Source organism: Mucilaginibacter sp. P4_A11, from assembly GCF_056402535.1.
The window spans coordinates 519,043-566,167 of the sequence record NZ_JBFUHE010000003.1 but is presented as its reverse complement, the minus strand read 5'-3'; the positions used below and the strand labels follow the sequence as shown (position 1 = coordinate 566,167).

39 protein-coding genes and 1 tRNA gene (1 of these 40 cut by a window edge) are annotated in these 47,125 nt (G+C 39.9%); 8 read left to right on the top strand and 32 right to left on the bottom strand.

Annotation, left to right across the window (positions count from 1 at the left end; all coding sequences use genetic code 11):
• Window positions 1-93: 93 nt before the first annotated feature.
• Window positions 94-167 (top strand) — tRNA-Pro (locus tag AC1DUD_RS09290).
• A gap of 684 nt (window positions 168-851) precedes the next feature.
• Here the strand turns inward: AC1DUD_RS09290 and AC1DUD_RS09285 are convergent.
• The 27 genes from AC1DUD_RS09285 to AC1DUD_RS09155 all read right to left on the bottom strand — a co-directional run bounded on the left by AC1DUD_RS09285 (window position 852) and on the right by AC1DUD_RS09155 (window position 30,605).
• Window positions 852-1,793, bottom strand: a complete 942-nt coding sequence (locus AC1DUD_RS09285; RefSeq protein ID WP_477373862.1) for a hypothetical protein — start codon at window positions 1,791-1,793, stop codon at window positions 852-854.
• Window positions 1,794-1,796: 3 nt separating this feature from the next.
• Window positions 1,797-3,248: an MBOAT family O-acyltransferase gene (locus AC1DUD_RS09280; RefSeq protein WP_477373860.1), complete on the bottom strand. Its 1,452-nt coding sequence runs from the start codon at window positions 3,246-3,248 to the stop codon at window positions 1,797-1,799.
• A gap of 204 nt (window positions 3,249-3,452) precedes the next feature.
• Window positions 3,453-3,890: a hypothetical protein gene (locus AC1DUD_RS09275; protein ID WP_477373858.1), complete on the bottom strand. Its 438-nt coding sequence runs from the start codon at window positions 3,888-3,890 to the stop codon at window positions 3,453-3,455.
• A gap of 607 nt (window positions 3,891-4,497) precedes the next feature.
• The gene (locus AC1DUD_RS09270; protein ID WP_477373855.1) at window positions 4,498-5,988 is read right to left on the bottom strand and encodes a PAS domain-containing protein; all 1,491 of its coding nucleotides are present in this window, start codon (window positions 5,986-5,988) and stop codon (window positions 4,498-4,500) included.
• Window positions 5,989-6,125: 137 nt separating this feature from the next.
• Window positions 6,126-8,078 (bottom strand): polysaccharide biosynthesis protein, encoded by a 1,953-nt coding sequence (locus tag AC1DUD_RS09265; RefSeq protein ID WP_477373853.1) that lies wholly within the window; start codon window positions 8,076-8,078, stop codon window positions 6,126-6,128.
• Between the two features lie 25 nt (window positions 8,079-8,103).
• Window positions 8,104-9,120 carry a GNAT family N-acetyltransferase gene (locus tag AC1DUD_RS09260; RefSeq protein WP_477373851.1) on the bottom strand — a complete coding sequence of 339 codons (1,017 nt, stop codon included), beginning with the start codon at window positions 9,118-9,120 and terminating at the stop codon, window positions 8,104-8,106.
• A gap of 20 nt (window positions 9,121-9,140) precedes the next feature.
• A complete protein-coding gene (locus tag AC1DUD_RS09255) occupies window positions 9,141-9,659 on the bottom strand; it encodes a GNAT family N-acetyltransferase (RefSeq protein WP_477373849.1) in 519 nt (172 codons plus the stop codon).
• Window positions 9,656-10,630: a hypothetical protein gene (locus AC1DUD_RS09250; RefSeq protein WP_477373847.1), complete on the bottom strand. Its 975-nt coding sequence runs from the start codon at window positions 10,628-10,630 to the stop codon at window positions 9,656-9,658. Before AC1DUD_RS09250 ends, AC1DUD_RS09255 begins: the two co-directional genes overlap by 4 nt.
• 29 nt (window positions 10,631-10,659) lie before the next feature.
• Window positions 10,660-11,463, bottom strand: coding sequence for a phytanoyl-CoA dioxygenase family protein (locus AC1DUD_RS09245; protein WP_477373845.1), 804 nt, complete (start codon window positions 11,461-11,463; stop codon window positions 10,660-10,662).
• A 26-nt stretch (window positions 11,464-11,489) separates the two neighbouring features.
• A complete protein-coding gene (locus tag AC1DUD_RS09240; protein WP_477373843.1) occupies window positions 11,490-12,620 on the bottom strand; it encodes a glycosyltransferase family 4 protein in 1,131 nt (376 codons plus the stop codon).
• An 84-nt stretch (window positions 12,621-12,704) separates the two neighbouring features.
• Entirely contained in the window at window positions 12,705-13,790 is a 1,086-nt protein-coding gene (locus AC1DUD_RS09235; RefSeq protein ID WP_477373841.1) for an NAD-dependent epimerase, read from the bottom strand.
• Between the two features lie 224 nt (window positions 13,791-14,014).
• A complete protein-coding gene (locus tag AC1DUD_RS09230) occupies window positions 14,015-14,449 on the bottom strand; it encodes a hypothetical protein (RefSeq protein WP_477373839.1) in 435 nt (144 codons plus the stop codon).
• Window positions 14,450-14,505: 56 nt separating this feature from the next.
• Window positions 14,506-15,567 (bottom strand): glycosyltransferase, encoded by a 1,062-nt coding sequence (locus tag AC1DUD_RS09225; protein WP_477373837.1) that lies wholly within the window; start codon window positions 15,565-15,567, stop codon window positions 14,506-14,508.
• An 8-nt stretch (window positions 15,568-15,575) separates the two neighbouring features.
• Window positions 15,576-16,493 (bottom strand): glucosamine inositolphosphorylceramide transferase family protein, encoded by a 918-nt coding sequence (locus AC1DUD_RS09220; RefSeq protein WP_477373835.1) that lies wholly within the window; start codon window positions 16,491-16,493, stop codon window positions 15,576-15,578.
• On the bottom strand, window positions 16,490-17,221 hold the full coding sequence (locus AC1DUD_RS09215) for a hypothetical protein (protein WP_477373833.1): 732 nt from the start codon (window positions 17,219-17,221) through the stop codon (window positions 16,490-16,492). The genes AC1DUD_RS09220 and AC1DUD_RS09215 overlap by 4 nt, the downstream gene beginning before the upstream one ends.
• Before the next feature lie 14 nt (window positions 17,222-17,235).
• Window positions 17,236-19,077 (bottom strand): asparagine synthase (glutamine-hydrolyzing), encoded by a 1,842-nt coding sequence (gene asnB / locus AC1DUD_RS09210; RefSeq protein WP_477373831.1) that lies wholly within the window; start codon window positions 19,075-19,077, stop codon window positions 17,236-17,238.
• A 29-nt stretch (window positions 19,078-19,106) separates the two neighbouring features.
• Complete coding sequence (locus tag AC1DUD_RS09205; RefSeq protein ID WP_477373829.1) at window positions 19,107-20,168, bottom strand: glycosyltransferase; 1,062 nt, start codon at window positions 20,166-20,168, stop codon at window positions 19,107-19,109.
• 26 nt (window positions 20,169-20,194) lie between these two features.
• The gene (locus AC1DUD_RS09200; RefSeq protein WP_477373827.1) at window positions 20,195-21,424 is read right to left on the bottom strand and encodes an O-antigen ligase family protein; all 1,230 of its coding nucleotides are present in this window, start codon (window positions 21,422-21,424) and stop codon (window positions 20,195-20,197) included.
• An 18-nt stretch (window positions 21,425-21,442) separates the two neighbouring features.
• Complete coding sequence (locus AC1DUD_RS09195) at window positions 21,443-22,033, bottom strand: sugar transferase (protein ID WP_477373825.1); 591 nt, start codon at window positions 22,031-22,033, stop codon at window positions 21,443-21,445.
• An 8-nt stretch (window positions 22,034-22,041) separates the two neighbouring features.
• Window positions 22,042-23,286 carry a DegT/DnrJ/EryC1/StrS family aminotransferase gene (locus AC1DUD_RS09190; RefSeq protein WP_477373823.1) on the bottom strand — a complete coding sequence of 415 codons (1,245 nt, stop codon included), beginning with the start codon at window positions 23,284-23,286 and terminating at the stop codon, window positions 22,042-22,044.
• 16 nt (window positions 23,287-23,302) lie between these two features.
• Window positions 23,303-24,070 (bottom strand): DUF2334 domain-containing protein, encoded by a 768-nt coding sequence (locus tag AC1DUD_RS09185; protein ID WP_477373821.1) that lies wholly within the window; start codon window positions 24,068-24,070, stop codon window positions 23,303-23,305.
• 20 nt (window positions 24,071-24,090) lie between these two features.
• Complete coding sequence (locus AC1DUD_RS09180; protein ID WP_477373819.1) at window positions 24,091-25,260, bottom strand: glycosyltransferase family 4 protein; 1,170 nt, start codon at window positions 25,258-25,260, stop codon at window positions 24,091-24,093.
• 22 nt (window positions 25,261-25,282) lie between these two features.
• On the bottom strand, window positions 25,283-26,140 hold the full coding sequence (locus tag AC1DUD_RS09175; RefSeq protein ID WP_477373817.1) for a glycosyltransferase family 2 protein: 858 nt from the start codon (window positions 26,138-26,140) through the stop codon (window positions 25,283-25,285).
• Entirely contained in the window at window positions 26,137-27,312 is a 1,176-nt protein-coding gene (locus tag AC1DUD_RS09170; RefSeq protein ID WP_477373814.1) for a DegT/DnrJ/EryC1/StrS family aminotransferase, read from the bottom strand. The genes AC1DUD_RS09175 and AC1DUD_RS09170 overlap by 4 nt, the downstream gene beginning before the upstream one ends.
• Window positions 27,309-28,748 (bottom strand): lipopolysaccharide biosynthesis protein, encoded by a 1,440-nt coding sequence (locus AC1DUD_RS09165; RefSeq protein WP_477373812.1) that lies wholly within the window; start codon window positions 28,746-28,748, stop codon window positions 27,309-27,311. Before AC1DUD_RS09165 ends, AC1DUD_RS09170 begins: the two co-directional genes overlap by 4 nt.
• A gap of 5 nt (window positions 28,749-28,753) precedes the next feature.
• Complete coding sequence (tviB, locus tag AC1DUD_RS09160; RefSeq protein WP_477373810.1) at window positions 28,754-30,052, bottom strand: Vi polysaccharide biosynthesis UDP-N-acetylglucosamine C-6 dehydrogenase TviB; 1,299 nt, start codon at window positions 30,050-30,052, stop codon at window positions 28,754-28,756.
• On the bottom strand, window positions 30,042-30,605 hold the full coding sequence (locus AC1DUD_RS09155; protein WP_477373808.1) for a UpxY family transcription antiterminator: 564 nt from the start codon (window positions 30,603-30,605) through the stop codon (window positions 30,042-30,044). Before AC1DUD_RS09155 ends, tviB begins: the two co-directional genes overlap by 11 nt.
• Before the next feature lie 211 nt (window positions 30,606-30,816).
• Between AC1DUD_RS09155 and AC1DUD_RS09150 the strand changes: the two genes are divergently transcribed.
• On the top strand, window positions 30,817-30,993 hold the full coding sequence (locus AC1DUD_RS09150) for a hypothetical protein (protein WP_477373806.1): 177 nt from the start codon (window positions 30,817-30,819) through the stop codon (window positions 30,991-30,993).
• 247 nt (window positions 30,994-31,240) lie between these two features.
• Here AC1DUD_RS09150 and AC1DUD_RS09145 read toward each other — a convergent pair whose 3' ends face one another.
• The 3 genes from AC1DUD_RS09145 to glmS all read right to left on the bottom strand — a co-directional run bounded on the left by AC1DUD_RS09145 (window position 31,241) and on the right by glmS (window position 36,496).
• The gene (locus tag AC1DUD_RS09145) at window positions 31,241-33,553 is read right to left on the bottom strand and encodes a GumC family protein (protein WP_477373804.1); all 2,313 of its coding nucleotides are present in this window, start codon (window positions 33,551-33,553) and stop codon (window positions 31,241-31,243) included.
• Between the two features lie 34 nt (window positions 33,554-33,587).
• Window positions 33,588-34,346 (bottom strand): polysaccharide biosynthesis/export family protein, encoded by a 759-nt coding sequence (locus AC1DUD_RS09140; RefSeq protein ID WP_477373802.1) that lies wholly within the window; start codon window positions 34,344-34,346, stop codon window positions 33,588-33,590.
• Between the two features lie 311 nt (window positions 34,347-34,657).
• Window positions 34,658-36,496: a glutamine--fructose-6-phosphate transaminase (isomerizing) gene (glmS, locus tag AC1DUD_RS09135; RefSeq protein WP_477373800.1), complete on the bottom strand. Its 1,839-nt coding sequence runs from the start codon at window positions 36,494-36,496 to the stop codon at window positions 34,658-34,660.
• Window positions 36,497-36,898: 402 nt separating this feature from the next.
• Between glmS and AC1DUD_RS09130 the strand changes: the two genes are divergently transcribed.
• Entirely contained in the window at window positions 36,899-38,329 is a 1,431-nt protein-coding gene (locus AC1DUD_RS09130; RefSeq protein WP_477373798.1) for an MBOAT family O-acyltransferase, read from the top strand.
• Window positions 38,330-38,332: 3 nt separating this feature from the next.
• A complete protein-coding gene (locus AC1DUD_RS09125; protein WP_477373796.1) occupies window positions 38,333-39,316 on the top strand; it encodes a hypothetical protein in 984 nt (327 codons plus the stop codon).
• A gap of 98 nt (window positions 39,317-39,414) precedes the next feature.
• Here the strand turns inward: AC1DUD_RS09125 and AC1DUD_RS09120 are convergent, their stop codons facing one another.
• Both AC1DUD_RS09120 and fbp read right to left on the bottom strand, forming a co-directional pair.
• Window positions 39,415-40,836 (bottom strand): pectate lyase family protein, encoded by a 1,422-nt coding sequence (locus tag AC1DUD_RS09120; RefSeq protein WP_477373793.1) that lies wholly within the window; start codon window positions 40,834-40,836, stop codon window positions 39,415-39,417.
• Between the two features lie 358 nt (window positions 40,837-41,194).
• Window positions 41,195-42,247, bottom strand: coding sequence for a class 1 fructose-bisphosphatase (fbp, locus tag AC1DUD_RS09115; protein WP_477373791.1), 1,053 nt, complete (start codon window positions 42,245-42,247; stop codon window positions 41,195-41,197).
• 324 nt (window positions 42,248-42,571) lie between these two features.
• On the opposite strand from fbp, the gene AC1DUD_RS09110 reads away from it, so the two are divergent.
• The 4 genes from AC1DUD_RS09110 to AC1DUD_RS09095 all read left to right on the top strand — a co-directional run.
• Window positions 42,572-43,183: a TetR/AcrR family transcriptional regulator gene (locus tag AC1DUD_RS09110; RefSeq protein WP_477373789.1), complete on the top strand. Its 612-nt coding sequence runs from the start codon at window positions 42,572-42,574 to the stop codon at window positions 43,181-43,183.
• 140 nt (window positions 43,184-43,323) lie between these two features.
• Complete coding sequence (locus tag AC1DUD_RS09105) at window positions 43,324-44,703, top strand: TolC family protein (RefSeq protein ID WP_477373787.1); 1,380 nt, start codon at window positions 43,324-43,326, stop codon at window positions 44,701-44,703.
• An 11-nt stretch (window positions 44,704-44,714) separates the two neighbouring features.
• Window positions 44,715-45,794, top strand: a complete 1,080-nt coding sequence (locus tag AC1DUD_RS09100) for an efflux RND transporter periplasmic adaptor subunit (RefSeq protein ID WP_477373785.1) — start codon at window positions 44,715-44,717, stop codon at window positions 45,792-45,794.
• On the top strand, window positions 45,791-47,125 hold the 5' end (the start) of the coding sequence (locus AC1DUD_RS09095; protein ID WP_477373783.1) for an efflux RND transporter permease subunit. The gene runs 1,725 nt beyond the window's last position; 1,335 of the gene's 3,060 nt are visible here — the first part of the coding sequence; it begins with the start codon at window positions 45,791-45,793; its stop codon lies beyond the right edge, outside the window. The genes AC1DUD_RS09100 and AC1DUD_RS09095 overlap by 4 nt, the downstream gene beginning before the upstream one ends.

The following is a 47,125-nucleotide window of genomic DNA, read 5'->3' as shown; positions in this document are numbered from 1 at the left end:
AAGCGATGCCAAGCATCAAAAACCCTCTAAATCGAAAGTTTAGAGGGTTTTATTTTCTGATTGGAACAATGATAATGCCCGGCGAAAGCCAAACGGGATGTAGCGTAGCCCGGTATCGCGCCACATTTGGGATGTGGAGGCCGCAGGTTCGAATCCTGCCATCCCGACAAAAAGCGATACCAAATCAATGAAAGCCCTGTAAATTGAAATATTTACGGGGCTTTCTACTTTAAGTACTTTTACGAATGATTTAACTATTCCGGAAAACAGGTACTGCTTGTAGTGATTTAGGTGAAAATTTGAATTTGCAATAGCTTGATTGTTAGGTTGTTTTGTGTTGTTGACGCTTTGTTTTACAAAAAAATAATCAAAACATGCAACATTTTTTAATTAGATGCGTCTTATAAGAAATCTGAACCGTGAAAAAATTGATCTTAATAAATGCAGCTTGTTCGCCTACTGGCTCATTTGTTGCCTGGCAACAATCTGCTGCTGAAGAATTTGGCATTTCATCACAATACCGAAACCAACAGTACGTCATAAATATCCCTGCTTATTTTTACATAAACTATTAACTGACCACTAAGACTCCGGTAATTAGTTGGTCATTATCTTACTCATAAAGGTGTTTTATCAGCCTTTAAATGATATTTCCCGATAGTTCTTATATGTGTGTTTTTCATTGAGGAAAATGCAGTTTTAGTTAATAAATAAAGCGCCGGCCAGGGATGGCGCTTTATTTTTTGATTTCAGCCAATTTAAAAGCTTCCAAAGCTTAGTTCATGAAAATAACATAAAAAAGCCCGATACGTTTTGTACCAGGCCTGTTAGTTGAAGTTTAGATATATTAATTAATCGCCTGCTTTGTTGTCAACTCTTTCTATATAGGCTGTATTATCCGAACTAAGCATTCCGTTTATGATGCGTTGATTTATATACGTTGAGTATTTAAAAGCTCCTTTAAAATTTAAATGTCCAAAATCGGCAAATTCATCATTTTTAATAGGGAAATTATTAAAATCGAGAAATTTCACATCGCTAAAATAATGTTCACGGATGAATGAAAACTCGGCCTCATTATTTCTAAACTCATACAAAGGGTGTTGCGGGCTCCTGATCAGGAAAACACGTTTGTGCATGTTATTACAATAATCTATTATTTTTCTTAAATATTGAAGGTTGGTTGTTGAAATGCTGTTTTTGCTTGGCGACGTTTTAGTATTTTTATTTACCGGATTACCTGCAGGTAAATGCCTGGAGCTGTCGATCTTGAAATATCCACCTATTTTGCCGGTATAATCATAGTTAAATGAAAGTGCATTAATCAGGTTGGTACGAGCAGCTATGCCTATGCAATTCATAAAGTATTTTGAATTGTGCTTAGCCAGTAACTCCATATCTGCGAAGCTCATAAAGGAAGCGTATTGCGGAAACATGTTTGACATATAAGTGTATCCCCATGTCCAGTCATCCATTTTTGTATCAATCTGGTTGTTGGAAAATTCTATAAGTACTGTTGTTACCTGGGGGTTTTGTGCCAGGTACTTTTTAACTTTCTGAAAGGTGTAAAAATATGATTCGGCAGAGTGCGAGAGGTTGGTGAAATTAGATATAAGGGTGTCATCATAAGCGCATTCGGAGTGTGAGTGGCCAAAAAGCGCGATCGTTCTATTTTTGTTGATACTGAACTTTGAAAATTTATTTACCATATAGCCCGGAATCAGGGCAACGGCCAATATGAGTACAAAGCTCATTAAAGCAAACAATATGGTTTTAACTAAAAAGCGGTGCATTGCTTAAAATTGAAAATAAATAAACTGTTGCTCTTTGCCGGTAAATAAAAAGATCACCACCACCAGCATGTAGTAAAAAGTTAATCTATACCCTCTTTTTCTTAGCCAGGTTAATTTCTCTATCGCATACTGGTTTTCTCGTCCTTGCCACTCAACTATTATAAAGCATATGATAAGAATGATCACTTCAAGCAGTTGAGCCTTATTAACATCCAATTGAGGAATTGAGAAAAGCGATCTTGAAAAGATCCTGCCAATATATTTGAACGCTTGTGTAACACTATCGGCCCTGAAAAATATCCAGGCAAAAACCACCTGCAGAAATGTCAATACCATTTGTGTAAGCTCAAGCGGCGTTGGCATGACTTTGCCTTTGGCTACGATTTCGAGATGGTTCCGGTTTGTTTTTAACAGGATCGAGGGAAGTATAAACAGTGCATTTAAAAGTCCCCAGATAATGAAAGTCCAGTTTGCACCGTGCCAAAAGCCACTAACTAAGAAAATGATTAAAGTGTTTCGTACTTTGAGCCAAAGGCCTGTTTTACTACCTCCAAGTGGGATGTACAGGTAATCCCTAAACCATGATGACAGTGAGATATGCCATCTGCGCCAAAATTCGGCCATATCCCTTGAAAAGTAGGGGAATGCGAAATTTCTCAGCAGTTCAAACCCGAAAAGTTTTGCTATGCCCAAAGCCATGTCTGAATAGCCCGAAAAATCGCAATAGATTTGAAAGGCAAAGAATACAGCACCTAAAACCAGGGCGCTGCCTGAATAATGTGAACTGTTTGCAAATATGATGTTAGCGTAGTCGGCACACTGATCGGCGATTACGGCTTTTTTAAACAGGCCCCACAATATCTGCCTTAGGCCATTAATTGCATCCTGGTAATCAAATTTCCTTTTTGTTTTTACCTGGGGTAAAAGGTGTGTGGCGCGTTCAATTGGGCCTGCTACCAAAAGTGGGAAAAAGCTTACGAACAGTGAATAGTCAATAAAGTTTCGCTCAGCTTCAATGCGGTTTTTATAAACGTCAATTACGTATGATAATCCGTGAAATGTATAAAAGGATATCCCTACAGGCAGGATCACATTTAAGGTGAAAGGGCTTAAATGGATCCCGAAGTCTGCGCCTAAAGCCGCGAGGGAAGATGCAAAGAAGTTATAATATTTAAAAACACCTAAAAAGCCCAGATTTATGGATATGCTTAACCAAAGCCAAAAGGTTTTCAAGCCTTGTGTTTTGGCCTGGAACATTTTTAACCCTGTAAAGTAATCTAAAAGAGTTGAAAAGATAAGTAAGAACAGAAAACGCCAATCCCAGCAAGCGTAAAAGAAATAGCTTGCTGCCATCAGCAGTAGGTTTTGCTGTTGCAGTTTTCGGTTAAATACAAACCAATAAAGCACAAAAACTACTATCAGAAATATTCCGAATCCGAATGAATTAAAAAGCATGTTCTGATTAATTAAATGAAACAACCGGAGCCGGTTAATTTAAAGGGACACTGCAAGTATAGAGGTGGGAGATGGGTAGATATAATAGATCGCCATAACAAAATCGATTGCTGCAAAACAGTAAGCAATTTTGTTATGACATTAAAGAGCGTATGTACAGGTTTTTATCAATATAAAACAGGTTTTGTATATGTCAGAAAATCCTCAGTCGGGTTTTAGAGTACTTTCATTACGCAATGCCTCATTAAATTTTTCAAGCAGTTTTATGTACTTATCCATCCAATAATATATGGCATCAAGCGGTGCATCTTTTGCCTCATGGGTTTCGATGTCTTTTTCAGCATTTGGAGAGTTAAATCTCAAAGCAAATTCATTCGGAAATTCCTTTGAAAAATCATGCTCTATAACGATACCTATTTGACAAATGATATCAAAGCTAAGCCTTTTGGTGTTGAACCAATTGTACAAGGTTCTGCGACTTACATTGAGTTTCCGGGCGATTTCACTTATCCCCATATGATCGCGCCTAACAATTCGCTCTACGATTTTGCCAAAATGTAAATCTTGAGTGTCATTAATACCAATAGATCTTTGATCGTTATTGATATATGAACTAACGGGGTAAAAAACTTTGCTGTGCATAAGATTAGATTCGATTAGGTTGTCAAACTTTTAGTTGGTTAGCATATGTAATTTAGGTTATAATAAAATTGCAGGTTACATATAGATATTTATGGCCATAAATATCCAATTTGGCTTTTCTTGAGTCATGTTTTTAGATTTAGGCTATTCATTGGTTTTAATATTCCTTACCCTACTTTTCTACGCTGGCAAACAAATAGTTGATTTTTTTGAAACTTTTGTTTTATTGTTTGCGTAATAAAAATATGTATACTTCTCTTCTTTATTCAACCTATAAAAGGTCAAATTATACCTGTAAAGGGTGCTGATTACTGTTTGTTTAACGCATATCTACAATAATGCGTCTTTCGGCTGTTCATTTTGTGCATTTTTTTGTGAGTGATAGTTAAGTTATTAAACTGTGCCCGACTTAATGTAGTGTTATTTTATTGAGTTTTCTAATGGGTTTAGATTTATTTCAAAATAAGAGAAAAGTACACATGTCATAGTGACGGAAACATATTAATTCGCAGATATTACGAAATGATCAATTATTTTTTGAGAGTAGTAAAACCGAAAGGTAATTGCTTGTTACTTGGGTAGTTATTAAAAGCAAACCGTTTTATGATCAAATAGGGGTAACGTCAAAAAGTATTCCTGATAACTTTTTACATTTATTATTTTGAAGTTCAGGGTAACCTATGATCCTTATTCGTTTTGAATTGCCTCCGGCTGTTATCATTTCAACTTCAATATCAAAAGGAACTCCGTTCTTCAACGAGTTTCTTAACGCTTTTTTAATCAGGTTTTGGCTTTTACCTTGTTTTACAAATTTCCAAACAGCTTTTATATCAGGTACAAAATGGTCAGGCAACTCAAGGATGTTTTGAATGATCTTGTCCCACTGTGTTGTATGGGTAAGCATATCCCTGGTCCAGGTGCCGATTTTTGAAAAAGTAGCTGCTTTTTTCAGAAGCTTTACAGCCCGTTCATTTTCTTTCTCAATAGCTTTAACTTTAGAGATATCTTCAGTGTGAACACACAACCCGCCAACTTCGCCTGATGGCGTGAACCAGGGATAGATATTCCACTTTAACCAGCTGCGGATGCCATTATTCTTTTTCAGCAGCAACCCTTCACAATGATATATGTGGCCTTGTAAACAGTGAATGTGCTGCTTTTCACATTTCTTTTTTGTGTCGGGCAAAATCTCATAGAGACTTTTTTCAAGAAAATTTGTATTTTGAAGATTGTATTCGGTAATCCAGCTTTCTGAAACGGCTATAAACTGCATCTGCGTATTGAACATAGCAATAGTTATAGGAGCTTCCTCAATCAGCGTTTTATAATGATTGATGCTTTCTTTTTGAACCTGGTTGTTCTGCAGGTCTGTCGATTTCTCTTCTAAATATTTATGATAACACGCCGAAAAATTTGAAGGATTGGAAAAGTTAAGCATTACTGCCATCTGGTTTTTGTTGCAGCGCTTTTCCCTGATATATCTGTCTGCAATTTCCATTTGCAGGTACCGGTAGTACGAAAAGATAGTTCGCCCAAAGCTCTGCTTAAAATCCCTTTTTAATTTTGATTCGGATACAAAATGTTTTTTTGAAAGAGCAGAGATACTCGGAAATCCGACAAACAGGTTTTCATTTAATGTTTTAGCGACATTTTCAAGCAACTGATCGTTTTGAGTTAAAAACTCCGGCAGCTTCTCAATTCCTGCTTCATCGGTGAGGTGTTTGTTATTCAGCGGACTAATATCCGTCATATGCGCATAAAACCCTTTTAATTCACCGTCAACATAGTCTGGGTGATAAGTAACGCGCACGTTTTTGGCTTTACCAGAATATAAGTGGATCACCTGGTCAAAAACCTGTATCTTACCTGCTAATACTCCATTAATATAGGGAAGTTGTACGTCAAAAAGGGAACCCAAAATTTCTGAAAGATGCGATTTGTTGATCATATGTTCAGGAGTTATCCCAAACCAATCGGCCGTAGCTTTATTGGCATACCGGCAAATCAGGTTTTTATCCCAATAAGCAAGCATTGCCTCTGTGTGCTCCGTCACATTGAACGCTATCTCAAAAAAATTAGAATTCAGGTCAAAGGACATAGGGTTCCCTCTTAAAAATATTACTCATCGGCTTTTACCCATCATAAGGTGGATGAGTCTTTAGGTTATAATTTGCTTAAATCTGCAAATTATTATTGATAACCTATGAGATAAATCATTCAAATTAAAAAAAAAGCTTAGTTCGCCATTTGTTTATCAATCAATTTTATGTCGAGCTTTTCATATTGCGAATTATTACTAATATAATCCGGCAGTATGGTTTTCATTTTCGATACTACCAGATCAACTTCATTATGGAGGTTGAGTTCCAAAAGATCTGTTATTAAATTATTGATCTTAGTGTAGCTTACGGGGATATTTTTCGAGATTTTAATGTCTTTATTATATGTAGGTATTACTTCCTCTTCGGCATTCAACAATTCTTCATATAATTTTTCTCCCGGACGCAAACCTGTATAAACGATCTGTATATCCTTGCCCGGGATAAGACCGGCCATTTTGATCATATTGGCTGCAAGATCGGCAATTTTCACAGGCTCACCCATGTCAAACAAGAAGATTTCGCCGCCTTTACCCATTACCTCGGCCTCAAGCACCAGTTGAACGGCTTCGGGTATTGTCATAAAATATCTTGTGATATCCGGATGTGTAACAGTAACAGGGCCACCTTTTTCAATTTGTGCTTTAAAGCGAGGGATCACTGACCCGTTTGATCCGAGAACATTGCCAAACCGCGTAGTAATAAACCTGGTTTGGTTGCCTTTTGATGGATCGGAGTTGAAAAAGTGCTCTTCAAACAACAGGTTGTTCAACGATTGAATATACATTTCGGCAATACGTTTTGAAGCCCCCATAATATTAGTTGGACGTACTGCTTTATCTGTTGATATCATTACAAATTTTTCAACGTTAAATTCAATCGAAATGTCGGCCAGGTTTTTTGTGCCCCATACGTTAGTTAAAATTGCCTCGGTAGGGTTATTCTCCATCATAGGGACATGTTTGTAAGCGGCAGCGTGAAACACTATTTGGGGCTTGTATAAATTAAAAAGGGTTTTTATCCGCCCTGAATTTTGGATATCAGCAATAAATATCCGGGTGCGGTTTCCGTACAATCCATCTTCAATTTCCATTTGTATATCATGCAGTGGGGTTTCGGCCCTGTCACATAAAACAACAAACTCGGGGTTATACATTAACACCTGCCTAACCAGTTCTGAACCTATTGAACCTGCAGCACCCGTAATTAAGATCCTCTTACCCTTAATTTCATCTAAAATATGTTCGTTACAGATCTTTATAGGTTTTCGCTCAAGCAGGTCTTCGATTTTTAAGTCTTTAAATTGGTTTAGATTAGGTTTACCGTTTATCCACTGATCTGACGATGGCACAACAATTACCTTTATCCCAAGTTCAATGCATTTTTCAACAGCCTTCCTTTTTCCGTCAACCTTTATATCTTCAGATGTTATGAGCAATGATTTTATATCATACCGGCTTTTTAGCATATCAATTGATTTGATTGGATAAACCCGTTTTTGCTCAATTAATTTTGATATCCTATCGATCCCGGTGTCAATAAAGCCCTGCACATTTATTATAAGGCCTTTTTGTGCTTCAAGAGTATTTTTGATCAGGATGGAAGGTTCGTTTGAGCCGTATATAAGTACATTTTCCTTTTCTAACTTGTAGTTGGTTGTTTCAATATATTTAAAAACATCCTTTATGATAATGCGCATGCACATTAGCATTGATGAGGTGATAAAGAAATTGATCAACAACACGTCTACTAACCCGCTTACGTTTATTTTAAGATAAAAAGCGAAGAACACGTGATAAAACGCCAGGAACGTAACGTTACTTGCCAGCACAGTTATTAAAATCCGCATCATATCGCGGGTGTTTGAATACCTGATAATACACGTATGTATTTTCATGACCACAAAAACCAGCACTGCATTGGCGCAGTAAAACATCATGTAATAAAGGCTGACAGGATCAAACTGAAGTCGGTTTTTAAAATAAAGTGATGTCCATAATGATAACAGAACCACCATAAGGTCAATTACCAGGATTAGCCATCTTGAATGGAACTTGTCCTGGAACAATAAATTTTTCAGGTATATCATAACGGGTTTATTTAGGTATTATCATTTAAGCATATCTATACAGTGGGAAGAAATCCACTTCGATATTTTCTTCGATGCCTTTATCATGTAAAAGCTTTTGATATATCTCAGGATTGGCGATATATCTCCATGTTTTGAAATCAAGATGGAAATCTGAGAAAGCACATTTCCAATCAAATAATTTATCGTTTTTAAACCCGAGGCCCCCCCCCAGGTTGTAATATTTCATGCCCTTTTCCCTGCCTATTTGAGTTATTGAATCTGCCAGAAATTTTGTTGGGCTGTGATGTAAATATTCGGCACGGGCACCCACCAGGTGGGCCTGAATAATGCCATTTGTAAAGGCTATAATGGTGCTTGCAATTGCGATATCTTTGTAATAAACAGTTAATAAACGTGCTTCATATTCGGAGGTGTTTAATATTTCTGAAAAGTATTTTTCGTTAAACAGGTAGTAGCTGCTGGCGCCTACGCGCTTCATGTTTTCGGTATAAATTTCAACGAAGGTGTTTATGCCTTCAATGTTGGTTTCGTCCTCTACTCTGAACCCTTTTTTCCAGGCGTGCTTAATGGCATCCATGGTTGATTGCCTGTACTTTTTTCGCTGCTCATCAATAGAGAGCGAAAGATCAAATACAACCGTTTTTCCGTTTTCGTGAACGCCACCAAATTTCTCCAATAATTTTTGCTGCTTATAAAAAGGGTGCATCCTGGCAAAAACCGATACATACTTTTCACTTATAAGGAAGTTACTGAAAGCTGCTTTAAAGTTTTCCATCAGTTCCTCATCTATCTCGTCAATTTTTTTATTTGAAAACGGCCCCGAGAATCCATACACGCAGGTTAGGTCACTATACTCAGATCCAGGTATTTTTCGCTGCAGCAATGGGAAACCGATGTAAGTATCAGACTCTTCATAAACGAACAGAACAGGATCACCAGATATTTCAAGTGAGTGGTAGTGCCACGTATGATAAAAATCATATTCTGCCGAATTACCTACATAAGAAATCCATTCCTCTTTATTGAGGAGAGTAAGCATCTTAATCATTGAAATAAAGTTTAAGAGATAGAATTATGCTCTTGATTTTGAAGCTGAACAAATTTGGTTTTGGTGACGCTCATGGTAATCATATCATTTGCCTTACCTGTAATTTCAAATCCGGCTTTTTCATAAACAGTTATTGCTGCGATATTGGCCGGGTGCACTTTTAGATAGATCTCTTCCAGTTCTTTTATTAAAAAACCATATCGTATCATTTGAACAGTTGCCTGGTAGCCTATTCCTTTACCCCAGTAAAGCTTGTTGCCAATAAATAAATGCAGTTCCGCGTCACGATCAGTAATATCCAGTAACTGAATATTGCCTATGTAGGTGTTAAGCTCTCTAACACAAATTGCAAATCTGAGTTGATCGGGCCTAGCCAGCTTTTCACGTAACCATGCCGTTTCTATTTCAGAGCTGATATAGTGAGTTGGTTTGTAGCCCGTATAAACCCATATTAATGGGTCATTGCGCCATGCATAAGATACGGACGCATCTTCTATTACAAGGGGGCGTATGTAAACTGAAATGGTCATAAAAAAAGTCTTAGCGTATTTAACATATAAAACATATCCTGAAGGTCATATCGCTGATCAATTGGTAATGGAACCAGGCACTGGGCCAGGTAATTTTCGGTAGTGTTTTTTTKGGTCCATTTAAATACGTTTGGCCAATAGGTGGCAACGTATATTTTTTTCTGTATCAGGTGAACTTTCAGATGCCGGTCGTTTGTTAAAAAAGGATAAACCAGGGGAACTGTATGCTCATCGGTAGCCTCAAACTTGAGCAGGTTAAACTCAGCGAGGTGCTTATGCAGAAAATTAAAGTTTCTTTGTCTGGCAAATACACATTCGTTGTAATTAATGCTTGAAAGTATTTTTTGGGTTAATAATGACATTGATCTGATCTCGTTGTTTTCCAGATCTTTGCTGTTATTTACATAGTCTGAATATCCTGCTTCAATGCCTGAGTCAATGCTTTTTATCAGGTGCGAAAACCGGTGTACTGAGCTATCTAGCGGTAACTTTTTAGCAAGCTTTCGTTTAATACTTAAATATGCGCCATCCGGAACGCCAAAAAACTTACGGCATGAGTAAAATGTATCAACACCTGCAATTGGTTCAGAAAAAAAAGCTTGTGAATTATCAATTATCAAATTTTTGATCTTGTTGCTAAGCTCAAATGCTTTTTCTTGTTTTATGCCAAAATAGTTGGTATATAAAAAGCAGGCGTCGTGTTCAATTTCAAAATCAATTATGGGATCTAACTGCCTGTCAATATGATAAAACTGGTATTGAATGCCTATCCTTATAAGTGGCTCAAGCAATGCATCGCAGGTAAAATAGGGAATATGAATTTTATGGTATTTTTTTTGCAGTAGTATGTATTCCAACGCGTTACGCCCAGTGTTTAAACGAACCAGATCGGGGTAATATTCGTTTCCTTTAGGCAGTTCCAGCTCCAAATACCCACCTATGGGTTTTACAGCGGCTTTGTTTTTTTGCATGACCGTAAATTGATTGTGAAAAACAAGTGTTATCCCTGATCACTTTTATACATTCTTAAATGAACGGGCTGATAGTATTCATCAAGGCTTTCAGGAATACGTGAATTATACCCCAATACCTGGCGCTGATCTGCGCTGAGATGATCAATAAAATCATAGCCCAATACCCTTGGATAATCCATTTGTGGTTTAATAAAAGGGCGTGTAAATCCCAGTGTTAATGCGCGGCGTTGTTTGATCGTTTTATTTTCGCCTGCTGCGTGCCAAATATTTGAATCGAAAAGAATAATACTCCCTTTAGGAGTTATAGCCCGGTCTGCTGTTTGGTGAAAATAAGTTTCGTTAGGTTTGATATCCGTTTTGTGAGAGCCTGATAAAAAATACGTAGCTCCGTTTTCTGCAGTGAAATCATCAAGGGTAACTATCATTTGCACCAGCAATTTAGTATCGCCCATAAATGTGCGTACATCGCGGTGCATGTTACTTATATAAGGATGCTGCTGCTGGGTATGTATTACAGCATTAAAACCATTCAGTATATAATTTCCACTCAAAAAATAAGCTATCTCATCGGCACAATACATTTTTTCAATAAACGAGAGAGTGAAATTGTCCTTTTCAACAAGGTGGTGAAGTGTGCCGGTCATATTAGCGCTTATCCCGTTTTTTTCCTGTATGGCTCGTCGTTTAACATAACCTTCTTTCAAATCCTCATTAATGGTTGCAACAAAATCGTTGTCTAAGACATTCTCAAAAATGACCCATCCATAATCACGCATAGCAACGCGGAAGTCCTCAAAATGCCTGTCTCCGTAATTAAGTATATTTTTCATGTATTGTATTGTTGGTTTCCGGTTAATTAGTTGAGGCCCATTATCTGCATCATCCTGGCATTTACCTTATGTACATCAAATTTCTCCTGTGCCAATGTCAGTCCGTTAAGTCCGAAACTGCTGATAGCTTCATTGTTGTTGATGAAATATTCCATTTTTCGCACAAGTTCGGCGGTGTTTTTTACAGGTATTAAAAATCCATTGCTGTTGGGTGATGTTTCAATAGTTTCCCGGCAACCAACGGAGTCGCAGGTTATAATGGCGCGTGCCATAGCCATTGCTTCAAGCAAACACCGTGGTATACCCTCCCTGTAGTATGAAGGCAATACAACAACAGATGAGCCACTTATGTATGGCCGTACATCATCAACAGCGCCCAGGTAATTGATAACACTTCTGTGCTTTATTTCCGAAAATAAATCGGGGTGAATAGCGTCAACATTATCATCATAAGCTCCAATGAGTTTAAAAGTTACCTGCGGATGCTTTAGGAACACAATTTGCGCGGCTTCAAAGTATTCGCGGATCCCTTTGGCGTTGATGAGCCTGGATACCATGATGAAGCTTATGTTATTAAGATCGGGCTGAGTAGGAGTGTAGTGGCTCAAATCAACCCCCGAGCCGTTAACAACTGCTGTTTGATGCTTCGCAGAGATTATTTTACAATCCAGTAAGGTTTGAACGTCATCTTTATTTTGAAATATCACTGATAACCCCGGCCTGTTCCTAAGACTGAACCGAAGCAAAATGCGCGTAATTTTACTTGTTACAGATGTGTTACCGGTAACAAAATTATAACCAAGCCCCGAAAGCATTGGGGTTATTTTTCGCACACCGCTCATTTTAGCCGCAAGTGTTCCGTAAATAACCGGTTTAAGAGTATACGGGAAAAAGACGTCGGGCTTTAATTGTTTAATGAGCCTGTAAAGCCTATACGCGTATTTGAGATCAGATAAAACGGATACATTACTGCCGTTTAAATCATTTTCAAATATAACTATGTTTAAAAATGCAAGTTTCGCGCGTTGTTCGGGCGGTATGGTAGGGGTAAAAACATACACTGTATGTTCTTTTTGTATCAGCTCAACTAACTTACCTCTGAAATCAATCAGCGATTTGGCCGAATCACAGGCTATCAGCACTTTTTGGCTTGACATAATGTTGTAATAAGCAATGAGTTATGAGTATGGGCGCCCCCGAAATGTTATGAAACATTGCTCAAACGGTATTGCGGGCTATTTTTAGTTAACAAGAACCGGCTCGGGCTTAGTGGTTTTAATATGATAATACTTTTTATACCAGGCAATAAACCGCTTCACCCCTGTAGGAACAGAAACCTGGGGCTTGTAATCCAGCATTTCATCTAAATGTGAAACGTCGGCACAGGTTTCTGCAACATCTCCATCCTGCATTGGCATTAATGTTTTAATAGCAGGTTTATTTACCTGTTTTTCAATTTCGGTAACAAAATCAAGAAGATTTACAGGGGCGCCCCGGCCAATGTTAAATACCCTGAACGGTGCAGATGAAGTAGCCGGGTCCGGATTTTTAGCATTCCACAGGTAGTTGCGTTCTGCCGGCTTATCAATAGTGTGGGTAATGCCTTCAACAATATCATCTACGTAAGTGAAATCGCGCAACATATTACCATTGTTGAAAACCTGTATAGGCTTACCTTCCAAAATTGCTTTGGTAAAAATAAATAAAGCCATATCTGGTCGGCCCCATGGCCCGTAAACGGTGAAAAAACGTAAACCGGTGGTACGCAGGTTAAATAAATGGCTGTAGGTGTGGGCCATCATTTCGTTGGCCTTTTTTGACGCCGCATACAACGAAACCGGGTGATCTGCAATTTCATGCTCGCTGAAAGGCATTTTTTTATTTAAACCATATACACTTGATGAACTGGCGTAAACAAGGTGGTCAATCTTGAAATGCCTGCAGCACTCCAGTATATTTAAAAACCCTTTTATATTTGAGTCGATATAAACCTCTGGGTGGGTAAGGCTGTAGCGTACTCCTGCCTGTGCAGCCAGGTTGCAAACGGCATCAAACTTGTTGTTTTGAAAATGTTGCTCCAGGTTTTCCTTATCTGTTATATCAAGTTTTATAAAAGTGTAGTTAGGATATTTAGTGCTGCAAACAGGTTTGTTGTAAGCTATTTCTGATACCTCTATGCCGGTATTCAGCAATCGGTCATGTTTTAACTTCACGTCATAATAGTCATTAATATTGTCAATGCCTACAACTGTGTCGCCTCGTTTTAATAATTTTTGGGTTAAATGATAGCCGATAAATCCCGCGGTGCCGGTGATTAAAATTTTCATAAATAAGTGAAATTAGGTTTAAATGAAGCCTTGTGAGGAAAGGCGGTTAATTAACTGGTTTGATCGATAACGCCTGCATTTAAGCAGGTTCCGGGCAAATAGTGTATGAGCAAAGAGGCAGAAATAATGACCGGAAAAGGTAGGTAGATGTAATTATTGAAGAAGATTTATTTTGAGTAATGAGTGTACCAAATTGCGAGAGTTTGAGTGAAAACTGATAAATCCTACTTCATAGTATAAGTGTATTTTCTCCCGTTTGTTAGGGGATCACTATTGTCTGACGTTGAAAAATACAGCGTATTACCCCAGTGGCTAAATTGCCCCAACCCAAAGGTGCGGATATCATGGTGGTTAGAATGGGCTGGCCCAAGTTCAACGCCATTTTCAAATAGCCTGAGCTTTGAAACTGACGGGGAAGTATTGGAATCCCCAATTTCGGGCAAATCATAGCCGATTTTATGCGAAAAACCGCTATCGCTTCTCAAGCCTATCAAATTTATTGATTTGATGGTCTCGTCTTGTGGTGCCACATTGGTAGTTGGAGGCACAATTGGCGCTGGTTGGTCAGCTTTTTTACAGCCATTAATGGCAGCTACCATAATTGTAGTTGTTATTATAGGCAACACAACATTTCGGATGGAATTAATAATTGTTTTCATAAAATTTATTTTTAGTTAGTTAAAGTTGTTGCGCTACTTGTATAGGTTGGGGGTAATTATACCAGTGCATTAAGTATAGATTTGATAAAAATTTCGGGGGTACGGTCTTCTACATATTGCATTATTAGGTCCTTATTTGGGTTGTTTGTACTAAGTGCGATGTTTATAGTGGTAGTTAATGAATTTACATTATCGGCTTCGGCCAAATAAATGCCCGGGATCTCGTCAATACCTCCTGCGCAATTGGTGCTGATCACAACTGGGTTCAGGATCAACATTTGCAGCAATACATTAGGGAACCCTTCTTTTATTGACGATACTACACAGGCCTTTGCCCGTTTAAAATAAGGCATTGGGTTAGCCACCCATCCCTTTAATATAACCCTGTCTTCTAATTTTAATTCGCTGATCAGTTTTTCAAGCGAAGCTTGTTCCGGACCCTCACCAAAAATGAACAACCGAAGGTTAGGACGTGATGCTTTGATTTCATCAAAGGCCATGATCAGTATATCAAAACCTTTTTCAGGGATTAATCGCCCGGCTGCGCAAATAAATTCGGCAGTTGCATCAGCTAAAGGCAGTGAGGCTTCGCCTTTTATTAAGTTTTGCTCAATATCAATCGGGTTTTTTTGGATGATCACCCTTTGCTCATCAATGTATGGGAGATGTTGTACAAAAGTATCCCGCATGTTACGGGTTTGGCACACTACTAAATTTACGCCGGGATAACCAAGCCAGTATGCCAATTTGTAACTCCATTTTTTTAAACCACTATACCTGGTTAAAACAGATGAACATTCTCTTACAATAAGCTTAGATTTTAAATAGCCGATCCGTTTTAAAAGGCCGAGGTAGGCGTTTAAATATGGGTGTGTACTAAAAACTATATAATCGCTACGGTAATGCCTTAAACCTTTTATCAGCCGGAAAAAGCCGCTTGCTATACTCCCGGTGCCCATATATTCAGCATGCAGATCATCCGGTATATTTAACCCTCCGCTTTCAACCTTTTTTAAAAAAATCAAATTGGCATTACTTGCCCGGGCAGCTTGTAATAATATGTTCTCTGCTCCGTTTGCCTGGTCGGTGATTGAAACAAAAAGTAATCTTGGCATCATCTTGGGCATTAGTTAGGCTTATTAAGGTTCTTTAGCTTCCTTATTACTTTTTTAAAAGGCCCCATTGCACTAAATACTTTACGTTTTCCGTCAACAACCAATAAACCATCTTCGAAGTTTATGGTATGCAAGCCTTCATCATAAGGTGCCTGGGGAAGTAATTCAAAAGCGGTATGGTACTGGAAATCAGTTTCGGTTATGCTGGTTATTTCATTGATCATTACCGAACCGCCATAACATTTTTTAGGGTTTTGGCTTGGCATGTAAAGCTTTTGCCCTACTATGAATAAGCGGCCGGCCGACCGGCTTACGTTTGAAGCCACCTTTATAGGGTTTTGCTTATGCGCCTTAAATGGCGAGTCGAGCTTATCGGCATAAAATAAATATAGTACACCGTGTTGCCCGGAAACACTTGTAAAAAGCCAGTATCTGTTGTTGTAACGTATGATGGAACTGTCAACAAATGACTGGCCTTCTAACAGTACCCTGATCTTTTCAAATTTATATGGGTTATTCATATCAATTTGATAAAGTGCGACTTGTTTAGCTGATGCTGTTTCCGGGATACAATATAGCTGGTCGCTATCAGTGAACATGTAAGGATAGGAGAGGTGTATATCATCTTTCATGATGCCATTTACTTTTTTCTTGTTTTTAAAATGCATGTCATCGGTCATCATGATCTCACCTCGCCCCTTCCAAAAATTAAGCTCTTCATAATAGAGATGTACACGACCGTTTATATTTGCGGTAAAAGGATCGGCGGCATAATCAGCTGTATCTTCTGAAAGCCAGTTGATTTTTCCGTTTAGTTGCTTGGTGAGTATAAGGTTTTCCGGAGATTGTGATATATAACCTATATTCCATTTGTCATAACAGAACATTTTGTGAATAAATGAATTTAACGCAGAGATAAGATCTTTCATAATCGGAATATTTTTTTTAGAAATGACAGGAATGTTAGTGATATGGGTACGTAATCGGTTTCTTGCAGCAGGCTTCCACCAAAACTATCTTTGAACTTATTTATTTTTAAAAGTTCTGTATCTGAAGTGTTGTAGGCATAACCGCCCAGATCATAAGTTTTAAAGCCCAACTGCTTAAAAAAACAGATATCTTCAAAATGCAGCAGGCGGTTTGCCCTGCCGGTAACAGCCCTTAACTGACTGTCATTTTCATTTCTGAACAGCGAGGCCGAATGTAAAAGTCTTACCCTTTGCGACGAGTTATCACGAATGTAAGCGTGCATAACAACATCCTGATTCTGGAAAACCGCTTTGGTGATAAACAGGTGCGGCTTGTATTTAAAAAACTCCTTATTAAGCCTTTTGAGGCCTTTAGTTACTGCAAATGCATTGTAAAAGTCGATAAACTGTTTGATGCCAGTACCCATTACGGTTGATACCCCATCCTTAACGGCCCTGCGTATTTCGTACGATGTGTTCTTTTCAAAATTGGCTTCAATGGCAGTTATGGGTGCATTGATATCAATTACCTTGGTGAAAAAATCTTCTTTACGATATCCGGGAACTTCATCACAGCTATTGCTTTGTTTGTAATATTTTAAAAGACAGCCCCATAAATTAGGTTTTGAAGCGAACCACACCACAGTGTACGGAACTATGCGCATAGCCCTGTTGTTAATCTGGATCATAAGGTTTAATATGTTTAAGCTACCTGGTAAGTTGAAATTGGTTTTGAATGCTGATCTTTCAGCCATTGGGTAAATACCAGCAGCTTCCAGATCTGGGTGGACCGGTTCCATTTACCACTCATATGGTCGTTTATCATAGCATATGATTTTTGTACATTAATACCCGGGATGTTCTTTAGTTCGCTGATTGAAAGATGATCCATTACGTGATCTTTCAATTCATTTTTAAACCAATGATTGAGTGGCATGGTAAAACCTGATTTTGGCCTGTCAAACAGTTGAGCGGGAGCGTATTGGTATAAAATATCCTTCAAAATCCGTTTTTGTACGCCGTATTTAAATTTGTAGTTATCGGGCAAGTTTTGGGCAAAAGCAACTACCCGGTGGTCCATTAGCGGAGCCCTTGCCTCTAATGAAAAGGCCATTGTGCCACGATCAACCTTGGTGTTTATGTCGCCGTTCAGATATGTCTTGGTGTCAAAGGCAGAGAGCTTCTGGAGCATACTTGTTGATTTTGATGACCAGATATCCATGAATGGCACCTGCAGCCCAACGTTAGGGTTATTAAGCCAGGAATATTCGAGCCCGCCCATCATAAGCCCGTAAAGTGATTTAATTTCTGAGTTGCAAATACCTAAGGCAATAAGCTTATGACGATAGTTAGGCGAGATGCTGATAACATCTGCAATTTTTTTACGTACAGCCAGCGGACATTTAAACAGCTGATCAACCATATTAAACCATTTGTAACGGCTATATCCCAAAAAGCTTTCATCACCGCCATCTCCGCTTAAAACTACAGTAACATGTTTTTTAGTGTATTTGCTCAACAGCAAAGTAGGTATAGCGCTTGAGTCGGCAAAGGGTTCATCATAATATCGCCCAAAACTCTCAATTAGTTCAATACCTTCCTCTTTGTTGCATTCAATTGTATGGTGATCTGTTTGCAGATGCGCTGCAATTTTTTGTGCAAACACACTCTCATCAAACCCTTTTTCTCTGAATTTTATACAAAATGTTTTTACGTTTTTGTAATTCTTTGCAGCCAATGCAGCCACCAGTGATGAGTCAATACCTCCTGAAAGATAAACCCCCAGGGGTACATCGGCATGCATACGTATATCAACCGCGTTGGAGATCAGCCGGGTTAAATCCGTTTGAGCTTCGGCATATGAACCTTCATAGTGCCCGGAGTGAGTTAAATCCAGTTCCCAATATTTTTTTGACCTGAAAGTGCCTGTATTACAATCAAAACAAAATGAATGCCCGGCTTCAAGCTTTTTAATTTCGTTCCACGCCGATTTTGGTTCAGGGACATATCCCCATATAAAGTACTCATTAATAGCTTGTTCATTAATGGTTACATCCCTGCCTATGCATATTTGCGAGGGTTGACTGGCAAATTCAAAATCAAAGCCGCAGTGCGCGTAATAAAATGGCTTTTTGCCAAGCCTGTCGCGTGCGCCAAAAAGCTTACGGGTGTGGCTATCATAAATTACAAAGGCAAACATGCCGTTGAAATGATTGACGCAATTTTCGCCGTATTCGAGGAAGGCAGCAGTAATTACCTCGGTATCCGAATCGGTAGTGAAACTGTAACCCAACGCGGTTAATTTAACCCTTAAGGGTTTGTAATTGTAGATCTCGCCGTTAAATACAATTTTAAGGTGCTCGTAGGTAAATGGCTGATCTGACCGGTGATCCAGATCAACAATAGCCAGGCGGTTATGGCCTAAAATAACAGGTCCGTTACGCTCAAACCCAGAATAATCCGGACCCCTGAAATCGGCCCTTGCCAGTTTCTTAAATATGACCTCATCGTCATACCCCACTGTTGATCCATAAATGCCGCACATATAAAAAAGTAATATGGTTAATGGTTTGTTTAATTAGCAAGCAGCGTTTCGTATGCCTGGCCTATTTTATTAAGCCCAAAGCGTTCAATGATATCTGCTTTGATATTGGGATGCTGCCAGGTTTGATTGCATGCGCGGATAATTTGGTGGCGTAGCTCGCACAGATCGTTCTGCTCGGCTATAAAGCCGTTAAAGCCTTCTCTTATCAGTTCATTTACCCCGCCAACCCTGAATGTAACAACAGGTACGCCAACCGATAGGGATTCAAGTACCACGTTGGGGAAACCTTCAGTAAACGAACTTAAAACCAGCACATCGTGTTTGGCTATAACTTCTGTAACATTGCTGATCTCGCCAGTAAACACTACACGGTTTTTAATGCCGGTATTTTCTGCTTCTGCTTTTAATGTATCCATCAGCGGGCCATCACCGGCAATAGTTAAAACATAGTTTTGTGGCAACGCTTTCATTACTTCCAGTAGACGAAATAATCCTTTCTCTTTGATCAGGCGGTTAACTGCAATAAGCCTTTTTAAGCCGGAAATGTTGTTTTTAGGTTTTAAAACATCTGTTGTAATAACCGGGTTATGAATAACTATCAGTTTATTTAAGTTGATGTTATATAGTTTGGCTATTGATTGCCTCATTTCTTCCGATTGGCAAACAATTGAGTTAAAGCGAACAAATAAAAACCTTGAAAAGTAATTGTAAAAGCGGGCTTTAAATCCATAAAACTGCCTCATTTGCTGCGGATTATTGGATGCCCTGGCTATTAAATTCGGTATTTTAATTAATATGGAAACAAGGGCTACCAGGATATTGATATGATCGGTAGTTGAGAAAACGGCATATGGTTTTTCATCTTTCAAAAGTTTTTGAAGCTTAAAAAATGAACGCGAAGCTTTTATTGTTCCCAGATCTACAAACCTTATACCTGCTATTTCTGTTGAGAAACTGCATTCGTTTCCATTCAAAAGCACTACAACTACTTCATAGTCGGGTTTGTTGAAATATTGAGACAACAGCCAGTAAACGCGCTCAGAACCACCTGCACCAAGCGAACTAAGGATAAGGAAAATTTTCTTTCTCATTATAAACTAAAGATTAGAAGTAAGTTTTAAGCAACAGCTAATTCTTCCTGCACTGGTTCGGCCTGAATTATGGGATCTTTCAGTTTGCTATGGTGTAATACTGCAAAATAAATGAATAGAGTAGGGCCATCAACACTCATTAACCATCCGTTATGTGATAACGCGTTTAGCGAAACTGCTATGAATGAAAAGAATAAAGCCACATAAATTGCATTCCCTTTATGTTTTACATTTTTGATGGTTTGCCAAAACAGGCGAACAGTTTTATAATATATGGCCCATAGTATGCCAAGTCCTAAAAATGGGCCGAGCAGGGTTATAAACATCAGGTAAGCATTGTGCGATGATAAGCCGAATGTAAACATCGGGTTTCGATACGTTACCTCATCCCACGTTTTGCCATAAAATACAAGGCCGAAAGGATAATCTGCAAATATTTTAAGATTTTCGGCCGCCATATTGATCCTGTTAAAATCATTGGCTTGTTTAGCCTGGTTTTTGGATAAGATGTTGTTTTTCTCATCCATGTTGTCTTTTAACACATAAGTGTATAGCCCGAAACATATGATCACTGTTGCTGCGACCAGGAAAACTGCCTTGTAGCGATAATAAATGAATAGAAACAAGGTTACAGCAATGCCGAAGCTTATAAATGCAGACCTGTTCATACCAAGATAAATGCAAATAACACAGGCCGCTAAAACTAAAACCCTCACTATTAGATATTGCCTGGTGGTACATGATGCAATAAAGGCAAATGTGCTAAGTGAAACAACCTGGTATCCAAAGTTAAATTGAGTTACAGCCAAACCTGAAGGACTTTGTTTTACCGGCTCACCAAGTAACATACTCCTTATCGGATCAATAATGCCGGCCATACTGTGATCCAACACCATGATGACCATTGAGCCCGCCAGCAGGAAAAAGAACATCAACAATGATGAATAATAGCGTAATTTATTTGAGCCTACAAAATAATTAAAGTATAGCGCGCAGGGTATTACTGTAAGGAGTATGGCAAAAAAGCCGATATAATTGCTCATACCTACTACCTGGTAAAAAAAAACGCCTATAACAAAAATTATCAGCTCGTTGTAATAACCAAAATCTAATATGGGTTTTTGTACAAAAAATAGCAGTATGCAAAAAATTACAGGTGCAGGGATCCTTAATGTATCTGTCATGAAAATGCCAAAGGCAAGTGTATACAGATAGAAGAACATTAAACTATAAAAGAGGCTCTTTTTAAGCAGCATAATAAAGTGGTTCTGATATTATTGAAAAATCCGTTTTATTGTGGATAGTATAATTTTGACGTCCATTAAAATACCCTGGTTGTCAATGTATTCGAGGTTTTTACTGATCTTTGAAGGGACGATCACGCTGATGTACATCGCTTCCGGATCTTCGCTGCCAGCAAGGATGTCGTTTTCATCGAAGTATTTAATAGATGCCCAGTCGGTTACGCCTGGTTTTACGCTCAGCACCCGTAACTGGGCCGGGGTATACATATTAACATATTTCCTTACCTCGGGGCGTGGGCCAACAAAGCTCATATCGCCTTTTAACACATTTAGCAATTGCGGCAGTTCATCAAGTTTATATTTTCGGAGCCAGTAACCAACGCTGGTTATCCGGTAATCTTTACTTCCTATTGTCAATAATCCGGCTCTGTCTGAATCTACATACATGGTACGGAACTTGAAGAGTTTAAACTCATCGCCATTTTTTCCAACCCGGGCTTGTTTATAAAATGCGCCCCCTCTTGAGTTAATTTTAATAGCGATTGCTATCAACAGAAACAGAGGTATCAGAATTATCAGCGTTATAACTGAAAAGCCGATATCAAAATGTCGTTTAAGCATAATGGTATCTATAATTCAACTTTTGCAGGTTCCTTACACTCTTCCAATACAGCATTAACCGAATTGATGACGGTTGTGACGATGAAATCTAACTGCTCGTCAGAAAGCTGTGGATAGATTGGGAGTGAGATTTCATTAGCAAAAAGTGAATAGGCCGATGGATATTTTAATATATCATAACCTAAATCCTTAAAAAGGGTTAACATGGGCAGCGGTGTAAAGTGCACATTGGCCATTATCCCTTCGCTCATGATCAAATCAATGATCTGATCGCGTTGGGTTTCAGTTATACCTTTAACCCTAAGTGCAAACAAATGATATGAGGATTCCCTCTGTTCATTTTTTAAAGCTGGTTCAATAAACCAATCCATTGCTTTAAAACTGTCGCAATATATAGCTGCAACACGTTTACGCATGGGAAGCAGCTTATCATTATAATTCCTGAGCTGGCCAATGCCTATTGCTGCGCAAATGTCGGGCATGTTGATCTTGAGGCCCATAAATAGGATATCGTATTTCCAGCCGCCGCCATTACTTTTGGTGAAAGCATCTTTGGTTTGGCCGTTTAGGGTATACAGCTTTAAATAACGGTATTCATCGGCTGGGTTGAAATCGGAGGGGAGGTTAATACAGATGCAACCGCCCTCGGCCGTGGTAACATTCTTTACTGCGTGGAAGGAAAAAATTGAAACGTCACTATACCTTGCTGCCGGTAATTCATGTATGGTTGCACCTATTGAGTGCGCTGAATCGGCAATTAACAGGATTCTGCCTAAAATATTTTGTTTCGGGCTTTCCGGAACAAACAGCTTTTTAGTTTCCGGTTTATTGATAGCAGCTTTTAACTCCTCATAATCACAGGGCCAGCCGGCTATGTCCACGGCAATAATGGCCTTGGTTTTTGGGGTTATGGCGTTAACCACGGCATCTGTAGAAATGCAGCAATCATTGTACACATCAACAATAACCGGGATAGCACCACAATGTAACACGCTCAATGCAGTTGCACAATAGGTGTAGGCAGGGATAATAATCTCATCGCCTTCTTTTATACCAAACCATTTTAGCATCAGGATGGCTCCGGATGTCCATGAGTTTACACAAACAGCTGCATCAGTAGCTGTAAGCTGTTTCATTTGTTGCTCAAGGGCGGCTACTTTAGGGCCTGTGGTTATCCAGCCCGAGTTAAGCGTATCCATAACCTCGTTTATAACAGCCTGGTCAATGTATGGGGGGGCAAAAGGAATTTTCATATCGGGTTTAATAGTTTTAGTTTCCGGCAGGGATCCGTTCCATAAAAGCGATCATTTTCTGAGCATAATCGCGGGCTAACCTTTTATAAATGCTATATTTTTCGTAAATGGCATTTGCCAGCGTGTAGTTTGAAAAATCCAAACTATCAAGCGATACAAAAAGGTGATGGTTCTTTTCTATAAAAAGTTCAAGCTCTTTAAAGGATTTGGCCGGGCAGGTTTCAGGATGGTAATTGAATGTCCAGGTATGTTTTGTTTTTTGTTCAACTTCAGATAGTTGAACAGGAACCCAGTTAAATCCAAACCTCATGTAGGGCGATCTGAGCAATCCGTCGCTAATTATTTTGATGTTAGTGTACTCATGTAACGCTAATAGTGTATTGCGGTCGAAGGTATGTGCCGGAGCGATAAAAACCGTTGGATGGATATTTTCGCGCTTGAAAATTTCAGCCGCTTTTCTTATTTTCTCTTTTTGAGTTTGCAATGGTACTCCGGCAAACTCCGACCTTTTATTCATCTTAAGCAAACCTGAGTTATGATTTATGTAATAATGATCAAAACCATGCATGCCTATCACGTAATTTTTATTTTGGAGTTCGCGCACCAATTGCCAATAGTAAGGGTTAAAATTGCCGCATGCCTTTAATTTAGGGTCTTTATTGGCAGGTATAACAGCTATTATTGGTTTTATGCCATACCTGTCAAACAGGGTGAAAAAACGTTCCCATTTAGCGAGGTTATTTGTTGGGCACAAATCATCTAAACGAATTAAATACCGTAACATAATATCAGTTTGATAGGGGGTTACAAAGCTGGTTGGCTGCTTGTTAATTGAGCAGGGACCACTGATGAAGCAGCATGTTTTTTAATCAGAGTCTCCCATTCACCCAGTATTTTATCAGGGTGGTTGGTTTGTGATATGATGCGAGCTTTAATTCCAAGCTCATTTCTTAAAGCCGGTTCGTTTGCAAGGCTCAACATAGCATCACTTAAACCGGCTACTGAGCCATTGTTTACTAATATGCCGTTTTCATTATTGGCGATGATTTCTGAAGGTCCAAAATTGCAATCGAAAGCAACAGATGGACATCCAAAGCTCATAGCCTCAACCAATGCGTTAGGATAGCCTTCATTGCGCGATGGTAGTACATACATTTCGGCCTGGCTATAATAGTCCTGTAGGTTGTTCCGGCTGCCTGGTAGCAGCACTCTTTCTTTTAATCCATGATTGAAGATCTGGGCAACCAGGTTTGCCCGCTCTTCGCCATCACCTATAATGATCAGATCAATATCCTCAAGACCGGTTTTTGCGTAAGCTTCAATAAGGATGTCAAACCCTTTTACATAAGCCAGGCGGCCAACGCCTAAAATGAACCTGCGGTTATGCACCTTTTCATCAGAAGATGGCTGGAAAAGGGTAACGGCGTTAGTGATGCGCTGGATATTGTTAAGAACCCTAAAATCTGTATCTTTTAGCAGGCAGTCTTCAACTCCTTTAGCACTAACTACTACTGCCGCCGCTTTTTTATACAAACTTAAAGCCAGGTGCTTATGTAAATAATTAAAGCTGTTAACACTCCTGTCAGGCGATGTGCGCTCTGAAACAATGTAAGGTACGCGGGTTAACCAGCAGGTGATCCCTGTCCAGATATTGGCCGAGGTAATGAATGATAAAACACAAGCCGGTTTTTCTGTGCGCAACAGCTTTATAAGCTTAAAAAAGGTTTCAACGATATGGTATACTCTATCTACAGACCTACTTTTCTGACGATCTGTTAGGTAAAATACTTTAACGCCCTTTTCGATCTCATACGCCGGGACATCATTGTTTAAGGAAATAAGTACCGACTGGAAATTGTTTTTGTTAAAATAATTAGCAAGCGATATAATAACTCTTTCTGCTCCTCCGCCTTTAAGCGATGGTATGATGAAAAACAGAACGGGCTTTGAAAAGGATGCGGCTTGTATTTTCATTGTGGTGTTAAGTTCCTGTCTGTTAAAGCAGGTATTTTAGTGTATCGTAAGCTTTGCGAAACCGTTTGTTTTGTAATTCAAATAGGAGATAGCGTTTAATATAGAGCAGCAAAAGTTTTTTTTTAGCAATAGCCGAATAAGTGAAGTTTTTTATGATCAGGTTGAAATCACTTATAACCATTTCCGTGCGCGCTTTTGCATTGATCATACTCCATACACCACCTTCGTGAGTGCGGTAACAACTCATTACCTCAGGTATTACATAAATTTTGCCGCCGGTGTTCTGAGTAGCCCATAATTTGAACATTTTATCGCCGGCAAAACATTCAAAAAACCAGGGTACAGAAAACAGTTGTATTGTTTCGGGAATGTTACGATAAACCACAGTTGCTGTTTTGGTTTCTTCCTGTTTCCCGGCCAGCAAATCGGCATATGTATGCACCAGCGGTGTTGGGTTAGGATGTACATAAAGTGTTTTATTGCTGGAGTTTATTACTTTGTGATAATGACAGCAAATAACAAAATCGGCATTGTTTTCTAAAAAATCAACCTGTTTTTGCAGCTTATGTTCGTTTATCCAGTAATCGTCGCCCTCGCAAAGTGCTATATACTTACCCTTGCATTGTGTAATACAACTAATTAAGTTTTTATGCGTACCTAAATTGGTAGGGGAGGCCACAAGCTTTATCCTACCCGGATAGATTTCTGAATAAAATTTAATTATTGATTGGGTTTTATCTGCCGAGCAATCGTCACCAATGATGATCTCAAACTTAAAGTTGGTTTTTTGCATCAAAAAGCTTCGGATAGCTTCGGCTATAAATTTTTCATGGTTGTAAGTAATACAGCAAATACTTACCATTATTGCTTCACCATTCATACTGATCCGTTTACATTCACTGCCGTTACGTTTATTTCAGATTCGATTTTATCTGTAACCAGGCTGCCAAAATGTTTAGGTTTAAAGTCGTTGTCGAAGTTTTGCGCGCGAAGTAATAGCCTGCAAATGAGGTCGAGATCTGAAAGTGACAGCGTATGGTACAGCGGGAGGCAAACCACACGCGACGCAATAGAATCGCAAACCGGCATCGGCTGTTTTTTTACATACGGCAATGATGACAGCGACGGATAAAAATATCTCCTGCAATAAATCTGTGCCAGTTCAAGTTTTGCTTTACTCTGATGCATTAATGCTTCGGTTTCAAAAACTATAGGAAAGTAAGCGTAATTATAATCCTGCTCATTTTCAAGTTTTTGGAACTGGACATTCAAATTGCTCAGGCGTTGCAGGTATTGATCATACAAGTACTTTCTTTTTTTAAGTATTTCATCAACATGGCGCAGGTTGCATAAGCCCATAGCTGCATGAAATTCGCTGTTTTTTGCATTGATACCTTCTTCAGAGAAAGTATCAACCCCCGAATATCCAAAATTACGCATCAGGGCCATGGTTCTTAATAGTTCCGGGTCCTGGGTAAACACAGCGCCGCCTTCAATAGTATGGTATAATTTGGTTGAGTGAAAGCTGGTTACGCTGATGTCGCCATATTCAAATACGGAGCGGTTTTTATAAAATGTACCAAAACAGTGTGCTGCATCATAAATTACTTTGAGATTATGCCTGTCGGCGATAGCTTGTATGGCTGTTATATCGCAGGGGTTACCAAATACATGGGTTGCCAAAATTGCTGATGTTCTTGGCGTGATGGCTGCTTCGATCTTGGCAGGGTCTATGTTCAGTGTTCCCGGATCGATATCTACAAATACAGGTTCGCAGCCCTGCCAAACAATAGTGCTTGTAGTGGCCACAAATGAAAACGGTGTTGTGATGATCTCCCCGCTTAAATTAAGCGCTTTAATAGCCAGTTGTAAAGCTATTGTCCCGTTTGTAACAAACAGCATATGGTTAACACCCAGGTATTGTTTTAACTTTAACTCGAGGGTGTTTACAAGGGGGCCATTGTTGGTGAGCCATTGTCTTTCCCAAATACTTTTAACATAAGCTCTGAACTCCTTTTCGGCGGGGAGAAATGGTTTGGTTACAGGAATCATCTTTTTAGGATTAATTGGTTAAAATCTTTAATTGCAGAAAGCTTAATTAATAAACTGGCACCATAGTAAACCGCAGTAAAAACTATGAGTAATATGCCAATTTGCATAGTAGGGATGAAAGAATCATTAATGAGCAGCTTGTCGAGAAAATAACAGCAGAGGCCGATGCTTCCGGCTAAAGCTACTGTTGGTAAAATATCTTTTACCTGTTCCGTAACGGGGTAGTTAATTAGGCGTCCGCTGTAAATGGAATTGATATAGTATGCTATCACATTAAAAAACAACTGGAAGTATAATAAGCCATAAATACCGAAAGGAATAAAGCACAGTATGCCGATAACGCTCAAAACCTTTTTGATCACTTCTAACTTTAAAAACAACGCGCTTTGTCCCATTACTTTTAACACGTTTAAGTTGTACGAGTGCAAAGGGTACATGATGCCGCCTATGCACAATAATTGGAAAATCGGAACAGCGGGCAGCCATTTGTCTGTTAGCAGGATGTGAAACAGTGGCTTGGCAATTATACACAGTAGTATAAGCGCCGGTGCATTCCAAAATACCACCTGCTGCATAAGCCGCTTATAAACGTTTTTTAACTGCACCGGGTCGTTTGATATTTCCGCGAACATGGGGTAGGTAACTTTATTTATAGCTGCCGATATGTTGCTGATGGGCAGCTGGCTTATCGAGTCGGCCCGGCTGTAATAGCCAAGCTGTGCTGCCGAAAAGAACTTACCTATGATGATCAGGTAGATATTTTGATAAACAGTATCAATTAAACTTGACAGCGTCATTTTGTAACCAAAGTGGATATGTTTTTTAAAGCACGCCTTATCAAATATTAACGCCGGTCTCCAGTCTGATGTAATCCAGTGTATAGCTGTTGATAAAAATGATGTGCATAATCCCATCCACACAAGGCTCCAAACACCGTATCCTAATTTTGCAAGTATAATGCCTAATATACCGCCGCCAATGGCCGAAGGGATTTGAATATTAGTTTGTTTTTTAAATTTCAAGTCCTTGACCAGTAGTGTGCTTTGTACTCCAAAAAAGGCGTTTATGATCAAAATTAAAGTGTATACACGTACTACTGAAGTTAATAACGGCTGATGATAAAATGCTGCAATGAGCGGCGCTGTTAAAAAGAGCAATAAATAAAGGATACTACTGCCAATGATGTTAAAATAGAAAACAGTTGAGTAATCGCGTTGATTGGCATCGGTAGTGCGGATCAATGAAGCTGTAAGGCCGCCATCCAAAAGGCTGTTACCTACTGAAATAAAAAGCGACAGCATGGCTAACAAACCGAATTGTGAAGGTTCCAGGATCCGTGCAAGAAATATGGATATGCCAAAGCTCACCACCTTTGAACTTAGTTGCTGCCACAACGCCCATACTATGCCTGATACGGCTCTTTGTTTATAGCTCATAATTTTTAAAGCCGGGCGTTAACAACATCTTCAGGTAAAAAGGCCTTCAAATCGTACAAAACGGCGTTGGGTTTGCAAAGCGCTTTTACATCCAATTTTTTAAACTCATCGTGGGCAACAGCCAGTAAAACCCCATCGTAGGTGCGGGTTTTTGATTCTCCGTTTTCGCAGATAATGCCATATTCTTTTTTAGCATGTGCCGCGTTGGCCCAGGGGTCATGAATGTGTACTTTTACTTTATACTCCTTCAATCGTTTTACGATATCAATTACCCGGGTATTCCTTACATCGGGACAGTTTTCTTTAAAGGTGAAGCCAAGTATCAGTACCTCGCTGTCGGTTATTGAAGTGCCGCGGCAAATCATCTGCTTAATAAACTGATCGGCAACGTAGCCGCCCATCGAGTCGTTAATGCGCCGGCCAGCCAAAATAATTTCGGGGTGATAGCCTGCTTCCTGGGCTTTTTGAGCCAGATAATATGGGTCAACTCCTATGCAATGCCCCCCAACAAGACCCGGCCTGAAATTTAAAAAGTTCCATTTGGTACCAGCCGCTTCCAATACCTTGTGTGTATCAATACCCAGTTTATTAAAGATCATCGCCAGCTCATTTACAAACGCGATGTTGATATCTCGTTGCGCGTTTTCAATTACCTTGGCAGCTTCAGCTACCTTTATTGAATGGGCTTTAAATGTACCGGCGGTGATAACTGACTGGTAAAGCTTATCCACGGTTTCGGCGGTTTCAGGAGTTGAGCCAGAGGTGATCTTCCTGATCTTTGACACGGTGTGTAATTTATCGCCGGGGTTGATTCGTTCAGGTGAATAGCCTGCAAAAAAATCTACATTATAGGTTAGCCCTGATACTTTTTCTAAAATAGGCATACACTCATCTTCGGTTACCCCCGGGTATACTGTAGACTCATAAACCACGATATCACCCTTTTCTAAAACCTTGCCCACAACCCGGCTGGCACTTATAAGCGGAGAAAGATCTGGCCGGTTGTTTTTATCAACAGGGGTGGGCACTGTGACAATGTATACAGAACATTGCCTTAGTTTTTCAACCTCGTCAGTAACGTATAACCCAGTTGCGGTTGTACAAACGGGGGTAATTACTGCGTTCAGTTGTTCGGAGTCGATCTCAAGGGTGTGGTCAATACCTGATTTTAGTTCATTAATGCGATTTAAGTTAATGTCAAAGCCAATGACTTTGTATTTTTTCGCAAATTCAACTGCCAGGGGCAAGCCTACATAACCAAGACCGATAATGCCTAATTTAGGTTGATAATTCTCAATTTTCATGATTTTCGCTGATGTTATGAACTGATAAGTTTTGGATTGAAACGCGTGTTACTAAGGCGCAATTGATGGTTTCAAAAACCATTAACACATTTTTACCTTGTATCTGCAGCACTTTACCCATCTGATTTACAAGAGCGCCATCTTTTATTTTAACCGTATCACCAATAGCGAGATTTTGCAAGCTTACAATTTCCATGTCTTTATAATGCATCAGGTTTGTCCTGATCTCATCTATCACGTTGTCTCTCACTATGGCGGGTTTACCCATATAGTAAACAAAACCTAATACCCCCATTACGTAGAGTGCCCTTGATTGCTCGTAGGCATCAACATGAACAAATACGTAGGAGCTAAACAGGGGGACACTAATCTCCTTTTTCCTGTCCGACCATTGATTGACTACATCTCTGACCGGGCAATAGCATTCAATGCCATTTTGCTTTAAAAGCTTGTCCACCTTTTTTTCCCATCGGGGCTTGGTGTAAATTACAAGCCATTTTTTTTCACGATAGTTTGTCATGCGAAATTGCGGTGCTCTTAATTGGGTTTCCATAAAATGAATAAAGTTGGATCGGGATACTGACTATCTACTATAGCTTCGCCAACTCACTCACACAGGCAGAGTGATGATTGTTTATGCAGAAGCATAGTATTTGAAAATTATTAACCTGGTTTTCTGGTTTCTAATAGCCTCAAGCTGTGTTGGTCGTGGCTCCGCCAGTCCAGTCACATGGTTAGGCGGTAAATAAAAACACTTGAACTATATGGTTAATACTCCCGGTTTTATCCGGTTATTTGGTTTATCACAGCTACAGCTTAGGCTGCCTGTGGCTCCGCCATCCCAGTCACATGGTGTAGCGGTAATTGAAATAATAGTTGAACTAATGGTTTACAATAACATCCCCGGTTTTACCAGTTTTTATTGGCGAAATAGCCAGTAGCTTACGGTGTCCGTGGCTCCGCCAATCCAGTCACATGGTTAGGCGGTAAGTAAAAAAATAGTCGAACTCGGTTTATAATAGTACTCCGGTTTTGCCCGGTAAATTGGTTCATAACAGTTGCAACTTAAGGTTGCTTGCGGCTCCGCCAATCCGGTCACATGGAGCCTCGCATTTAATAAAACAGCCTGATTAAAATTTATAACACAAATAATGGTATAACTTTCTGCTATTGTGAAAATGGTGTTTATTAACTACCATAAGCTGATGCGTACCCATAGCCACCGTATGCATATGCCTGGCGGTTTTCTTTCTTCGCATCGTTAAACACTACCATTAGGTTATTTAGTTTGTCATTATCATAAATATCTCTCAGAATGGTCAATTGCTCAGTGTTTGTATAGTTATAGCGTACAATATAAATGCTCAATTCCGCATATTTAGCCAGGCTAAAAGCATCAGCAACAGCACCAACCGGCGAGGTATCAAGCACGATGTAATCAAATTGAGTTTTACACCAGCTAAATAACAGGTCGAGCCGTTTATCGGCCAGCATTTCGGCCGGGTTTACGGCTTTTGTCCCACTGCCCATTACAAACAGGTTTTCCGAGCCGTTGTAAGGCTGAACACATTCGGCTGGCGAATTAGTGTCACCGGTCAGGAAGTCGTTTATACCTAAGGTTTGCTCCATGTTGATGTTTTTAAGCAAATCAGGCTTACGCAGGTCAAACTCCATAATTAATACTCGTTTATTGAGCATCGCAAGCGTTAACCCGAGGTTGATGCTGAAAAAGGTTTTGCCCTCGCCTTTCATTGACGATGTAACCAGCATGGTTTTATGCTGTGTTCCCTGGTTCAGGAAACCTATATTACTCCTGATGTACCTGAATAGTTCTGAGATGTTGGTATTGCTTCCGTTAGATATCACTACGGAGTTTTTGTCTTCGTAATTGTGGCATAATTCGCCCAGGATCTTTACTCCTTTTATATTTAGCAGGCTTGATTGATCCTTGATTTTCAGGCTGAATTTGTCTTTCAGGAAAATGAAAACCCCGGGTAAGAACAATCCGGCTATGATAGCGAACAAATAGGTAAGCTGTTGTTTGGGAAATTCGGCCATAGGGTTAGCAGCAGGCTTATCAATCAATTGTGATGAAGGAATTGTAGCTGACAGAGACAAAGCTGTTTCCTCTCTTTTTTGCAGCAGGTATTGGTACAAGTTGGTTTTTACCCCCTGCTCCCTGCTGCGTTGTAACAACCCCCGTTCAATTGAAGGAACCGAACGGATGCGCGAATCATATTGGGCAGAATTTTCCCTGAGTAAATTGTGGCCGATAGAGAAACCCTTTTTGATATTACTCAGGTTTTCCATGATGTTTACACGAAGTGTGGCTATCTGGCTGCTCAGGTTTTGAACAAGTGGGTTGGCAAGGTTTGCGCTGCTAAGCATCCGGTTTCTTTCCAACTGCATATCATTGAAACGGCTAACCAACGCGTTTAATGCCGGGTCTTTTAATCCCATAGTGCTGGGTACAGCATTATATTGGTTAGCCGAGTTTCTTAGATACGTCTCAATGGATTTCACTATACTCAATTGAGTGTTCGATTCTTCAATTAACTGATTATACTCTGCAGATTTTGTCAGGTTTACCTGTGTGCTTGCGTTGATCTCAGCAGCTCCATTCCTTTGTTTGAAAGTTTCGATATCACTTTCAGTATATGACAGGTCCTGCTCTAAATCATGAAGCCTTTTATCAATAAATAATATCGTGTTTACCGCGGTAACGTTTTTCTTAACAACATTTTCGGCGTTGTAAGTAGATATGATATTGTTTAGGATATCAACACCCCTTTCCGGCACTGCATCAACCAGGCTTAAAGTTAATGTGTTTGACTCTTTAATAACGGGGTTAACCTGCAGTAATCCTGCACTATAAGCGGCTGCCAGCCTGGTTAAGTTTTTAAATTGGATGAGGATAGGGGTTTCACCATCAGCACGGGCCGGACCTTTTTCTACTTTAAATGAATAATCCTTGTGATCTATCGTTTGGTTATAATTATAGATCCATGTTTTATTTTCTTCTTTGAGCAAAAATTTGTCTTGCGTATACGGCTGGAGGTACAGCTTTTTCAAATATGCGGTTTTGCCGAGGCGCTGTACAGTAACATTAAAAGGCCGTTCATCGCCATAAAGTTCTTTGGTTGTAATGCCGCTTTCATCAAAGTAAGCGGTTTCCATGTTGAGTTTTTTGAATACTTTATAGATAAGATCTTTTGAACGCAGCACCTCCATTTCGTTATCTACCGTTTTGGTTTCCTGGAACATGTTTAGGTCGCTGAATGCGGTAGCTTTTAAAATGCCGTCGCCTTTTTTATCGTCCGGTATTTGGAGGGTACTTGTTATTTTATACAATGGGGTAACGTAGTTTAAGTATGCCCATGCAGCAGCTAAGCAAATAACCATGCTAATCAGGAATAAATACCAACCATTTAAATATGGCATAATGTTGCTCCTGAACTTGTTGCCTGGTAAAGGCTCCCTTAAAATAAAATTGCTATCCATATCAACCAATGTTAGGTATCTTTAAAACTGTATTTTATCTCTTTAAAAGTACTGCCGCCAATACGGCCAGTGCCGAAATCGAGGCAACAATTATTGGCGCTAACCGTGTGTTTTGGCTATACTCAACCGCCTTTGACTTATCCGGCTCTACGTACACGATATCATTTTGTTTAAGGTTGAAATAAGGAGAATCCATTGATTCTATCTTATTCAGATTAAGCCTGTTCATTGTTCTGCGCCCGTTTTCGGTGCGGATCACCAGTACGTTTTGTCTTTTTCCGTAAACTGTCATATCTCCCGCCATACCCAAAGCTTCAAGTAAGTTTACATTTTCATCAGTTATGGTAAATGTTGATGGCCTGTTAACCTCGCCTATTACACTTATTTTAAAATTCAAAAGTTGGATATCAACTACCGGACTTTTAACAAATGCAGCTAACTTTTTAGCTATTTCAACCTGGGCTTCCTCTATGGTTTGCCCTTCAATTTTATAGTCGCCTACCAATGGCAAACTCACAAAACCATTTTCATTTACTTTGTATCCGGTTTTGGTTAACGGAACACCAGATCCCGCATTCTTGTTGCCATTAAATAATAGGTTTGATTCAGGATTTAAGCTGTTAACGGTAACGCTCAAAATATCTTTCTGATGAATGATCACTGCTCCGCCTATGTTGTTATTTACAGCGCCGGTATTTGCCATGTCACTGAAATAAACGAGATTACGGCTCCCGGCACAGCCTGTTATTAAAAGTAGTGCTGTAATGAAACAGTATATATTAATTTTTTTCATCATCAATAGTTTAAAGAGTTTAGGGAACTATTTGAACTGGTTTATTTGGTTAATCAAATTTATCTATTTGGGTATTGATAGTATACGGTTTTAGTCGATTGCCACTTTTTTGTAAACATGTATCTTAGTCTTCACAGAACATGTAAAGCGGTAAAGCGGACATGTGTAAAGGGTTGAGAAAAAAGTGTCTTATTTACGGTATTTAAGCAACATTTTCATATAATAAGGGTTACAACTACGGAGAGTATCGCATAAAAAAAGCAGGTTTTCAGGCCTGCTTTTTTGTGTTTGTTTGGATCAATTGTTGCAAATTATTCTACCGTAACTGACTTAGCCAGGTTACGGGGCTGATCAACATTACAGCCTCGTTTTACGGCTATATGATAGGCAAGAAGTTGTAACGGGACAGTAGCCAGCAATGGTAAAAAAGCTTCGTCGGCATCGGGGATTTCAATACAGTAATCGGCCATGTTTTTTACTTTGACATCGCCCTGGGTAACAATAGCTATCACTATTCCTTTCCGGGCCTTAACCTCCTGTATATTGCTGATCACTTTTTCATAAGATGAGTTTTTTGTAGCTATGAAGATCACCGGCATCTGCTCATCAATTAACGCGATGGGGCCGTGCTTCATTTCGGCGGCGGGGTAGCCTTCGGCGTGGATGTAGGAGATCTCCTTTAATTTTAAGGCACCCTCCAGCGCAACCGGGAAGCCGAAGCCCCTGCCAAGGAACAGGCAGTTAGGCGCATTTTTTATTTTGGATGCAATGTCTTCAATCAATTCGTTATCCTGCAGCAACGTTTGTATTTTATCGGGTATGGTATCAAGTTCTGTTAATAAGTTAGTGAGCTTGGCCGGCGTTAGGGTACCCTTGTGCTGCGCTATATATAATGCTATTAAAGTTAAAACAGTAACCTGTGCGGTAAAGGCCTTGGTCGATGCTACACCTATCTCAGGTCCGGCATGGGTGTAAACCCCAGCATCGGTGATACGTGGAATTGAAGATCCCACAACGTTGCAAATCCCCAGGATTGTCGCGCCCCGTTCTTTCGCTATTTCAATGGCGGCTAATGTGTCGGCTGTTTCGCCCGATTGTGATACCGCGATCACGATATCCTTTTCGGTAATTATTGGGTTACGGTACCTGAATTCGGAAGCATATTCAACTTCTACTTTAATGCGCCCATATTCTTCAATAAGGTATTCGCCCGTTAAACCAGCGTGCCATGAGGTACCACAGGCAATAATAATTATGCGCTCGGCATTTTTAAGCTTATCTGTATATTGTTTAATACCTCCTAACTCCACTTTTCCTTCAAGCGGGAAAATGCGGCCGCGCATACAATCCCGTATTGAACGGGGTTGTTCAAAGATCTCCTTCATCATGAAATGTTCAAAGCCGCCTTTCTCTAATGATTCGAGCTTTAATTCCAGTTCCTGGATCAAAGGGGTTTGTACAACGTTATCCAGTTTCTTTATCAAAAGCCCGCTGGGTTTCACGAGTACTATTTCGTTGTCCTTTAAATACACTACGTTTTTAGTGTATTGGATAATTGGGGTAGCGTCTGACGCGATAAAATATTCACCTTCGCCAACACCAATAACCAAGGGGCTGCCTTTCCGTGCGGCAATCAGCTGATCCGGGTTTTCCCTGTCCAGGATAACAATGGCATAAGCACCTATCACAGTATTTAAAGCTAAACGGACAGCCTCTAACAAATCTGTTTGTTCGATATTTTGAATTTCTTCAATTAAATGGATCAGGACTTCGGTATCTGTTTCACTTTTAAAGGTATGCCCCCTGGCAAGAAGTTCTTCCTTAAGTATCAGATAGTTTTCGATAATGCCATTGTGAATAATATGCAGCCGGTTATCATTTGAACTATGCGGGTGCGAATTTGCATCAGACGGGACACCATGTGTGGCCCACCTGGTATGCCCAATGGCAATATGGCCACTTTTATCCTTGTTAGCCGTGTGCTCCTCAAGACAGGCCACTTTTCCGGTTTTTTTATATACATTGAAACCATCACCATTTATAATAGCAATACCGGCGCTATCATAACCACGATATTCTAATCGTTTGAGGCCGTTTAAGACAACGGGCCACGCATCTCTCGATCCGATGTAACCAACAATTCCGCACATAGTTTTAAGGCTTTAAATAATAAAATAAGTTTATATGTTACTTGGTAAGTAAAATTATTTAATTGATTATCAATAAAGTATGAGCCCTGTTCAATTGCCCGGAAATTGTAAATAAGACGCCGTTTTACACGTTTAAACTGTAAAAGGATATAAATTAGTTCACATTTTAGTTGCCTGTGTCATTGTAGCACGCGGTTAAGGCGTCATTTTGTATAAAACAGTTGGGATACAGATATTACACCGGTTTTCCCTATGAAGATCTTCTTAATTTTGCAAGGTTATTAAATGGTTCCGGCTGTGAAGTTTGTTGCGTGATTTTACAGAATGATATACGATTGAGGCCCTGCTATTTTATATCATTTTATTTTAAGTTAGGTTTAATTAACCAAAAAGAACCTGACAATGATATTCAACTCATTTACTTTTCTTCTTTTTTTTCCGGTGGTAACAGTTTTATATTTCCTGGTACCTCATAAATTCAGATGGCTGCTGCTGCTTACAGCAAGCTGCTATTTTTATATGTTCTTTAAGGCCATATACATCCTTATCCTGTTTTTTACGATAATTATTGATTATACAGCCGGGATTTATCTTGAAAAAGTTAATGATCCTAAAAAGAAAAAACTTTTGCTAATTCTGAGCCTTACTGCAAATATTGGTGTATTGGCGGTATTCAAATACTTTAATTTTTTTAATGCCAATTTATCGGGTATATTATATTGGATGGGGTACACCAACCCGATTCCTTTTTTACAGATCCTGCTCCCTATTGGATTGTCATTTCACACTTTCCAGGCTATGAGCTATACCATTGAGGTTTATCGCGGCCATCAAAAGGCCGAACGTCACTTTGGTATTTATGCCTTATATGTTATGTTCTACCCCCAATTAGTAGCAGGGCCAATAGAACGGCCTCAAAACCTGCTACCTCAGTTCAAAGCTGTGCACCGTTTTAATGCTCTGGATGTTTCTGAAGGGCTAAAAAGGATGCTGATCGGTTTTTTTAAAAAGGTTGTTGTTGCCGATAGGTTAGCTATATACACAAAAACTATTTTTAGTAATTATCCAGAACACGGATCTGCTACAATTGTGCTTGCTGCACTGTTTTTTGCCGTCCAGATTTATTGCGACTTTTCAGGTTACTCGGATATAGCCATTGGCAGCGCAAAGGTTATGGGTTTTAATTTAATGGAAAATTTTAAGCGGCCTTATTTTGCAAAAAGTATAAGCGAGTTTTGGAGCAGATGGCATATTTCCCTTTCAACCTGGTTTAAAGATTATGTGTATATCCCGTTGGGAGGCAACCGGGTTAGCAGGGGCAGGTTGTATTTAAACTTATTTGCTGTTTTTATGATAAGCGGCTTATGGCATGGCGCCAACTGGACGTTTATTATTTGGGGGGCTTTACACGGTTTTTATCTGATCTGCGGGATGGCAACGCAGAAGTGGAGGGCCGCAACAGCGGGTAAACTGGGCTTAGGCAGCGGGCGATTTGCCAACTTTTTAAATATATCCTTTACAATTATACTGGTTACTATCAGCTGGATCTTTTTTCGGGCTGTGTCGTTACAGCAGGCCTGGGGCTTGTTAAAAGGGATTTTTGTTTATAAACCAGGTTTCTTCATCGGCGAACCAGCTTACTTCCTGTATGATTTTATGGCTATTGCTGCCTTGTTTTTTTACGAATTAAAGCAGGAATACGGCCTTCACTCATTGCGGTTTCTGCATAGCGAAAATTGGGGGATCCGGATGGCTTCCTATTTGGGATTGGTTTTTATCATCCTCCTATTTGGTGTTTTTGACGGGGGGCAGTTCATTTATTTTCAATTTTAAACTATGAAGCAGTTAAAAGGAAACAACAATAGGTTCTTTATTAGGTTGTTTATGGTGCTTGCAGCTTTTGTTGCCGTTGATCAGGTAACTGGCGCTTGCCTTTATTATTTTTTTACACACCAGGTTTCGGGCGAATATGCTGTGGCTAATCATGTGGTTTATAGTTTAAATGAGGATGTGTTGGTGTTGGGAAGCTCGAGGGCTTCACACCACTATAACTCGTCGCTTATAAAGGATAGCTTGAAACTAAGCTGTTTCAATGGAGGCAGGGACGGAGAAGGGCTTTTATACAGTACCGCCATATTTGAGCTGGCATTGCAGCGTCATGTACCTAAAGTGATTGTTTTAGACGTTACCAGTGATGTATTAAGCGAAAAGGAAGATGAAAAAAACAGGCTTTCCATTTTGCTGCCTTATTTAAAACAATCGGACGTTATTGGAAATGTGATTGAAAAGAAAGGGCGGCTGGAGTTATTAAAAAGCTATCTTCAAACTTACCGTTACAATGGCCAGGTAGTTTCCATATTTCAGCATTATTTTTTATCATCGGGTAACACAATTATGGGTTTTAACCCTTTAGATAATAAAATGGATGCAAGCAGAGTTTCAAAACATACTTCACTTAAACCATACTCGGATAGTATAGCTGCTGATAATGTGGATGCTTTGAATTTACTTATAACCAAATGTAAGCGGCAAAAAATCCAGTTGTTTGTTTTTGTATCGCCAAGATATAACGATGATACCAAGCAAAATTCTTATTTAAAATTGAAAAGTATTTGTAGTATCAATAAGGTTATTTTTCATGATTTTACGAATGATATGTCCTTTAAAAATCCGGAGTATTATTCGGATAGGGCACATTTAAACAGCAGGGGGGCCAATTTGTATACAGATACTATTGTGGCTTTCATGAAGAAAAGGTTAGCATCCGCAGTTAACGTTCAATATCTGAGTGAAAACCAAATTCCAATATCTCACAATTAATGTTACACCGTAATTTGTGTAAACAAAAAAGTAAAAGGCTGCTTTTATGATCATTCATAAAAGCAGCCTTTTACTTAAGTTGGGGGTGAATAAATTAATTAATTAACTGTTTTAACACCTGCTCCTGCTGTTACTACTGCCGGAACGTTTGCAGCAGCGTCAAGCAGTGTGCTGTAAGCATATGACGGCACCCAGGTTGATAAAGATGTGGTAATATTGTTGGCACCGCAATTAGAATAAATATTGGTTGATACCCCGCTGAAATAGCCTACAGGGTCGCCATCTAAATTAGTAGTAAGCGGTTTTTGACAGCCTGAGAAATACTCGTTATCTGTCCTTACCATACCACCGTATCGTGCACCTATTGAATAACCACTATTATTTAAGTGATAGTTGTTGTACATGTGGATACTTCCGAATACCAGTGTTGGTTCCCTTTCACCCACATTATACCAGTAGTTGTGGTGCAGGGTAACGTGTAATTTGCCTGTGTTGGCTGCAACTGCATCGCTTGTTACCGAACCAATAAGCACTGACAGGTTGGTGTCATGGAATTTGTTCCATGAAATGGTTACGTAGTCAGAACCTTCTGCAACACCGACGTCTTTACCCCAGTAATCCCAGCCATGGCTACGATCTGTAGCAAAATCGCAATGGTCAATCCAAACGTGGTGTGATTGGAATTTAACGTATATACCACATTCGGTTACATAGTTTCTAAACGTAACGTTTTGAATGATGATATTACTAACGGTGAAAAGGTAAAGGTTCATGCTCTGTAAAACAGCGCCGGTTTTACCAATGATGGTGGTATTTGAACCAACATACACAGGAGTTAAACCTGATCCGCTAATTGTTCCGGAAACATACACAATCTTGGCCGCATTTCCTGCTACTGCATTTTTGAACCCGGCAAGTGTGGTTACAGTTACTGCGGATGCACCTTTACCGCCGGTTGTAGTTCCGTTAACGGCAGCGTAACCGGTTAATACTGTACTTAATACAGAGCCGGATGCTGGTGTGGTAACCGGGGTGCTTGAAGCGGGTGGGGTAGTTGTACCGCTGCCTGCGGTTCCGGTAAGAGTGTAAGTGTACTTTCTTCCGTTTGTCAGAGGGCTGCTGTTGTCGGAAGTTGAAAAGTACAATCCAGTTTCCCAGTGACTGAAGCGACCTTTACCAAGGTCCCTGATGTCAGCGTGAACTGAGTGGGCCGGGCCTAATGCAACACCGTTTTCGTAAACTTTAAGTGTTGATACGGTTGGCTGTGAATTTGAATCTCCGCTTACGGAAATAGGGCTAACTTTGTAAGAGTAGCCTTCGTCTTTCCTGATCGAAGCAACGTCCATCGTGTAAACGGTGGGAGTTGTGGCTGTTGTTGCCAAGCTTGCGCTGGCGTTTAAATCATTAATTGGAACGGTTGCTGGTGTCTCTGCATTTTTGGAGCAACTTCCAATGAGGATAAGCGTACTCAATGCCAAACTGCCAAGAGTCATTTTTTTTAAGGATTTTGTTTTTTGCATGTTATAATTTTTAATTAAGCCCTCGAAACGTGGTCTTATATTAAAAATTACCGTTAATTTTTATCTAAAGATATAGACTAAAAGCTTAGATAGTTCAAAAGTGCCTATTCTGTTGTTTAAACGTATAAAATTGTGTGTATTTGTAACACGTATAGTTGTAAAGAATTTCACACTTCATGACATTTAAATGACAATTTTAGTTCAAACGAAAAAACAATTTTCGTCATTTATTGTCTGGTGATACTTCAAATTTAAGTTTTATCCAGTATTTTTAACTTGCAATTAAAGCGTTAAATTGTGAAGGCAGCTTTACAAAAAACTGTTGCTTAACCTGATCGCTATTGCATTTTTGACTTGCTTATTGAATTTTAACTTCTCCTTCAAACGATTTTACAAACAATTTCGGTGAAAAGGATGCCATAAATTCTTCAGCTTTGAGTACCATATCCATTGAGCCGATGAATATGGAAGAGCGTTGGTGCAACTCCTTTACTTCAATCTCCATAATTCGTTTGTATCCGTCTGATGCCTTGCCCCCTGCTTGTTCAACAATGTATGCCATCGGGTTGCATTCATAAATAAGCCGTAGTTTCCCTTTCTTGGCACCGGTAGTAGGAGGGTAGATAAAGATACCACCTTTTATTAAGGTTCGGTGTATATCCGCTACCATCGATCCTGTATATCTGGAAGTATACGGCCGTTGAGTATTAGGATCTTCTACCTGGCAGTATTTAATGTATTTTTTTACCCCATCCGGAAAATGGATATAATTACCCTCGTTTATAGAGTAAATTGTTCCTGTTGCCGGCACAGTCATGTTAGGATGTGAAAGGCAAAACTCTCCGATGGATGGATCAAGGGTAAAGCCGTTAACACCTTTCCCCGTAGTATAAACCAGCATGGTTGAAGACCCGTAAATAACATATCCCGCAGCCACCTGTTCGGTACCAAGTTGTAATACATCTTCGTTGGTAGATGATTTACCGTTCTCTGATTTTCTTCTGTAAATAGAAAATATGGTTCCTACGCCTACATTAACATCAATGTTGGATGAACCATCTAATGGATCAAGTGCAACAACATAGCTTGCTTCTTTTGAAATATCCGAATCAATAACCAGGTATTCATCATTTTCTTCCGAAACAACTATACAGCACTCTCCTCCGCTTCTTAAGGCTGCTATAAACTGCTCGTTAGCATAAATATCCAGCTTTTTTTGTGATTCGCCCTGAATATTGGACGAACCGGCATCTCCTAAAATATCTACCAAACCGGCTTTATTAATTTCCCTGTTTACTATTTTGGCTGCTATCCCGATATCACGTAACAACCGGGAAAGCTCGCCTTTTGCGTAAGGAAAGTCTTTTTGCCGCTCAATAATAAATTGTCCGAGAGTTTTAAATGCCGTCATATTTTCAAGGTTTAATGTTTTTAAATTCGGTTGGATAAAAGAAGATTTAAGTAAAATGGTTAAAAGGATATGCGTATCAATTGCCAATTATAGTATGTGATTTGCCTTTTGCATCTTCAATTCCGTTAATTATTTACGCAAACGTTTGCGTTTTTGCCGAATGATAAATTTAACAGAGATGTGATTTTTTGCCTGATAAACAGGTTGTTTGGTGTGAATTGTATCCCAAAAGCGATCAGTATTTTTGTTTTAGAATTGTAAAATGAATGCCTGATTGTAAATAATGAACAGTGTTCATTATATTTGCGGCGTACTTAATTTATCATGGGAGTAACTGACAGAAAAGAACGGGAAAAAACTGAAATGAGGGAGCTCATAAGGGCTACCGCTATGAAGATGTTCCTGGAGGACGGTTACGCCAAAACATCTATTCGCAGTATTGCTGAAGCGATAGAGTATAGCCCTGGTACTATATATCTTTATTTCAAAGATAAAGACGAGCTTTTATACGAAGTACAGGGTGAAGCCTACGGCCAGTTGCTGGAAGTTTTTAAGAAGGAGGCTACCAGTACCGATCCGCTTGAAAAGCTGAGGCAGGTGGGTAGGTCCTATATCAATTTTGGTCTCCAAAATCCAGAGCTCTATGATCTGATGTTCATTATCCGCGCGCCGATGAACGTTGACGAAGAGATACATAAGGCTAACGGTGGTAATTGTTTTGCTTTTTTGGTTGATTGCCTTTCTGATTGTATCAGTAAAAAGTTGCTGCGCATCAACAATGTGGAGCAAGCTTCGTTATTGGTATGGRCAACGGCGCACGGTTTAGTATCATTGAATTTGCGTTGCCGCCTAAAGATCATGGATCAGGCAGAAGAGGCCATCCCAGAAATTTTGATTAAATCAATGGAAGATTATTTAGCGGCTGTAACATTATAAAAAAAATTTAGTCCATCACTAAACATTGTTCATTGTTTAAACATGGGATAATATAAAATGGAGGTTCAGCTAACGTGAGAGCTTTTGGAAATTAATAAAACATTAAAAATTTTTTAACTAAATACTAAACATTGTTCATTATGTATACATCGTTCAAAATAAAATCAATACCAATCATAGCAATGTGCATGCTCATCGGCAGAAGCACATGGGGGCAAACCAGTCACAGGCAACTTGATGACTATATAACTACTGCATTTGCCCAAAATCAGGGATTAAAGGAACAGCAGTTTGATTTGGATAGGGCCATGGCTTCATTAAAGGAGGCACAAGCCATGTATTTACCGACAGTGAGCCTATTAGGTAGTTATACAAAGTCGTCGGGTGGGCGTACTATTGATGTTCCGGTGGGGGATTTGGTTAATCCTGTTTACACAGCATTGAATCAGTTAACCAATTCTAATAAGTTTCCGCAGTTAAAAAACGAATCCTTCCTGCTTAATCCTAATAATTTCTATGATGCCAAAGTACGCACCTCACTTCCACTCATCAATGCCGAGATTCGTTATAATAAGCTGATCAAACAGCAACTGATAACCAGTCAGCAGGCTGCGGTAAACGTTTACAAAAGGGCTTTGGTAAAAGATATTAAAACGGCTTATTACCGCTATTATCAGTCGTTGCAAAGTATAGCCACCTATAACAGCGCGATGACCTTAATCAAAGAAAACATCCGCGAGAATGAAAGCATGCTGCGCAACGGCGTACGGAACGGAACTGCTTTACTGCGATCTCAAACCGAAAAAGAAAAGACAAACGCCGCTCTGATCCAGGCGCAGCATGGTACGCAAAACGCTAAATCATATTTTAACTTTTTACTCAACCGCCCTTTGCAGGACACAATTATTGTCGAACCTGAAGCCATAGCTGATATTATTGCCACTCCTGATACTTCCGCAGGTACAAAACAGCGCGAAGAGCTAAAGCAATTGCGTACCATGCAACAGGTTTATACGCTCGATTATAAATTGCAGCGATCAGGCTTTATCCCTAAGCTCAATACATTTATTGACCTGGGTTCGCAGGGATTTGATTTTAATGTGAACGACAAAACCCGTTATTATTTGTGGGGCGTAAACCTGCAATGGGACATTTTTACCGGCGGGCAGCGTAAATACAAAGCTGAACAATCTAAAGCTAATTTTAATGCCGCCACTGCACAGCTTGATCAAACCGAACAATCCTTTCAATTACAGCTCGATCAGGCTTATCATAATTATCAGTCGGCCAAAGCGGCTTATAAAAGTGTTACTGCACAACTTCAGTTTGCCGCTAAGTATTATAACGATCAGCTAAAGGCCTACCGTGCCGGGCAACTCCTTTATCTTGAACTGGTAGACGCGCAGGATCAGCTAACAGGCGCGCGCCTGCAAATGGCCGGTGCACAGGCTAATCTGCAAATAACCCTCGCCGAGCTTGAACGTGATCAGGCCACTTACCCAATAAACAACTCCAACTAAAACAGATCGATATGAAAAAAATTAAATACACCGGTTTATTGCTGTTCATACCATTGATGTATGCCTGCAAATCACATCCCGCCATTGCTACTAACGAAGGCGGAGCCGATACCATTCCTGTGCAGGTTATACAGCTAAAGCAACAGGGTAACAGTGCCCCCATGGCTGTATCAGGACAGTTTACTACTGATGACGAGGTGATGCTTTCCTTTAAGATAGGCGGTATCATCAGCAGCCTGAATGTAAAGGAAGGCGATGCTGTAAAAAAAGGCCAGCTACTGGCAACGCTTAATCCCACCGAAATTAATGCACAGGTACAGCAAGCCAGCCTTGCAACTGAAAAAGCACAACGTGATTATGAGCGTACCCAAAACCTGTATAAAGACAGTGTAGCTACGTTGGAACAATTACAAAATAGTAAAACCGCTTTACAGCAGGCCCAGCAGCAGTTGAAGACAGCCTCGTTTAACCGTCAGTATTCGGAGATCCGTGCGCCAAAGGATGGTTATATTTTGCATAAGCTGGCCAATGTTGGGCAGCAGGTTACCGCCGGTACCGCTGTATTGCAAACCAATGGGGCTGAAGCAGGTAAGTGGATGCTGCGTGTTGGCATCAGTGATAGTGAGTGGGCTATTTTGCAACTCAATGATAAGGCAACTATTCAAACTACCGCTATACCTGGTCAGGTGTTACAGGGCGTTGTAACCCGCAAATCTGAAGGGGTGGACGCGGCAACCGGTACTTTTAGCGCAGATATCACCATTACCGGTAAAAAGCCTCAGGCTATTGCAGCAGGTATGTTTGGTAAAGCCACCATAACACCCGCACGACCTACTAATACCGGTAATGCCACATGGCAGATCCCGTATGATGCTTTGTTAGATGGTGATGGAAACAGCGGCTACGTATTTATAACCGACGATAACAAAACCGCCCATAAAGTAAAGGTAACCGTTGTCGGTATCGACAAAAACACAGTGATCATCAGCAGCGGATTAGCCGATGCTAAGTCATTGATCATATCAGGCTCGGCCTACCTTACCGATAACAGCGCAATAACCGTTCAATCACCTAAAACTGCGGCCAAATGAAGATCTCGGATTATGCTGTAAAAAACAGCCAGTTTACCCTCGTGATCTTTATCATGATCATCGCTTTAGGGATCACCACTATGTTGAACATGCCCCGGTCTGAAGATCCGGAAATGCACCCGCCTTCGTTCCTGGTTATTGTTAATTATCCGGGCACAAGTCCGCGGGATATCGAGGATAGGGTGGTAACGCCTTTGGAGAAAACTATAGGTAGTCTCGATGATATTAAACGCATCCGTACCACTATCTCAAACGGTGTTGCAGTACTTCGTGTTGAGTATAAATACAGCAGTAATATTGATTCCAAATACCAGGAAATAGTACGCGAAGTAAACAATAAACGGAGCGAACTGCCAACAGATGTTGCGGGCATCGAGATTCAAAAGCAGCAACCTACCGATGTAAACGTATTGCAGGTTGCGTTGGTATCAGAAAATGCGGCCCGCAGCCAGTTACAGCATTTTGCCGAAAAATTACAGGATGAACTGGAGAAGGTTTCTTCGCTTAAACAGGTATCTATTTATGGTTTGCCCGGTCAGCAGGTACGTGTTGAGCTCGACCTGGAAAAAATGGCGCAAATGCATCTGCCTGTAAGTGCTATTGTAAACAGCTTGCACAGCGAAATGGCAAGCATCCCCGGTGGGAGTATTGATGCCGCCCATTTAACGTTCAATATTAAAAGCAATGACTATCGCAGTCTTGAAGCGGTGAACGGTACCGTTGTTTATGCTGCCAATGGCAAAAACATCCTGCTAAAAGATGTGGCACATGTATACTACGGCTATGGCGAAGAAAAGCACATCACCCGTCTTAACGGGCATCGTTGTGTATTTGTAGTGGCCGCCCAAAAGGATGGCGAAAACATTAACAAAACCCAGGCCGATTACAGCAAGGTACTTGCCAACTTTAAAAAACTGCTACCTGCCAATATCGACCTTGTTCAAAACTTTGACCAGGCCGATAATGTGAACAGGCGGCTAACCGGCTTAAGCCATGATTTTATCATAGCTATATTACTGGTAGCGGTTACGTTGATGCCTTTAGGTTTTCGCCCGGCGGTTATTGTGATGATCTCTATCCCGCTTTCATTGGCTATTGGTATTGTGTTGCTGCAGCTTTTCGGATTTAACCTTAACCAATTAAGTATTGTGGGTTTGGTTGTGGCGCTGGGACTTTTGGTGGATGATAGCATTGTGGTGGTCGAAAACATTGAACGCTGGATGCTGGAAGGCCACACGCGGCTGGAAGCGACACTGAAGGCAACAGGGCAAATAGGTAAGGCTGTTGTAGGCTGTACGGTGATCCTGATCATTGCCTTTATGCCGCTGGTG

Excerpts from the sequence above, each read along its gene's own strand:
- AC1DUD_RS09230 (WP_477373839.1), bottom strand. The coding sequence starts at position 14,449 with ATGAAAACAATTATTAATTCCATCCGAAATGTTGTGTTGCCTATAATA.
- AC1DUD_RS09170 (WP_477373814.1), bottom strand. The coding sequence starts at position 27,312 with ATGATTCCTGTAACCAAACCATTTCTCCCCGCCGAAAAGGAGTTCAGA.
- AC1DUD_RS09270 (WP_477373855.1), bottom strand. The coding sequence starts at position 5,988 with ATGTCCTTTGACCTGAATTCTAATTTTTTTGAGATAGCGTTCAATGTG.
- AC1DUD_RS09180 (WP_477373819.1), bottom strand. The coding sequence starts at position 25,260 with ATGAAAATACAAGCCGCATCCTTTTCAAAGCCCGTTCTGTTTTTCATC.
- AC1DUD_RS09220 (WP_477373835.1), bottom strand. The coding sequence starts at position 16,493 with ATGAAAGATCTTATCTCTGCGTTAAATTCATTTATTCACAAAATGTTC.
- AC1DUD_RS09285 (WP_477373862.1), bottom strand. The coding sequence starts at position 1,793 with ATGCACCGCTTTTTAGTTAAAACCATATTGTTTGCTTTAATGAGCTTT.
- AC1DUD_RS09215 (WP_477373833.1), bottom strand. The coding sequence starts at position 17,221 with ATGATCCAGATTAACAACAGGGCTATGCGCATAGTTCCGTACACTGTG.
- AC1DUD_RS09195 (WP_477373825.1), bottom strand. The coding sequence starts at position 22,033 with ATGCTTAAACGACATTTTGATATCGGCTTTTCAGTTATAACGCTGATA.
- AC1DUD_RS09175 (WP_477373817.1), bottom strand. The coding sequence starts at position 26,140 with ATGAATGGTGAAGCAATAATGGTAAGTATTTGCTGTATTACTTACAAC.
- AC1DUD_RS09140 (WP_477373802.1), bottom strand. The coding sequence starts at position 34,346 with ATGAAAAAAATTAATATATACTGTTTCATTACAGCACTACTTTTAATA.
- AC1DUD_RS09245 (WP_477373845.1), bottom strand. The coding sequence starts at position 11,463 with ATGAAAAATATACTTAATTACGGAGACAGGCATTTTGAGGACTTCCGC.
- AC1DUD_RS09165 (WP_477373812.1), bottom strand. The coding sequence starts at position 28,748 with ATGAGCTATAAACAAAGAGCCGTATCAGGCATAGTATGGGCGTTGTGG.
- AC1DUD_RS09265 (WP_477373853.1), bottom strand. The coding sequence starts at position 8,078 with ATGATATACCTGAAAAATTTATTGTTCCAGGACAAGTTCCATTCAAGA.
- AC1DUD_RS09100 (WP_477373785.1), top strand. The coding sequence starts at position 44,715 with ATGAAAAAAATTAAATACACCGGTTTATTGCTGTTCATACCATTGATG.
- AC1DUD_RS09155 (WP_477373808.1), bottom strand. The coding sequence starts at position 30,605 with ATGGAAACCCAATTAAGAGCACCGCAATTTCGCATGACAAACTATCGT.
- AC1DUD_RS09105 (WP_477373787.1), top strand. The coding sequence starts at position 43,324 with ATGTATACATCGTTCAAAATAAAATCAATACCAATCATAGCAATGTGC.
- AC1DUD_RS09225 (WP_477373837.1), bottom strand. The coding sequence starts at position 15,567 with ATGATGCCAAGATTACTTTTTGTTTCAATCACCGACCAGGCAAACGGA.
- AC1DUD_RS09235 (WP_477373841.1), bottom strand. The coding sequence starts at position 13,790 with ATGAAAATTTTAATCACCGGCACCGCGGGATTTATCGGCTATCATTTA.
- glmS (WP_477373800.1), bottom strand. The coding sequence starts at position 36,496 with ATGTGCGGAATTGTTGGTTACATCGGATCGAGAGATGCGTGGCCCGTT.
- AC1DUD_RS09185 (WP_477373821.1), bottom strand. The coding sequence starts at position 24,070 with ATGTTACGGTATTTAATTCGTTTAGATGATTTGTGCCCAACAAATAAC.
- AC1DUD_RS09125 (WP_477373796.1), top strand. The coding sequence starts at position 38,333 with ATGAAGCAGTTAAAAGGAAACAACAATAGGTTCTTTATTAGGTTGTTT.
- AC1DUD_RS09130 (WP_477373798.1), top strand. The coding sequence starts at position 36,899 with ATGATATTCAACTCATTTACTTTTCTTCTTTTTTTTCCGGTGGTAACA.
- AC1DUD_RS09255 (WP_477373849.1), bottom strand. The coding sequence starts at position 9,659 with ATGACCATTTCAGTTTACATACGCCCCCTTGTAATAGAAGATGCGTCC.
- asnB (WP_477373831.1), bottom strand. The coding sequence starts at position 19,077 with ATGTGCGGCATTTATGGATCAACAGTGGGGTATGACGATGAGGTCATA.
- AC1DUD_RS09240 (WP_477373843.1), bottom strand. The coding sequence starts at position 12,620 with ATGTCAAGCCAAAAAGTGCTGATAGCCTGTGATTCGGCCAAATCGCTG.
- tviB (WP_477373810.1), bottom strand. The coding sequence starts at position 30,052 with ATGAAAATTGAGAATTATCAACCTAAATTAGGCATTATCGGTCTTGGT.
- AC1DUD_RS09200 (WP_477373827.1), bottom strand. The coding sequence starts at position 21,424 with ATGCTGCTTAAAAAGAGCCTCTTTTATAGTTTAATGTTCTTCTATCTG.
- AC1DUD_RS09275 (WP_477373858.1), bottom strand. The coding sequence starts at position 3,890 with ATGCACAGCAAAGTTTTTTACCCCGTTAGTTCATATATCAATAACGAT.
- AC1DUD_RS09280 (WP_477373860.1), bottom strand. The coding sequence starts at position 3,248 with ATGCTTTTTAATTCATTCGGATTCGGAATATTTCTGATAGTAGTTTTT.
- AC1DUD_RS09120 (WP_477373793.1), bottom strand. The coding sequence starts at position 40,836 with ATGCAAAAAACAAAATCCTTAAAAAAAATGACTCTTGGCAGTTTGGCA.
- AC1DUD_RS09190 (WP_477373823.1), bottom strand. The coding sequence starts at position 23,286 with ATGAAAATTCCTTTTGCCCCCCCATACATTGACCAGGCTGTTATAAAC.
- fbp (WP_477373791.1), bottom strand. The coding sequence starts at position 42,247 with ATGACGGCATTTAAAACTCTCGGACAATTTATTATTGAGCGGCAAAAA.
- AC1DUD_RS09260 (WP_477373851.1), bottom strand. The coding sequence starts at position 9,120 with ATGCTTACTCTCCTCAATAAAGAGGAATGGATTTCTTATGTAGGTAAT.
- AC1DUD_RS09145 (WP_477373804.1), bottom strand. The coding sequence starts at position 33,553 with ATGGATAGCAATTTTATTTTAAGGGAGCCTTTACCAGGCAACAAGTTC.
- AC1DUD_RS09150 (WP_477373806.1), top strand. The coding sequence starts at position 30,817 with ATGGTTAATACTCCCGGTTTTATCCGGTTATTTGGTTTATCACAGCTA.
- AC1DUD_RS09205 (WP_477373829.1), bottom strand. The coding sequence starts at position 20,168 with ATGAGAAAGAAAATTTTCCTTATCCTTAGTTCGCTTGGTGCAGGTGGT.